General features: G+C 70.5%; 55 protein-coding genes. 32 read left to right on the top strand and 23 right to left on the bottom strand.

The genetic code is table 11. The features are described 5' to 3' along the window. Window positions 1-131 precede the first annotated feature (131 nt). Window positions 132-1,031, top strand: a complete 900-nt coding sequence (locus IQ210_RS28140) for a helix-turn-helix transcriptional regulator (protein ID WP_194081955.1) — start codon at window positions 132-134, stop codon at window positions 1,029-1,031. Here IQ210_RS28140 and IQ210_RS28135 read toward each other — a convergent pair. The 3 genes from IQ210_RS28135 to IQ210_RS28125 form a co-directional block, all read right to left on the bottom strand. After that, complete coding sequence (locus IQ210_RS28135) at window positions 1,025-1,477, bottom strand: hypothetical protein (protein ID WP_194081954.1); 453 nt, start codon at window positions 1,475-1,477, stop codon at window positions 1,025-1,027. The two genes, IQ210_RS28140 and IQ210_RS28135, sit on opposite strands and share 7 nt — an antisense overlap. A gap of 47 nt (window positions 1,478-1,524) precedes the next feature. Continuing rightward, entirely contained in the window at window positions 1,525-2,250 is a 726-nt protein-coding gene (locus IQ210_RS28130; RefSeq protein ID WP_194081953.1) for an SDR family NAD(P)-dependent oxidoreductase, read from the bottom strand. Between the two features lie 249 nt (window positions 2,251-2,499). Further along, on the bottom strand, window positions 2,500-2,907 hold the full coding sequence (locus tag IQ210_RS28125) for a (R)-mandelonitrile lyase (protein ID WP_194081952.1): 408 nt from the start codon (window positions 2,905-2,907) through the stop codon (window positions 2,500-2,502). A gap of 179 nt (window positions 2,908-3,086) precedes the next feature. Between IQ210_RS28125 and IQ210_RS28120 the strand changes: the two genes are divergently transcribed. From IQ210_RS28120 to IQ210_RS28110, 3 genes are all read left to right on the top strand, one after another. Beyond that, the gene (locus IQ210_RS28120) at window positions 3,087-3,971 is read left to right on the top strand and encodes a helix-turn-helix transcriptional regulator (protein WP_194081951.1); all 885 of its coding nucleotides are present in this window, start codon (window positions 3,087-3,089) and stop codon (window positions 3,969-3,971) included. 239 nt (window positions 3,972-4,210) lie between these two features. Next, window positions 4,211-4,771 carry a hypothetical protein gene (locus IQ210_RS28115; RefSeq protein WP_194081950.1) on the top strand — a complete coding sequence of 187 codons (561 nt, stop codon included), beginning with the start codon at window positions 4,211-4,213 and terminating at the stop codon, window positions 4,769-4,771. Between the two features lie 148 nt (window positions 4,772-4,919). Beyond that, a complete protein-coding gene (locus IQ210_RS28110) occupies window positions 4,920-6,809 on the top strand; it encodes an ABC transporter ATP-binding protein (protein WP_194081949.1) in 1,890 nt (629 codons plus the stop codon). A gap of 36 nt (window positions 6,810-6,845) precedes the next feature. On the opposite strand, the gene IQ210_RS28105 is transcribed toward IQ210_RS28110, so the two are convergent. Further along, window positions 6,846-7,829, bottom strand: a complete 984-nt coding sequence (locus tag IQ210_RS28105; protein ID WP_194081948.1) for a zinc-dependent alcohol dehydrogenase family protein — start codon at window positions 7,827-7,829, stop codon at window positions 6,846-6,848. A gap of 87 nt (window positions 7,830-7,916) precedes the next feature. Between IQ210_RS28105 and IQ210_RS28100 the strand changes: the two genes are divergently transcribed. The 4 genes from IQ210_RS28100 to IQ210_RS28085 all read left to right on the top strand — a co-directional run bounded on the left by IQ210_RS28100 (window position 7,917) and on the right by IQ210_RS28085 (window position 10,435). After that, window positions 7,917-8,288: a winged helix-turn-helix transcriptional regulator gene (locus IQ210_RS28100; protein ID WP_194081947.1), complete on the top strand. Its 372-nt coding sequence runs from the start codon at window positions 7,917-7,919 to the stop codon at window positions 8,286-8,288. Window positions 8,289-8,382: 94 nt separating this feature from the next. Further along, window positions 8,383-8,796, top strand: coding sequence for a cytidine/deoxycytidylate deaminase family protein (locus IQ210_RS28095; RefSeq protein ID WP_194081946.1), 414 nt, complete (start codon window positions 8,383-8,385; stop codon window positions 8,794-8,796). 167 nt (window positions 8,797-8,963) lie between these two features. Next, window positions 8,964-9,527, top strand: a complete 564-nt coding sequence (locus IQ210_RS28090) for a hypothetical protein (protein ID WP_194081945.1) — start codon at window positions 8,964-8,966, stop codon at window positions 9,525-9,527. Window positions 9,528-9,946: 419 nt separating this feature from the next. After that, window positions 9,947-10,435, top strand: a complete 489-nt coding sequence (locus tag IQ210_RS28085; protein ID WP_194081944.1) for a serine-threonine protein kinase — start codon at window positions 9,947-9,949, stop codon at window positions 10,433-10,435. 86 nt (window positions 10,436-10,521) lie between these two features. Here IQ210_RS28085 and IQ210_RS28080 read toward each other — a convergent pair whose 3' ends face one another. Then, entirely contained in the window at window positions 10,522-11,019 is a 498-nt protein-coding gene (locus IQ210_RS28080; RefSeq protein ID WP_194081943.1) for a quercetin 2,3-dioxygenase, read from the bottom strand. A 70-nt stretch (window positions 11,020-11,089) separates the two neighbouring features. On the opposite strand from IQ210_RS28080, the gene IQ210_RS28075 reads away from it, so the two are divergent. Further along, window positions 11,090-11,779 carry a TetR/AcrR family transcriptional regulator gene (locus tag IQ210_RS28075; protein ID WP_194081942.1) on the top strand — a complete coding sequence of 230 codons (690 nt, stop codon included), beginning with the start codon at window positions 11,090-11,092 and terminating at the stop codon, window positions 11,777-11,779. 3 nt (window positions 11,780-11,782) lie between these two features. Here the strand turns inward: IQ210_RS28075 and IQ210_RS28070 are convergent, their stop codons facing one another. Then, window positions 11,783-12,394, bottom strand: a complete 612-nt coding sequence (locus IQ210_RS28070) for an NUDIX hydrolase (RefSeq protein WP_194081941.1) — start codon at window positions 12,392-12,394, stop codon at window positions 11,783-11,785. 103 nt (window positions 12,395-12,497) lie between these two features. On the opposite strand from IQ210_RS28070, the gene IQ210_RS28065 reads away from it, so the two are divergent. Then, entirely contained in the window at window positions 12,498-13,586 is a 1,089-nt protein-coding gene (locus tag IQ210_RS28065) for a DUF4037 domain-containing protein (RefSeq protein WP_194081940.1), read from the top strand. Window positions 13,587-13,606: 20 nt separating this feature from the next. Here IQ210_RS28065 and IQ210_RS28060 read toward each other — a convergent pair whose 3' ends face one another. Further along, the gene (locus IQ210_RS28060; protein WP_194081939.1) at window positions 13,607-14,101 is read right to left on the bottom strand and encodes an AAA family ATPase; all 495 of its coding nucleotides are present in this window, start codon (window positions 14,099-14,101) and stop codon (window positions 13,607-13,609) included. Window positions 14,102-14,223: 122 nt separating this feature from the next. Here IQ210_RS28060 and IQ210_RS28055 point away from each other — a divergent pair, with 122 nt between their 5' ends. Then, window positions 14,224-14,847: a histidine phosphatase family protein gene (locus tag IQ210_RS28055; RefSeq protein ID WP_194081938.1), complete on the top strand. Its 624-nt coding sequence runs from the start codon at window positions 14,224-14,226 to the stop codon at window positions 14,845-14,847. A gap of 241 nt (window positions 14,848-15,088) precedes the next feature. Next, window positions 15,089-15,292, top strand: a complete 204-nt coding sequence (locus IQ210_RS28050) for a cold-shock protein (protein ID WP_059190954.1) — start codon at window positions 15,089-15,091, stop codon at window positions 15,290-15,292. A 124-nt stretch (window positions 15,293-15,416) separates the two neighbouring features. Here IQ210_RS28050 and IQ210_RS28045 read toward each other — a convergent pair whose 3' ends face one another. From IQ210_RS28045 to IQ210_RS28035, 3 genes are all read right to left on the bottom strand, one after another. Then, window positions 15,417-16,235: a hypothetical protein gene (locus IQ210_RS28045; protein WP_194081937.1), complete on the bottom strand. Its 819-nt coding sequence runs from the start codon at window positions 16,233-16,235 to the stop codon at window positions 15,417-15,419. A 148-nt stretch (window positions 16,236-16,383) separates the two neighbouring features. Beyond that, window positions 16,384-16,770: a YrdB family protein gene (locus IQ210_RS28040; protein ID WP_194081936.1), complete on the bottom strand. Its 387-nt coding sequence runs from the start codon at window positions 16,768-16,770 to the stop codon at window positions 16,384-16,386. A gap of 86 nt (window positions 16,771-16,856) precedes the next feature. Next, on the bottom strand, window positions 16,857-17,708 hold the full coding sequence (locus IQ210_RS28035) for a methyltransferase domain-containing protein (protein WP_194081935.1): 852 nt from the start codon (window positions 17,706-17,708) through the stop codon (window positions 16,857-16,859). Between the two features lie 295 nt (window positions 17,709-18,003). Here IQ210_RS28035 and IQ210_RS28030 point away from each other — a divergent pair, with 295 nt between their 5' ends. From IQ210_RS28030 to IQ210_RS27980, 11 genes are all read left to right on the top strand, one after another. Continuing rightward, the gene (locus IQ210_RS28030) at window positions 18,004-18,393 is read left to right on the top strand and encodes a VOC family protein (RefSeq protein WP_194081934.1); all 390 of its coding nucleotides are present in this window, start codon (window positions 18,004-18,006) and stop codon (window positions 18,391-18,393) included. Window positions 18,394-18,550: 157 nt separating this feature from the next. Continuing rightward, window positions 18,551-19,222 (top strand): DUF1707 SHOCT-like domain-containing protein, encoded by a 672-nt coding sequence (locus tag IQ210_RS28025; protein WP_194081933.1) that lies wholly within the window; start codon window positions 18,551-18,553, stop codon window positions 19,220-19,222. A 267-nt stretch (window positions 19,223-19,489) separates the two neighbouring features. Then, window positions 19,490-20,671, top strand: coding sequence for an ROK family transcriptional regulator (locus tag IQ210_RS28020; RefSeq protein WP_194081932.1), 1,182 nt, complete (start codon window positions 19,490-19,492; stop codon window positions 20,669-20,671). A gap of 352 nt (window positions 20,672-21,023) precedes the next feature. Next, a complete protein-coding gene (locus tag IQ210_RS28015) occupies window positions 21,024-22,547 on the top strand; it encodes a sugar ABC transporter ATP-binding protein (RefSeq protein ID WP_194081931.1) in 1,524 nt (507 codons plus the stop codon). Continuing rightward, window positions 22,544-23,572 carry an ABC transporter permease gene (locus IQ210_RS28010; protein WP_194081930.1) on the top strand — a complete coding sequence of 343 codons (1,029 nt, stop codon included), beginning with the start codon at window positions 22,544-22,546 and terminating at the stop codon, window positions 23,570-23,572. The genes IQ210_RS28015 and IQ210_RS28010 overlap by 4 nt, the downstream gene beginning before the upstream one ends. Window positions 23,573-23,787: 215 nt before the next feature. Then, window positions 23,788-24,834, top strand: coding sequence for a substrate-binding domain-containing protein (locus IQ210_RS28005; RefSeq protein WP_194081929.1), 1,047 nt, complete (start codon window positions 23,788-23,790; stop codon window positions 24,832-24,834). A gap of 70 nt (window positions 24,835-24,904) precedes the next feature. After that, window positions 24,905-26,119 carry a Gfo/Idh/MocA family protein gene (locus IQ210_RS28000; protein WP_194081928.1) on the top strand — a complete coding sequence of 405 codons (1,215 nt, stop codon included), beginning with the start codon at window positions 24,905-24,907 and terminating at the stop codon, window positions 26,117-26,119. 31 nt (window positions 26,120-26,150) lie between these two features. Further along, a complete protein-coding gene (locus IQ210_RS27995) occupies window positions 26,151-27,158 on the top strand; it encodes a sugar phosphate isomerase/epimerase family protein (protein WP_194081927.1) in 1,008 nt (335 codons plus the stop codon). A 430-nt stretch (window positions 27,159-27,588) separates the two neighbouring features. Then, entirely contained in the window at window positions 27,589-28,752 is a 1,164-nt protein-coding gene (locus IQ210_RS27990; RefSeq protein ID WP_194081926.1) for an inositol-3-phosphate synthase, read from the top strand. A gap of 214 nt (window positions 28,753-28,966) precedes the next feature. Next, window positions 28,967-30,130, top strand: a complete 1,164-nt coding sequence (locus IQ210_RS27985) for a sugar phosphate isomerase/epimerase family protein (protein ID WP_194081925.1) — start codon at window positions 28,967-28,969, stop codon at window positions 30,128-30,130. 38 nt (window positions 30,131-30,168) lie between these two features. After that, window positions 30,169-32,289: a PQQ-dependent sugar dehydrogenase gene (locus IQ210_RS27980; RefSeq protein ID WP_194081924.1), complete on the top strand. Its 2,121-nt coding sequence runs from the start codon at window positions 30,169-30,171 to the stop codon at window positions 32,287-32,289. Between the two features lie 98 nt (window positions 32,290-32,387). Here IQ210_RS27980 and IQ210_RS27975 read toward each other — a convergent pair whose 3' ends face one another. Then, entirely contained in the window at window positions 32,388-33,287 is a 900-nt protein-coding gene (locus tag IQ210_RS27975) for an NAD-dependent protein deacetylase (protein ID WP_194081923.1), read from the bottom strand. A 160-nt stretch (window positions 33,288-33,447) separates the two neighbouring features. Here IQ210_RS27975 and IQ210_RS27970 point away from each other — a divergent pair, with 160 nt between their 5' ends. Next, window positions 33,448-33,636, top strand: a complete 189-nt coding sequence (locus IQ210_RS27970) for a hypothetical protein (RefSeq protein ID WP_194081922.1) — start codon at window positions 33,448-33,450, stop codon at window positions 33,634-33,636. A 113-nt stretch (window positions 33,637-33,749) separates the two neighbouring features. Here IQ210_RS27970 and IQ210_RS27965 read toward each other — a convergent pair whose 3' ends face one another. After that, window positions 33,750-34,871, bottom strand: a complete 1,122-nt coding sequence (locus IQ210_RS27965) for an FAD-dependent oxidoreductase (protein ID WP_194081921.1) — start codon at window positions 34,869-34,871, stop codon at window positions 33,750-33,752. Between the two features lie 53 nt (window positions 34,872-34,924). Between IQ210_RS27965 and IQ210_RS27960 the strand changes: the two genes are divergently transcribed. Further along, on the top strand, window positions 34,925-35,611 hold the full coding sequence (locus tag IQ210_RS27960; protein ID WP_194081920.1) for a TetR/AcrR family transcriptional regulator: 687 nt from the start codon (window positions 34,925-34,927) through the stop codon (window positions 35,609-35,611). Window positions 35,612-35,656: 45 nt separating this feature from the next. Here IQ210_RS27960 and ligA read toward each other — a convergent pair whose 3' ends face one another. From ligA to IQ210_RS27940, 4 genes are all read right to left on the bottom strand, one after another. Next, window positions 35,657-37,744, bottom strand: coding sequence for an NAD-dependent DNA ligase LigA (gene ligA, locus IQ210_RS27955; RefSeq protein WP_194081919.1), 2,088 nt, complete (start codon window positions 37,742-37,744; stop codon window positions 35,657-35,659). 127 nt (window positions 37,745-37,871) lie between these two features. Next, window positions 37,872-38,747 carry a geranyl diphosphate 2-C-methyltransferase gene (locus IQ210_RS27950; RefSeq protein WP_194081918.1) on the bottom strand — a complete coding sequence of 292 codons (876 nt, stop codon included), beginning with the start codon at window positions 38,745-38,747 and terminating at the stop codon, window positions 37,872-37,874. Window positions 38,748-38,762: 15 nt separating this feature from the next. Beyond that, window positions 38,763-40,190 carry a family 2 encapsulin nanocompartment cargo protein terpene cyclase gene (locus tag IQ210_RS27945; protein WP_194081917.1) on the bottom strand — a complete coding sequence of 476 codons (1,428 nt, stop codon included), beginning with the start codon at window positions 40,188-40,190 and terminating at the stop codon, window positions 38,763-38,765. Window positions 40,191-40,244: 54 nt separating this feature from the next. Further along, window positions 40,245-41,660 carry a family 2B encapsulin nanocompartment shell protein gene (locus IQ210_RS27940; protein WP_194081916.1) on the bottom strand — a complete coding sequence of 472 codons (1,416 nt, stop codon included), beginning with the start codon at window positions 41,658-41,660 and terminating at the stop codon, window positions 40,245-40,247. Window positions 41,661-42,068: 408 nt separating this feature from the next. Between IQ210_RS27940 and IQ210_RS27935 the strand changes: the two genes are divergently transcribed. Beyond that, window positions 42,069-42,584 (top strand): putative immunity protein, encoded by a 516-nt coding sequence (locus IQ210_RS27935; protein WP_194081915.1) that lies wholly within the window; start codon window positions 42,069-42,071, stop codon window positions 42,582-42,584. Window positions 42,585-42,620: 36 nt separating this feature from the next. Here the strand turns inward: IQ210_RS27935 and IQ210_RS27930 are convergent, their stop codons facing one another. From IQ210_RS27930 to IQ210_RS27905, 6 genes are all read right to left on the bottom strand, one after another. Then, window positions 42,621-43,760 carry a LacI family DNA-binding transcriptional regulator gene (locus tag IQ210_RS27930; protein WP_194081914.1) on the bottom strand — a complete coding sequence of 380 codons (1,140 nt, stop codon included), beginning with the start codon at window positions 43,758-43,760 and terminating at the stop codon, window positions 42,621-42,623. Window positions 43,761-43,883: 123 nt separating this feature from the next. Beyond that, window positions 43,884-45,293, bottom strand: a complete 1,410-nt coding sequence (locus tag IQ210_RS27925) for a glucoamylase family protein (RefSeq protein ID WP_194081913.1) — start codon at window positions 45,291-45,293, stop codon at window positions 43,884-43,886. Window positions 45,294-45,390: 97 nt separating this feature from the next. After that, window positions 45,391-46,599 (bottom strand): glycoside hydrolase family 1 protein, encoded by a 1,209-nt coding sequence (locus IQ210_RS27920; protein ID WP_194081912.1) that lies wholly within the window; start codon window positions 46,597-46,599, stop codon window positions 45,391-45,393. A 55-nt stretch (window positions 46,600-46,654) separates the two neighbouring features. Beyond that, window positions 46,655-47,509 (bottom strand): carbohydrate ABC transporter permease, encoded by an 855-nt coding sequence (locus IQ210_RS27915; RefSeq protein ID WP_194081911.1) that lies wholly within the window; start codon window positions 47,507-47,509, stop codon window positions 46,655-46,657. Then, window positions 47,506-48,495, bottom strand: coding sequence for a carbohydrate ABC transporter permease (locus IQ210_RS27910; RefSeq protein WP_194081910.1), 990 nt, complete (start codon window positions 48,493-48,495; stop codon window positions 47,506-47,508). Before IQ210_RS27910 ends, IQ210_RS27915 begins: the two co-directional genes overlap by 4 nt. A 5-nt stretch (window positions 48,496-48,500) precedes the next feature. Continuing rightward, window positions 48,501-49,745 (bottom strand): sugar ABC transporter substrate-binding protein, encoded by a 1,245-nt coding sequence (locus IQ210_RS27905; protein WP_194081909.1) that lies wholly within the window; start codon window positions 49,743-49,745, stop codon window positions 48,501-48,503. Window positions 49,746-50,032: 287 nt separating this feature from the next. Between IQ210_RS27905 and IQ210_RS27900 the strand changes: the two genes are divergently transcribed. From IQ210_RS27900 to IQ210_RS27890, 3 genes are all read left to right on the top strand, one after another. After that, window positions 50,033-51,034, top strand: coding sequence for an RNA polymerase subunit sigma-70 (locus tag IQ210_RS27900; RefSeq protein ID WP_194081908.1), 1,002 nt, complete (start codon window positions 50,033-50,035; stop codon window positions 51,032-51,034). Further along, entirely contained in the window at window positions 51,031-51,486 is a 456-nt protein-coding gene (locus tag IQ210_RS27895; RefSeq protein WP_194081907.1) for a DUF6069 family protein, read from the top strand. Before IQ210_RS27900 ends, IQ210_RS27895 begins: the two co-directional genes overlap by 4 nt. Before the next feature lie 214 nt (window positions 51,487-51,700). Beyond that, window positions 51,701-52,429, top strand: a complete 729-nt coding sequence (locus tag IQ210_RS27890) for a dienelactone hydrolase family protein (protein WP_194081906.1) — start codon at window positions 51,701-51,703, stop codon at window positions 52,427-52,429. Window positions 52,430-52,456: 27 nt separating this feature from the next. Here the strand turns inward: IQ210_RS27890 and IQ210_RS27885 are convergent, their stop codons facing one another. Next, window positions 52,457-53,338 carry a LysR substrate-binding domain-containing protein gene (locus IQ210_RS27885; protein WP_194081905.1) on the bottom strand — a complete coding sequence of 294 codons (882 nt, stop codon included), beginning with the start codon at window positions 53,336-53,338 and terminating at the stop codon, window positions 52,457-52,459. Between the two features lie 70 nt (window positions 53,339-53,408). On the opposite strand from IQ210_RS27885, the gene IQ210_RS27880 reads away from it, so the two are divergent. The 3 genes from IQ210_RS27880 to IQ210_RS27870 are packed head-to-tail and all read left to right on the top strand — an operon-like array spanning window position 53,409 to window position 55,950. After that, the gene (locus IQ210_RS27880; RefSeq protein ID WP_194081904.1) at window positions 53,409-54,614 is read left to right on the top strand and encodes a thiolase family protein; all 1,206 of its coding nucleotides are present in this window, start codon (window positions 53,409-53,411) and stop codon (window positions 54,612-54,614) included. Beyond that, window positions 54,611-55,306 (top strand): 3-oxoacid CoA-transferase subunit A, encoded by a 696-nt coding sequence (locus IQ210_RS27875; RefSeq protein ID WP_194081903.1) that lies wholly within the window; start codon window positions 54,611-54,613, stop codon window positions 55,304-55,306. The genes IQ210_RS27880 and IQ210_RS27875 overlap by 4 nt, the downstream gene beginning before the upstream one ends. Next, the gene (locus IQ210_RS27870; protein ID WP_194081902.1) at window positions 55,303-55,950 is read left to right on the top strand and encodes a 3-oxoacid CoA-transferase subunit B; all 648 of its coding nucleotides are present in this window, start codon (window positions 55,303-55,305) and stop codon (window positions 55,948-55,950) included. Before IQ210_RS27875 ends, IQ210_RS27870 begins: the two co-directional genes overlap by 4 nt. Window position 55,951 lies beyond the last annotated feature (1 nt).

Here is a 55,951-nt window from a genome sequence, read left to right as displayed (position 1 = left end):
TTGGGGGGAGGTTCCTGCCCAGCGGCTCCCTCTCCCTTACCGCTTTCCGACATCAGCACGACGGCGATCGAGCTGACCCCTCCAAGCTAGGGCCGGTGAACAGGCTGGATCGGATACGCTGGCGACTAGTGATGGTCAAAAACCGACACGATGCCGAGCGCGGCATCCCGGAGGTCTCCTTCTCCGCGCCCGCCGGAACCCCGGCCGGCGTCGAAGTGCTGTCCCTGGCCGACCTGCGCCACCGGGTCCCCGCCGAGCGGCTCGCCGTACCCCAGCGACCGGACTTCCACCACCTGACCACCCTCAGCGCCGGGTCCCTGCGGCACACGGTCGACTTCACCGGCCACGCCCTCGACCCCGGCTCCTGGCTGTGGGTACGCCCCGGCCAGGTCCAGCAGTGGGGCGACCTCACCCACGCCGAGGGCACCCTGATCCTGTTCCGGCAGGACTTCCTCGACCCCGCGACCACCGCCGGGGCCCGCGTGGAGGACCCGCACGCCCCGGTCCTGCGCCGCCCCCTGCCCGAGGACGCGGCGGCCCTACGGCTGGCCGCCGACCACCTCACCACCGAGTTCCACGCCCTCGGACACCTGCCCCTGGAGATCCACACCGCGGCCCTACGGCATCTGCTCGCGGTCCTCGTCCTGCGGCTGGCCCACCTCACCGCGCCCGCCGGAAGCCCGGCACCCGCGCCCGACACCACCTACCTGCGCTTCCGCGACGCCGTGGAACAGGACTTCGCCCGCACCCGCCGGGTCGAGGACTACGCCGAGGCGCTGGGCTACTCGCCCCGCACCCTCTCCCGCGCCACGCTCGCCGCGGCCGGCCTCGGCGCCAAGGAGTTCATCGACCGCCGCGTCGTCCTGGAGGCCAAGCGCCTCCTGGCCCACAGCGACCACAGCGCGGCCCGCATCGCCGACCGCCTCGGCTTCTCCAGCGCGACCCACTTCAGCAAGTACTTCCATCACCGCACCGGCCAGACGCCGATCGCCTTCCGTGTCGTGGTCCGCGGCCACACCGCACATCACTGATCATCAGGGTCCGCCTGCCGGGCCAGGAACTCCTCGAACGCCGCCTTCTGTTGGGGGTCCATGAACCCTTGCCGGACAGTGCGGGCCTTCTCCTGGAGCCAATACGCCTCCTCGGGGTCGAGGAGCTCGGCGACCACCACCCCGTCGCGGGCGACCGCCGTACGTCCTCCGACACGACGACGAAAAAGCGTGAACGGGCCGAACTCCGCAGGATGGGCCGGCTCCGGCTCTTCCCGGTCACCACCCCCGGGGTACGCCTCGGGTGCCCATTGCTCCCAGAGCGCCAGCGTGGCGGCAGGCACCAGCACCGCCCGTTCCGCCTCTTCCCGCCCCTCCCACAGAAACGTCACAGTGACCGGCTCACCCACCACCTCGGCCAGCCCGAGCACCCGCTCCATCTCATCGCCGTCCGGGTACCCCACCACCACATCGATCTCGATCCCCATGCTGCGCGAGGCTACTGGCCGCTACTGACACGCGGGCCCGGAGCAGTTCACAGCGTGGTGCCCGTCTCCTTGGCGAGTGCATCCAGGAGGCGGTCCTGGAACGCCTCGTCGTGGACGGCAGTGTGCGGCTGCACGCGTTCGCGGTGGTACCAGTAGCCGCCCGTGGTCAGGGCCTCGGGGTCATCGGCGGTGGCGAGCCACTCCTGGGTTCGATGGCCGAGTTCCAGGTCGTCCGGTGCGCTGGGGCCGCCCATCCTGGTCGGTACCCAGCCCGGGTCGACGGCGTTGCTCACCACGTCCGGGCGCAGCCGGGCCACCGCGGCGGCGAGTGTCGTGACGAACAGTTTGCTGTCGGAGTACGACCCCGCCCTCCGGCCCGACCAGTCGACCCCGTCGAGCGAGGGCCGCCCGCCGAAGTGCGAGTTGCTGCTCAGGTACACCAGGCGGCGCGGGCCGGGCAGCAGCGCCGTCAGCAGGTACGGCGCGATGATGTTGACCGGCATGACCGCGGGCCCGCTCCACACACCCGCGTTGTGGATGACCGCGTCGAGCGGCTCCGCGTCGTTCAGCTCGGCCGCGATCCGCCGTACGGCGTCACGTTCGGTGAAGTCGCCCACGACGGCGTGCGCCCCGCGGTCGATCAGCGGCGCGAGGCCCGCGAGGCGCTTCTCGTTCCGGGCGTGCACCACCACCTCGTGCCCCGCGGACAACAGCGCATCCGCCGCGGCGCGTCCCAGGCCGTCGCCGGACCCGGTCACCAGGACCCGGCTCACGAGCCCACCACCCCCGCGTCCTGCCGGTCGACGTGTGCCTCGTGGGAAAGCCGTGTGACTGTTCCTCGCATGGAGGTGTCTCCTTCCGTTCCGGCCCAGCGGGCGTGCTCCGCGCCCGCTCAGGCTACGAAGACCTGCTTCGCCACCGCGACCGCGGTCATGGCCTTGGGCCAGCCGGTGTAGAAGGCGAGGTGGGTGACCGCCTCGATGAGTTCGAACAGGACGTCGTCAGTGAGTTCGACCGTCCGGTCAGCGGCTGCGGGGGCGGCTGTACTGCTCGTCGGTGACCGGTTCGTTCCAGACGACCTCCTCACCGCCGTCGCGCTTCACCTCCCACAGCGCGATGTGCTCCATGAAGCGGTCGGGGGCGGCGCCGTGCCAGTGCTCCTCGCCCGGCGGGCAGGAGACGGTCTCGCCGGGGTGGGCCTCGAGGACCGTGCCGTCGCGGGTGCCGACCAGGGCGATGCCGGAGACAATGTGCAGGGTCTGGCCCAGGGCGTGGATGTGCCAGTGCGTGCGGGCGCCGGGGGAGAAGCGGACCAGGTTCGCGTTCATCCGGGACGGCTCCCGGCCCGCGTAGAGCTGGTCGAACCAGACGTCGCCGGTGAACCAGTCCGCGGGTGCCTTGTTGGTGGCCTGCTGAGCGACGAGTTCCATGATGCCTTTCGGGGACGTACGGGATGGTCGGACAGCTCGGGCGGCAGCCGGTCTGCCGCTGCCCGCCCAGGTACTGCCAGATCCAGGAGACCTCTGCTCAGGGTGCTGAGGAAGGGCCTGCCGTGACAGGTACCGACAGGACCCCTCACCCGTCGGCGACCCGATTTAGCCTGGAAGGCGTGAGTACCGAGAGCGACATCCGAGAGTTCCTGGCCTCGCGCCGCGCCAAGATCACCCCTCAGCAAGCCGGCCTGCCCGCGTACGGCGGCAACCGGCGGGTGCCCGGGCTGCGCCGCGAGGAAGTCGCCCTGCTTGCCGGCGTCAGCATCGACTACTACGTCCGCCTGGAGCGCGGGCGCCTCGCCGGGGCCTCGGAAGAGGTCCTCAACTCCATCGCGAACGCCCTCCAGCTCGACGAAGCCGAACGCGCCCACCTCTACGACCTCGCCCGCGCCGCCGCCAAACGCCCTGCCCGGCGCAGGCCGGCCCGGGGCGCTCTGCCCGACAGCGTCCTGCGTGTCCTGGAGTCCATGACCGACTCCCCGGCCTTCATCCGCAACGGCCGTACGGACATCCTCGCCATCAATCAGCTCGGACGCGCCCTGTACTCACCGATGTATGCCGACAGCAGCGTGAAGACGGTCAACATCGCCCGCTTCCAGTTCCTGGATCCGCGCGCGCGTGACTTCTTTCCCGAGTGGGACCAGTCCGTGAACGCCACGGTCGCCCTGCTGCGTACGGAGGCGGGCCGCGCCCCGCACGACCGCGAGCTGACCGGCCTCGTCGGTGAACTCGTCACCCGCAGCGAGGAGTTCCGCACCGCCTGGGCCAAACACAACGTCCGCCTGCACCACACCGGCCGCAAGGCCGTCAGGCACCCCGCGGTCGGCGTCCTCAACCTCGACTTCGACGCCATGGAACTCCCGGCCCTGCCCGGCCTCACCCTCACCGCCCTGAGCGCCGCACCCGGCACCCCCGAAGACGACGCCCTACGCCTCCTGGCGACATGGTCCGCCACGCAAAACGCCGAGACCCCTGACCAGCCGTCCCACCACGTCGACTGAGCGGTGGGGGACACTGCGAGGGGATGGCACCTGCATGGGCATGAACCGGCGTCACCACAGGCGCAGGAAGCTCCGGACGTCGTCGTAGCTCTCCCGTCCCGGACACGGTCCGCACAGCGCGGCAGGGCACCCTGGGTGACCACGCGGGCAGGGGGAAACCAGGTCGGTGCTGATCTCTGGACACGCGCGGGTGCATGTGTGTTCGATGTGGGCGGTCGGCCTGAGGGAGGGCAGCTGGCATGGTGGATGAGCCGGTGTTGGTGCGTGTCGTCGTTGCCGAGGTCGGGGAGGGGCTGGCGGGGGTCCTTGTCGGGGTGGCCGCGGACGTGGTGATCCTCTGCACCCTGGATGACCTGGGGCTCAGCGGTACCACCGGGCGTATTCAGGTCATCGGCGTCACCTGTATGGCGGTGCTCTGGGCCGTCAACTTCCTCGTCACGCGACCGCGTCAGCTGCGGGCGTTCAAGTCCGCGGTCCCGGTTGCAGACGTGTCCGTCCTGGACCGGCCTGCGGAGCAGACGCGCCAACTGCTGCGCGGCCGCTTTCGCATGGCGGCGTTCATCGCCGTGACCACGCTGGCAGGCGCGTATCTGCTGCACTTCCCGCTCTTCGGACTGCAATTCCAGCTCATGCTGGCCTTCGGCCTGGTGCACACACGGCGGACCGCGATCTGGTGGGAGCGGCGGCACCGCGTCCATCTCTGGAAACCGGCGCTTTCGGCCGTAGGGCGCGAGAACTACCGCCGCTCCCCCTACTACGCGACGCCGGCAGTGGGCAGTTCTCTCGTCAACACCGCCTGACAGGGCCCCCTTCGGAAACTCGACGCTCTCAATACCGGCCGGTCACCCATGTACCAGCGTGTCCGGTTCTCGCCGGTCCGCGGTAAATGCCTGGACTGAGTCCCTCCCCTGACGGGACACTTCCGACTTCGAAACCACCGGGAGCGTGATGGGGACAACAGACACACAAGGACCGACGCCGGGCAGGAGCGCGGTCGTTCTGGCACTGCGCCGCTACGGCAGGGAGTTGATGCGACTACGACGACTGGCCCTGCCCGCGCTGCTGCTGCCGGCGCTCGGCAACATCGGCACCCGCTACGTCGCCCCTCTGCTGATCGCCAAGCTGGCAGGGCAGGCCTCCGACGACGGCGGTCTCACCCTCGCCTCGGCGTTGCCGTACGTCATCGGCTTCGGCGGGGCGCTGCTGCTCGCCGAGGTCGTGTGGCGGATCGGGCAGCACTGCCTGAACCGCGTGGACGCCCTCGGCATGGAGCACCTGTACGTCAGCGGCATGGACGAACTCCTCGCCAAGGACGCGGCGTTCTTCCACGACAACTTCGCCGGCTCCCTGACCAAGAGGGTGCTGAGCTTCGGCAAGCGCTTCGAGGACTTCGTCGACACGGTGACGTACCGGATCGTGGGCAGCCTCGTCCCGCTGGTGTTCGGTGCCGTGGTGCTGTGGAGCTACGAACCGATGCTCGTCGTCGGCCTGTTCGTGATGATCGGGCTGACCGTGGTGGCCGCGACGCCGCTGATCCGGCGTCGGCAGAGGCTCGTCAACGACCGTGAGGCGGCGATCGCGCGGGTCTCCGGCCATGTCGCCGACAGCCTGATGAACATGGAGACCATTCGGGCGTTCGCCGCCGAGCGGCGGGAGGCCGACGAACACCGCAGCCGGGTCGCCGACTCGCGGCGCCTGACGTTGCGGTCGTGGGACTACGGCAATCTGCGCGTCGACACCCTGATCGCCCCGATGTCCGTGCTGACCAACGTGCTGGGCCTGTTGGTCGCGATCGCCTTCGGCGGCCCGGGCCAGGGCGTGGAGGAGGTCGTCGTCGCCTTCACGTACTACTCCAACGCGACCCAGATCATGTTCGAGTTCAACCAGATCTACCGGCGCCTGGAAAGCTCGATGACCGAGGCCGCGCAGTTCACGGAACTGCTGCTGGACCCGCCCACGGTGCTCGACCCGGCGGAACCCGAGCCGCTCGCACCGTGGGACACCGGCATCCGCTTCGAGGCGGTGACCTTCGCCCACGCGGGCGCCAAGCCGATCTTCCGGGGACTCGACCTGGACGTGCCCGCGGGCGCCCGGATCGGTCTGGTCGGCAGGTCCGGCGGCGGCAAGACCACCCTCACCCGGCTCCTGCTGCGCATGTCCGACATCGACGACGGACGCATCGTGATCGGCGGCCAGGACATCAGCCGGCTCCGCCAGACCGACCTGCGCTCACTGATCGCGTACGTCCCGCAGGAACCCGCCATGTTCCACCGCAGCCTGCGCGACAACATCGCCTTCGCCCGGCCCGGCGCCACCGACGAGGAGATCCACGCGGCGGCCGCGGCCGCGCACGTCACGGAGTTCGCCGAGCAACTCCCCGACGGCTTCGGCACCTTGGTGGGGGAGCGGGGAGTGAAGCTCTCGGGCGGCCAGCGTCAGCGCGTCGCCCTCGCCAGGGCCATCCTGCGCGACGCCCCGATCCTGCTGCTCGACGAGGCGACCAGCGCACTGGACTCGGAGAGCGAGATCCTCGTCCAGGACGCGCTGTGGCGGTTGATGGACGGTCGTACGGCCCTGGTCGTCGCCCATCGTCTGAGCACCGTCGCCGGCATGGACCGTCTCGTCGTCCTCGATCGCGGAACCGTCGTCGAGCAGGGCTCCCACGAGGAACTGCTCGCGACGAACGGCGCCTACGCCAAGCTGTGGCAGCACCAGTCGGGCGGCTTCCTCGGCGAGAGCGAGGAATCGGACCCGGAACCGGCGATCCCGGAAGCGGGCCTCGACGGGCTCCCGGGACCGGCCGGCCCACCGCACGCCCGCACGAGCGCCCGCTCCTGAGGCCGACTCGTCCCGTTTCTGGCCTCCCCCGGGCCCCTAGACCGTGACGACGATCTTCTTCCCGCCGTGGAGACCCGTCTCGAGACGGCGGTGTGCGGCCACGACGTCGTCGAGGGTGAACACTTCGTCGACGGCGGGCCGCAGCGCACCGAGGCGCACGCCGGCGTTCAGGAAGGCCGCCATGCGTTTCACGACGACGGCGTCGAGGGTGTGCTCGAAGCTCCGGTAACTGAAGATCCTCAGCGGTGTGCCGGCCGGGAACGGGGTGGGCCGAGGGTCCAGGAAGCCCGCGGCGACCAGCGTTCCGCCGGGGCGGGCCGCCTTGAGGAGCTCCTGCTGGCCGGGGCCCATGACCACGTCGAGGACGATGTCGGCGCCGGCCCCGCCGGTGTGGCGGCGGACGGCGTCGACGACGTCCTCGTGGTCGGTGGCGATGACCGCGGCGGCACCGGCGGCGAGGAGTTCACCCTTGCGTGCGGTGTGCCGGGTGAGGGCGAGGGGAACGGCGCCGATCTGGTGCGCGATCTGCATCGCCGCCCGGCCGACGCCGCCGGACGCGGCGGTGATGAGGACGTGGTCGCCGGGTCGTATGCCCGCCTTCTCGACGAGCGCGCCGTAGGCGGTGGAGTACCCGACCCAGACGGCCGCCGCCTCCGTGACGCCGAGCCCGGCCGGACGGGGGAGGACCTGGCTCGCGGGAAGCGTGGTGTACTCGGCGTAACTGCCCCGCGCGCTCGCGTCCGGGACCGCCGCGAGGATGACGGGATCGCCGATCTTCAGCCCGGTGGTGTCGGGGCCCAACGCGTCGACGACGCCGGTTCCTTCGACGCCGAGACGGGCGTGGGGCAGGGGGACGGTGGCGGGCGAGGTGCCGGAACGCACCATCTGGTCGAGCGGGTTGACGGCGAACGCCTCGATCCTGACCCGCACCTCACCGGCGGCGGGCTCGACGACCGGCTCCTCGACGACGTGCATGACCTCCGGACCGCCGAACTCGTCGAACACGACGACTCGTTGCATGGTGAATCCTCCGCAGCTGGCGCTGATTTCGTTGCTCGCGGAAGACGTTACGAAGCCGTCGGTTACCTCCTGGTACCTTCGATCCCCATGCAGAACGTGGCCGGTCCCGCCTTCCTCGCCGACTGCCCCACGCGCCTCGCGGTCGAGATCCTCTCCGACAAATGGGCCGTGCTCGTGATCTACGGGCTCAGCCGTCAGCCCCGCCGGCACGGCGAACTCGTCGACCTCATCGGCGGCATCTCCCGCAAGGTCCTCACCCAGACACTGCGCCGACTCCAGCGATACGGCCTGGTCGAACGCCACGCCGAAGCACCGCGGCGCGTCGAGTACCGCCTCACCGACCTCGGCCAGACCCTCGTCGAGCCCATCGAGGTCCTGACGAACTGGGCGAGGGACCACGGCGAGGCCATCACCACCTTCCAGGAGACGGCCGAAGCCGCTGCCGAGGCAGAGGAGTGAACCCGTCTGACGGAACGGCGCACCGCTGATATTCGCTTGCGCACCGCCGTCACCTGCGCGAACGTCGCGTGACACCTGGACGAAGGCAGAGAAGATGACCACGCAGACCCACCCCGTCGACCACGAACTCATCGAGGCCGCAGCGCACATCGCGCGCACGCGCTGCCGGGGCGACAACCACACCATGGCAGCCGCGGCCCGCGCCGCGGACGGCCGGATCGTCACCGCGGTCAACGCCTACCACTTCACCGGCGGACCCTGCGCCGAACTGGTCGTCATCGGTACGGCGGCCGCCCAGGGCGCCTACGACCTGGACACGATCGTCGCCGTGGGCGACCGGGACCGCGGAGTCGTTCCCCCCTGCGGCCGCTGTCGCCAGGTCCTCTTCGACTACTTCCCCGCGCTCAAGGTCATCGTCGGCAAGGGCGACCACCTCCGAGCCGTCCCGGTCGCCGACCTGCTGCCGGAAACCTACGTCTGGTCCGACCACCAGCTCGACGCCGAGTAACCACGGCACCCGCCTGCACAGCCACGTCTACGCCCAACAGGACCTTCTCCTCCGGGATTTGGCTGCTCCGGGGCCCTCAGCTTTGCTGAACTGGCCGCGCTCCAGCCCCTGGCTCCGTAGGCTTGGTGGTGATATCAGTGAAGGCTTCCTGCTTGGGCTGGGGCACCGTGAACACTGCGACACTGCTGCTGCTCGGCGCCGCAGGCGGAGCGGTACGCGGGATCATGCACGCCTACACCTGCATGAACGAATGGCTGAGTGGACGTCAGCAGTACCGGCATACCGCCGATCCCGGCGCCGAGGGTCCGCCTTCGTTCGGGTCGTTCTACGACGTCGGGGGCGAAACCATCGCCGCCGTGGCCCATATCGTCCTGGGGGCTCTGGTGGCCGGACTGCTGGGAACGTCGGGGCAGGTCAGCGGAGGCTTCGCGGTGTTCGCCGCCGGAGCGTCGGCACCCCTGATCCTGGTGCAGCTCAAGAGCTCCCGTCTGGCTGAGGCGATTCTCGGGGAAGGCGCTGTCACCACAGCCGCCGACGCCCCGCAGTCGGCGGCCGCAGCCGAGAACGGTTTCGGGACGGTTGTGGACGGACGTCAGGAGACCGTTTCGACGCAGCGCCGCGGCGTCGGCTCGCCCGAACCGCCTTCGACGAGTCGGTCGTCCTCTTCGGATTCCTCTTCCTCTCAGCCAGGGCGATTACACAGGCCGGCCATCGATCAGGACGGTCTCTGATGAGTCGACCCGGCCTGCTGCGGCGCGCCGCCGCTGCCACTCTCGGCGCCACCGGCCGTCGCACGCAGGCTGCCGCCTATACGGCCCCCGTAGAGCTCGGACTTGTACGCCGGGCCGCAGCCGCTGCCCTGGGCGTGCGCTCCTACCGACTGGTCGACGCCCCCTCCTCGGCGACGCGGGTGTGGGAAGTTCGGCGTTCAGTCGACGCCACCGCACGCCGGTCCGCCCTCGCGGCGCCCTCACCCGAGGCCGCCACAGCCTTGGACCCTCGCCCTCCAGTCCACGACGTCCCCCGACCCGACCCGTCGGCCTGGCTCACCGTCGTCCTCGACCCCGCAGCGCCCGTGATGATCGGACCGAGCGGCACCCCTTCGTCGCCGCGCAAGCGCGGGCCTCGCCATACTCTCGCGCTGGCCGCGATGGCAGCCGTCCTGGCCATCGCCTTCACCGCGTTCGGTTACCAGCTCCGCCCCTTGATCCACCAGCAACCACCAGCACACTCCGTGGGAGGCGACGACCCGACTCCCTCTTCCTCACCCAGCTCCTCCGCCGTGGTGAAAGGCGATGTGCCCGAGGCCTTCCTCGGCAGCTGGAGCACCGTCATCTCCAACACCGAGGGAAACCACACCCGTTCACTTGTCGTGCAGCAAGGGCACATTGGTGACGACGTGTTGATCCTTGTCGCTGACGGCCCCAGCGGCAGCGGCAATTATCACTGCGTGTTCACTGCGCCCTTGACCGCCGTGTCAGACGGCGGTGACCGTCTGAAGCTCGGTCCGAGCACCCTGACTTCCGGTGTTCCGCCCTCTTCTTGCGTGGCGGGAAGCACCTCGACTCTCACCCTTGGAAGCGGCGACACCCTGCGCCGTGTCTCCGAGAACGGAGAAACTCTCACCTACGCCCGGTAGCCCGCCCTCCGAAGTTCTTGCTTCTGACCGAACCAGTTCGTGGCCGCACCTGTGGACCGCGAACTGCTCAGGCGGGCTCGATGAGGCTATGCGTCCGGGTGGCTGCCCGGCGGCGTGCCGAGGAGCTCGATGTGGTGGCGGGCCGCGGCGTGGCCGAGGGTCGCGGGGTCGAGTGGGGTCGGGTCGGGGAGCCGGCGTTCGCGGGCCGGGGCGCCGACTTCCGCGGCGAAGTCCTCGAAGCCGGACGGTGTGGTGATCTGAAGGCAGCGCAGGGGTTCCGCGGAGCCGACGACGAAGGTGTGGGGCAGCCCCATCGGCAGGAGGACGAAGTCCCCCGGGGTAGCGACGAGTTCCTGACCGTCGCACAGGAAGCGGGCGGTGCCCGACAGGACGTAGAACATCTCGTCCTCTTCCAGGTGGCGGTGCAGGGGTGGAGCGAAGCCGGCCGGGTTGAGGAACTCCGCCACGGTGAGGTGGCCGCGCGTCTGCGCTCCCGTGGCCTTGACGGTGACGAGGTTGCCGAGAAACCACAGGGCCTCGCCCTCGGTGTTCGCGAGGACGTAGGGGCGGTTGATGGAAGGCATGGCTGCCTCCAAGCTGGACAGCAGTTGGATAGACCAACGTCTAGTGAATATGACGCTAGTATGTCGGTTTATGGGCGTCAAGAGGAGTGCGGAAGGCGGCGGGCGGCGCCGGTACGACTCACCGCTGCGCGACCAGCGCGCCCGGCAGACCCGGCAGGCGATCGTCACGGCGGCGAGCAGGCTCTTCGTCGCCCGTGGTTACGCGGCCACCTCCTTCGCCGACATCGCCACGGACGCGGCGGTGGCGCGGCCGACCGTCTTCGCCGCCTTCGGCTCCAAGGCCGCGTTGCTGCGCGAGGTCGTGGACCAGGCACTGGCGGGCGACGACGAACCGGTGCCGGTGGCCGAGCGTCCCTGGTTCCGGCCGGTGTGGGAGGGGCGGACGCCGTATGCGGTCCTCGAGGCCTATGCCGAGGTCTGCCGTGTCATCGGCGGGCGTGCCGCAGAGGTCTTCGAGGTGGTCCGGCGGGCAGCCGACGAAGGTCCCGAGCCGGCCGACCTGTGGGAGACGATGCAGCGCAACCGGCGCGCCGGCGCCACGATGGTGATCGACCACATCGAGGCGCTCGCATCCGCGCCGCCCGGAATCGATCACGAGCGCGCCGTGGACGTCGTATGGATGTTCAACGATCCTTCCCATTACCGGGCGCTGGTACGAGGGTGTGGCTGGAGCGAGCACGAGTACACCGCCTGGATCGCCGATCAGATGCACCACGGCCTCGGTTTCGACGGCGACAGGCCCGCGCCCGGCACTGCGTGACGGTCAGAGCAGTGGTGCCCGGGCGCGTCGCAGCTTGTGGGTGAAGCGATGCATGTGGGGGTCAAGCTGCTCCACCGGCACCTCCAGCACCTGCTCGTCGGTCAGCCAGCGGATCGCCTCGAACTCGCCCTGGTCGTAAGAGGTGATGGTGTCGGCGGCGGCGCTGAGGACGTACCAGAGCGAGACGTCGGTGTGGGCGCCCTGGCCCCGGGTCCGGGTGACGGTGAGGAAGAGGGGGTGTTCGCCGGTGATCGGCGAGGCCTTGGCCGCGATGCCCAGCTCCTCGCGGCACTCTCGGACCACCGTGACCCATGGGTCCTCACCCGGCTCGACGTGCCCGCCGGCCGGCAGCCACAGGCCCGCCTTGCGATGCGCGACGAGCAACTGCTGCCCGCGTTCGTCATCGAGGACGACGAAGTAGCTCACCAGGTGCATCGCGGGAACGTCCGGCTTGCGCACGCGGTAGAGCGGGGCTCCGCCGGAGATCCACTGGGTGGCGGTCTTGAGGTGGGCGCGCTCCAGGTCGTCCCAGGGGTCGATGGCGCCTACCAACTCCAGGAGGCGGGCGCGTGACGGTTCGTCATGGTGGGTGAGTGGGCGGCCGGTTGAGGTCATTCGCGCATCCTGGCAGGCGGGACTGACGCTCACCGCCGCGGGCCCGCCGGGTCCACGGAAAAGCCTTCGACCCACCGGGCGCTGATCCGGCAGGCTCTGCCTCATGACCATGCCGTCCTTCGTTCCTGGGCTGGAGCTCTGCCGTCGTTTCTACTTCGAGGCCGTGCGGCCGTTGCTGGACACGGCCGTTCCCGGGGTGGCGCACTCCGCCGCCCGGCTCGGCAGCGGGTCGGAAGTGCTCGGATTCGACACCGACCGCTCCGCCGACCACGAGTGGGGACCCCGCCTGCAGGTCTTCCTGAGCCCGGAGGACGTCGACCGTCATGGCGTGAGGATCACGGCACTGCTGGGCGAACGCCTGCCGAAGACCTTCCTCGGATACCCGACCCACTTCGCGCCCACCGGTGAGGCAGGCATCCGGGTCATGCGGGCGACGGACGGACCGGTTCACCACCGGATCGAAGTCACCGACCCTGCCGTCTGGTTCACCCGGCAGCTCGGCTTCGACCCGCGCGAGGGTGTCGCCCTGGCCGACTGGCTGGCCACCCCCACGCAGCGCCTCGCCGAGGTCACGGCCGGTGCCGTCTTCCACGACGGACTCGGTCAACTCGCCCCGGCCCGCGCCCACCTCGACTGGTACCCCCACGACCTCTGGCTCCACCTCCTCGCCTGCCAGTGGCGGCGCGTCTCCCAGGAGGAAGCCTTCGTCGGGCGCTGCGGCGAGGTCGGCGACGAACTCGGCTCCGCCGTCGTCACCGCCCGTCTGGTGCGTGATCTGATGCGGCTCTGTCTGCTCATGGACCGCCGGTACCCGCCGTACAGCAAGTGGCTCGGCAGCGCCTTCGCGCGCACGCCCCAGGCGCCCGCGCTCACCCCGGTGCTCACCGCGGCCCTCGCCGCCACCGACTGGCGTACCCGTGAGCGCCACCTGGTACGTGCTTACGAGGCCGTCGCGGACGCACACAACCGGCTCGGCCTGACCGACGTCGTCGACCCCACCACTCGGCCGTACCACACCAGACCGTTCCAGGTGCTCCATGCCGAACGCTTCGCGACGGCGCTGACCGCTCGCATCACCGACGCGGGCATCCGTGCCCTGCCCGCGATCGGCGCCATCGACCAGTTCGCCGACAGCACCGACGTCCTCAGCCGTCCGGAACTGACCCGTGCCCTCACCTTCGCGGCGGAGTAGAACGCGGCTGCCGGATCGGGTCATCCACGGCGGCCCGGAGGGGGGTCGTCGAAGAGGCGGAGCTCATCATCGCCGGGCGCCTGGAAGAGCTTCACGTACTGCTCCAGCAGCTCGTGGCTGATCGGGACGGTCCCGAGCTCCTCCTTCCGGTTGCGGGCTTCGAGACGGCGGTGCAGCTCGTCGACCGGCACGGCGAGGTAGTGCAGCTCGACGCGGACGCCGAGTGCGCGCGCCGCCACCCGCTTCTCGTCCCGCTCAGCACGTCCCCAGAACCCGAACTCCAGGATCACCGTCTGTCCGAGCCTCAGCAGGTCCTGGGTGTGCTGCCAGAACCGCCTCTCAAGGCGGTCGCGCATGGGTTCGTCGAACAGGTCGGCACCGAGGTCGGCCAGCCATTCGTCCGGGCACAGACGTACCGACGGAATCTCTTCGGCCAGCCGCCTGGCCAGCGTCGTCTTCCCGGAACCGGGAAGCCCGCACAGCAGGATCAGCCGGGGCTCGGGACGCGTATCCATCAGGCCTCCCCGAAGCAGCACACCAAGGTCACTCCGGCATGCTCGCGCAAATGTGCCGTGCGTGTGAAACGGATTCCGTGCGGGCGGGAACCGAGGGCTTGCGGGGTGGCGTCCACCTCGGCATGCAAGATCGATACCTGTATCTCGCGCGGCATGGTGAGGCCACACCCGACGAGAACGAGCTGACGTCGGCGGGGCGACGGCAGGCCGAGCTGCTGGGCAAGCGCCTGCACGGCGTACCGCTGACCGCCGTACACCACGGTCCGTTGCCCCGTGCGGCGCAGACGGCACGGCTGGTGGGGGAGCAGGTGGGTGCGGTGCCGCTGCGGGAGTCCCGGGCGGCCGGCGACTATGTGCCGTACGTCCCCGAGCGGGATGAGCTTCCCTCGGAGTTCGCGAACGCGATCGTGGCGCGCTTCGCGTCGGTGACGGCCGAGGAACGGGCGAGCGGTGCGGAGCTCGCCCGCCAGGCGCTCAGGGACTTCACCGGGCCGGTCGATGAGGGGGACGCGCCTCGGCACGAGCTTGTCGTCACCCACGCGTTTCTCATCGCCTGGCTGGTGCGCGCCGCGATGGACGCCCCGGCCTGGCGCTGGACGGGACTGAACCACGGCAACGCCGCGCTCACCGTCATCCGTTACGCCCCGGACCGGCCCGCGAGTGTCCTGGTCCTCAACGACATGAGCCACCTCCCCGAGGACCTGCGCTGGACCGGGTTCCCGCGCCCGTTTCGCACGCCTTGCTGAGGCCGAAGCGGCAACTGCCGTATGAGCCAGCCGTGATGCCGCCGTAGCCCATTGGCGGGATTTCAAAGTTGTTGCTCTCTGGTGATGATCCGTTTCGCCGTGTAGCGTCACTCTCGGCTGTCGTGGTTCGCAGTACCTGCCCGCGCTTTGGCGTGGGCGTTTTGCTGTGCAGTGCTGGACCAGGACGATCACCTCCAGGGCCGCGCGGCGCGGTTCCTGACGTCTACGGAAAGGCATCAACATGGCCAGCGGAACCGTGAAGTGGTTCAACTCGGAGAAGGGGTTCGGCTTCATCGCCCAGGACGGCGGCGGTCCGGACGTCTTCGCGCACTACTCCAACATCAACGCCTCCGGCTTCCGTGAGCTGCAGGAGGGCCAGGCGGTCACGTTCGACATCACCCAGGGCCAGAAGGGCCCGCAGGCGGAGAACATCACCCCCGCCTGACCTCGGCCCGGTCGGGCAACGGGGACCGCGAGCGTAAATAGATGCGCCGCCGCGCAGTTTCGTATGCGCGGCGGCGCAGTCGTTCGGATCTTGTCGAATCAGTGCGCAGCGGGGGAGCGCTCGGTCAGGCGCGGCCGAACCAGCGGCGCTTGGCTCGCGGTTGCTGCGCCGAGCCGCTCGCCGGGGGCGTCGACGGGGCGTCGTACTCGCGCGAGATCACCTGGACCTGTCCCGACTCGGCGTCGTGGCGGACCGTGTCCAGGCCCTGGCGGTCCAGTTGGGCGATCGTGTCGGCGTGCGTGGTGGTGTGGAGGGCGAGCATGCCGACCTTCGGGTGCTCTGGGCCGAGGTGCACCTCTTCGCGCAGCAGCACCTGCATCAGCCGGTCGGCGGAGGCCGAGGGCAGTTCCTCGTCCACGGCGACATGCAGCAGCAGGTGTTCGTCGCCGCCGACCCGCCACCGGACCTGCGCCACCCACACCGAGCGGACGGCGGGAAACTCGCGGATCCGCCGGGCCAGTGCGTCACGCAGGGCGACCGCCACCGGGTCGGTGGACCAGCTGAGCTCCATCTCCGCACCGGGCCCGTGGGTCGCCCAGTCCCGCAGCACCTGCTCGGGAAAGACCGCCTGCCCGCTCCCGGAGCGCACCCCGAGCACCGCGACGCCGGTCTTCTCCAGGATGTCCCTCAGCCGCGCCGCGTCGCAGTGGACCATTCCGGCAGCCGTGGGCAGCAGTCGCGCGCCGAGCGCCGCGTCGGTGAAGCCGAGCAGGGTGGGCGGCTGGTCGTCGGCGGGCAGGAACACCACCGATCCGGTCTCGGTGACGGGGACGAACACCCCGCCCTCGAACAGCGCGGCGAGCACCGCCTCCGGCGCGGGCTCGTGCCCGTCCGAGCGACGGTCGAGCAGGTCGGCGAGACGTATGTTCGCATCCTCGATCACGTGTGCAGCGTAGTGTCCGACGCCGTCCGCAGACGCTCGATCCCGGTGTCGAGCACCCCCAACGGGCAGCGGCCGCCCTGGAGTTCGTAGCGATCGACCAGTCCCTGGATGGGGGCCACCGCTGTGGTGGTACGACGTGACGTCGGCGTCAGTGCCGGAACAGCCACGCGATCCGGTCGAAGGAAGCGGCGTGGTAGGCCACCAGCACGAGCGTGAGCACCAGGGCGGGGGCGTGGGCCCCCGCGGTGTATAGGGCTGCCGCGCCGCCGAAGAAGACGGCGAGTTCGAGCAGCAGGCGCAGGGGGCCGGCGGTCGCCACGACGGTGTTTCCGGAGCGGGACTCGTCGCCGGGGGTTGCGAAGACGCCCCAGGCGGCGGCGACCAGCAGTGGTACGGCCACCACCGTGACGTACCGCAGCCCCTGCGGGGAGACGTGCCAGGCCCAGTATCCGAAGCACACCAACGCGGTGACCTCCAGCACGAGCCGCAGCGCGAGCATCGCGGGGTGGTAGCCCAGTCCGGGACCGGAGGTCATCAGCGTCCTGCCTTTCGCCTCGTCCGACCGGACCGAGTCTTGTTGTGTCGTTCGCGGCCGTCAGCCTATCCGGGGAACGAGCATCGCTACCGCCGTTGATAGGCGGTGGCCAGCACCGAGACGGTGAGGCGGTCGGGCAGTAGGCCGACGTCGTCGAGATCCGCGTCGCTCACGTGCCACGCGCTCGGTGTCATCGCCACCAAGTCCCGGGCCGCCGTCCTGGTCAGGGGGAGGGGGTATTCCATCCGCTCGGTGTCGACGGCCTCGAAGCGGGGGGCCAGCGCCCGGTGCAGGCGCTGTTCCTTGCCGGGGTCGATCGTCACCATCCCCGGCAGCCGGCGGCGTAGTTCGGCCAGATGCCGTCCGGTGAGGCGCACCACGACCAGGCGGCCGGTCGGGCGCAGTACGCGGTGGAACTCGACCGGATTGCGCGGGGCGAACACGTTCAGGACGACGTCGGCCACTCCATCGGCCAACGGGAAGGGACGGAAGGCGTCCCAGGCCGCCGCGGCGGCTCGGTCATGGGCCCGGGCCGCCGAGCGCAGCGCGCGCACCGATGTGTCCAGCCCGAGTCCACGGGCGGTCGGCAGATGGTCGAGTACGCCGGCGAGGTAGTAGCCCGTGCCGCATCCGACGTCGAGGACCGTGCCCCGCTCCGGCGCGGCGCCGGCCGCCAGGCGAGCCACGGCCTGGCGGATGGGCTCGTAGGCGCCGGTGGCCAGGAAGCGGTCCCGGGCCTGGACCATGGCCGCGTCGTCGCCGCTGGTGGCACGCGTGCCGGTCAGCAGGCCCGCATAGCCGTGGCGGGCGATGTCGAAGGTGTGGCCCACCGGGCAGCGCAACGCGCCGTGGCTGGGGTGGAGTTGGCGCCCGCGGCAGGTCGGGCAGCGCAGCAGGTCGAGGGATCGTTCGAGGGCAGGGGGAAGCAACGCGGGCACGAGGCACTCCTGGCAGGGCTGAATGGGATGGGGCCGTGCCTGTACGCGCCCTCAACGGCGTCACTGCCAACGGGCAGCTTCGGGAACGTGGTTCACGCGGCAGGCACACCGAGCGGGGGCGATGCCGTCCGGCTTCGCCCTCAACGCCTTCCGATCACAGGAAGCAGCAGTGCGGAATGCTCATGAATGCCACACCGGGAGTCTACGGGCCGTCACGCGGCCGCCGAAAAGGGACCCACCTTCAGTGATCCCTTGGCCATACTCTGAGCCTCCGTCCGCACTACCGGGGAGCGTCATGACAAGTAGGTTCACCGAACTGGCCGTTGACTGCCACGACCCGGAGCGGCAGGCGGCCTTCTGGTGCGAGGTCCTGGACTTCAAGGTCATCGAACGGGGCGAGGGCAAGGTCGAGATCGGCTCCTGGGTGCCGACCGTCGAGGAGGTCCGGGCGCGCCAGATGCCGCCCACTGTGCTGTTCGTCCAGGTGCCGGAGGACAAGGCCGTGAAGAACCGGCTGCACCTCGACGTCAGTCCGATCGACCGCAGTACCGAGGACGAGGTGGCCCGACTGCTCGGCCTCGGCGCCACCAGGACGGACGTGGGCCAAGGCCCGGACCGGAGTTGGGTGGTCATGGCGGACCCGGAGGGCAACGAGTTCTGCGTCCTTCGCACTCTGGCGCCGTAGCCCCTCAGGCCGCCAGCACCCCCGTCAACAGGCGCCCGGGTCGCCGCCGTTGTCGTCGTACGCGGGCCTCGGCATGATGGATGCCGTATGCCGTGCATCGCCGCTGCCCGCGCTGCGCGGAGACGCGGAGACGTCGGACAGGAGCAGGGACGGAAGCATGTCGGGAGAGATGGCCCCCAACGGACAGCGCTCCGGCCCCGGTTCGTCGCCCGAGCTGCGAGCCTCTCATGCCGACCGGGACCGGGTGGTGGACGTACTGCGGATCGCCGCGGGGGACGGCCTGCTGACGGCCGACGAGTTGGACGAGCGGCTGGAAGTCGCCCTGTCGGCGCGGACGTTGAGCGAACTGGCGGGGCTCACCGCGGATCTGCCCGTCGCGTCGGCCCCGGCGGGCGGTGCCGCGGCCGGGGTCGTGGTACCCAAGGACGTCGTCCGGATCGAGCAGGTGTTCAGCGGGGCGGTCGAGCGGGCGGGACGGTGGGTGCTGCCGCGGCGGCTGGAGCTCGCTGTGAGCTGGTGCGACGTCACCCTCGACTTCACCGAGGCCGTGATCACACAGGGCACCCTGCACGTCGACGTCGCCATGACGGGGAAGACCCTGACGCTGGTCACGGGGCCGGGCGTCGAGATCGACACCGACGGGCTGACCCTGATCCACTGCAAGCTCAAACACCGCCCCATGCAGACGCCGCCGCACGGCACACCGGTCCGGCTGCGTGTGGAGCTGGTCGGGCAGAAGGCCCACGGCAGGGTGGTGGTGCGGCCTCCGCGTCGGGGGTTCTGGCGGTGGCTGCTGCGCAGGCCCACCTCCCGGCCGGCGGGGGACTGACTGCCCCGCGCTGCCTCTGCTACGACACCTGAGACCAGGGCCGTCGTCCCCTTCCGCAGGGGGCGGCGGCTTTCTGTGTCCCCTCGATGTGGCCCGTCGCCCCGACTTTGTCCTGAGTGTGGAAAAAGATGGCCCCTACTCGTGCGTAAGTACTTCCCAGTCTGGAAAATGGTTGTTACGTTCCTCTCCGACAGCCTGGTGGCGCGGTCAGTGGAGACGGCGCCGGGTTCCCGGCCGTGGGTGAGGAGAGGAGGGACCGTGCGACGGATGACTGCTCGGCCTGAGAACGCACATCAGGCGCGGCTGCTTCGTCTGCTGCGTGACAACGGGTCCAACTCCCGCGCCCAGCTGGGCGACCTGGTGGATCTGTCCCGTTCGAAGCTGGCCGTGGAGGTGGACCGGCTGCTGGAGACCGGACTGGTGGTCGCGGACGGGCTGGCCCCGTCCCGCGGCGGCCGGCGGTCGCACAACATCCGGCTCGCGCCGACACTGCGCTTCCTCGGTGTCGACATCGGCGCCACATCGATCGATGTCGCCGTGACCAACGCGGAACTGGAGGTCCTGGGGCATCTGAACCAGCCCATGGACGTCCGTGAAGGTCCGGTCGCGGTGTTCGAGCAAGTCCTGTCCATGGCAGCGAAGTTGAAGGCGGCGGGGCTCGCGGAGGGTTTCGACGGCGCCGGTATCGGTGTTCCGGGGCCGGTCCGGTTTCCCGAGGGTGTGCCGGTGGCGCCGCCGATCATGCCGGGCTGGGACGGTTTCCCGGTGCGGGAGGCGCTCAGCCAGGAACTCGGCTGTCCGGTGATGGTCGACAACGACGTGAACCTGATGGCGATGGGGGAGCAGCACGCGGGTGTCGCCCGTTCCGTGGGCGACTTCCTCTGCGTCAAGATCGGTACCGGTATCGGTTGCGGGATCGTCGTGGGCGGGGACGTCCACCGGGGTGTCACCGGCAGCGCGGGGGACATCGGACACATTCAGGCGGTGCCCGACGGGCGGCCCTGTGCCTGCGGCAACCGGGGCTGCCTGGAAGCCCACTTCAGCGGCGCCGCACTGGCCGAGGACGCGGAACAGGCCGCCCGCGAGGGCCGGTCGGCGTACCTCGCCACCCGGCTGGAGACAGCGGGAAGCCTGACCGCCGCAGATGTGTCGGCCGCCGCCGCGGCGGGGGACACGGTGGCTCTGGAACTCATCCGGGAGGGCGGCAAACGTCTGGGACAGGTCGTCGCCGGACTCGTCAGTTTCTTCAACCCCGGCCTGGTGGTCATCGGCGGAGGTGTGACCGGGCTCGGTCACACGTTGCTGGCCAGTGTCCGGACCCAGGTGTACCGGCAGTCCCTGCCGCTGGCCACGGGCAACCTGCCCATCGTACTGGGGGAGTTGGGGCCGGTGGCCGGAGCCATCGGTGCGGCCCGCCTCATCAGTGACCACGTCTTCTCGCCGGCCTGACCGGCGCACGTAGCACCACACGTGTGACATCACATCGATCAAGTGTCATCGCAAACCTGCCGGTGACACCGCACACCCCAGGGTGCCTCGGCAATCCCGAGACACCCTGACAACGGCCTCACGGCCACCACCGCACCGTCCACGGCACCGCTGTGACCATCGCGCGTCGCGCCGGTCGACCGTCCCGCCCTGCTCGCACGGCCATCAGGCCTGCCCTGTCCTGCTCGCACGGCCGCCAGGCCTGCCCCGCTCTGCTCGCACGCCCGTCAAGGCCTGCCCCGCCCTGCTCGGCTCCTCCACGCCCAGCCCAGCCCTGCCCACTCACGGCCCGCATCCGCCGAGGGGATTCCTCATGGCACCACAACCACCCCTGCTCACCATGTCCGGCATCACCAAGTCCTTCCCGGGCGTCCGCGCCCTGGACGGTGTGGACCTCGAAGTCGAGGCCGGTGAAGTCCACTGCCTCCTCGGCCAGAACGGCGCCGGCAAGTCCACCCTGATCAAAGTGCTCGCCGGAGCCCACCAGCCCGACGACGGTGAGATCACCTGGCGGGGCGAGCCCGTCACCCTGGGGTCACCGATCGCCGCCATGCGCCTCGGCATCGCCACCATCTACCAGGAACTCGACCTGATCGAGGGCCTGTCCGTGGCCGAGAACGTCTTCCTCGGCCACGAACCCACCTCCGCCGGATTCGTCGTGCGCGGCGCTGCCGCCCGCACCGCGACCGCGCAGCTGCTGGAACGCCTCGGCCACTCGGAGATCGAACCCGCCCGGCTCGTCGGCGAGTTGTCCGCGGCCCAGCAGCAGATCGTCTCCATGGCCCGCGCGCTCTCCCACGAGGTGCGGCTGATCGTGATGGACGAGCCGTCGGCGGCGCTCGACCCCGAAGAGGTCGACAACCTCTTCAGGATCGTGGCCGATCTGACCGCCGAAGGCGTCGCCGTCATCTACATCTCGCACCGCCTGGAGGAGATCCGGCGCATCGGCGACCGGGTCACCGTCCTCAAGGAGGGCCGGTCGGTCGCGGGCGGCCTGCCCGCCGAGTCGACCCCGACCCGAGAGGTCGTGGCCCTGATGACCGGGCGGAACGTGGAGTACGTCTTCCCCGAACGCCCCACGGCCAGGTTCGCCGCGGAACGGGAGCCGGTGCTGAAGGTCGAAGGGCTCACCCGGCGAGGGGAGTTCGCACCCGTCGACCTGGAACTGCGGCCCGGGGAGATCGTCGGTCTGGCCGGACTCGTCGGGTCCGGGCGCAGCGAGATCCTGGAGACCGTCTACGGGGCCCGCAAACCCGACGCCGGCCGGGTGCTCGTCGACGGCAGCCCCCTGCGCCCCGGGAGCGTACGCGCCGCCGTGCGCGCCGGCATCGGCCTCGCGCCCGAGGAACGCAAGGCACAGGCCCTGCTGATGCTGGAGTCCGTCAGCAGCAACGTGTCGGTCTCCACCCTGTCCCGGTTCGCCCGCGCGGGCTGGATCGACCGGCGCGGCGAACGCGCCGCGACCCACCAGGCGGTCCGCGAACTGTCCCTGCGGCCGGACAACCCCGACACCGCGATCAGGACCCTGTCCGGCGGCAACCAGCAGAAGGCGGTGCTCGCCCGCTGGCTGCTGCGGGGCTGCAAGGTCCTGCTGCTGGACGAGCCGACCAGGGGCGTCGACATCGGCGCCCGGGCCGAGCTCTACGCCGTGATCCGCCGGCTGGCCGACGAGGGCCTGGCCGTACTTCTCGTGTCCAGCGAGGTGCCCGAGGTCCTGGGCCTCGCCGACCGGGTGCTCGTGCTCCGCGAAGGCAGCGTCGTCCGCACGGCGGACGCCCGGGAGCTCGACGAGCACCGCGTACTCGATCTTGTGATGGAAGGGAGCCCGACGTCATGACGCAGCCGGCCACCGCGGCGCCGAAGGACGCGCCGACGTCCGCCGCCGAATCCGCGGAGGAGAAGGGGAGTTCACGCCTGACCGCACTGCGGTGGGACGTGCGCACGCTGTCCCTGCTCGGAGTCCTCGCCGTCCTCGTCGCGGTCGGCGGGATCACCGCGCCGGACGAGTTCCTGGCGACCAGCAACCTCCAACTCGTCCTCACCCAGGCGTCCGTGATCGGTGTCGTCACCGTCGGCATGACGTTCGTCATCACCAGCGGCGGCATCGACCTGTCGGTCGGCGCGATGGTCGCGCTCGCCTCGGTGTGGGCGACGACCGTGGCCACCCAGGACTTCGGCTTCGCCGGCATCCTGTTCACCGCCGTCATCGTCGGTGTGGGCTGCGGACTGGTGAACGGCCTGCTGATCGCCTACGGCAGGATGGTCCCGTTCATCGCGACGCTGGCCATGCTCGCCTCCGCCCGGGGCCTGGCCCTGCAGATCACGGACGGCAGCACCCAGGTCGTGACCGTCCAGTCGGTGCTCGACCTCGGCGGCCGGGACTCCTACGTCCTCGGCATCCCGCCGCTCGTCCTGATCTTCGCCGCGGTCACCGTCATCGGCTGGCTGCTGCTCAACCGCACCACCTTCGGCCGGCGCACCGTCGCGGTCGGCGGCAACGCGGAGGCGGCACGTCTGGCCGGCATCGACGTCCGCCGCCAACGGCTGTACCTGTACCTGCTGTCCGGACTGTGCTGCGGCATCGCCGCGTTCATGCTGATCGTGCTCGCAGGTTCGGGCCAGAACACCAATGGCAACCTCTACGAGCTGGACGCCATCGCGGCGGCGATCATCGGCGGCACGCTGCTCAGCGGTGGCCGCGGCACCATCGTCGGCTCCGTCCTCGGCGTGCTGATCTTCACCACGATCACCAACATCTTCGCCCTGAACAACCTCGAGACCGCTGTCCAGCAGATCGCGAAGGGCGCCATCATCGTGGCCGCCGTCCTGGTCCAGCGCCGCTCACCGCACGGAGACGCCTGACGCCGCCGTGCCGTACGCCGCGCGGAGAGAGGCCTGAAGCCGCCCGCGCCGTACGCCGCACGGAGCCGCCTGACGCCGCCCGTGCCGCTCGCCGCACGCCGGCGCCCGGACGCCGCCCGTGCCGTACACCGCCGGACGGCGGCACCTGACACCGCCGTCCGGCCCCCCGCCACCCCGTCCTGCCGCACACTGCCCAGTCGAAGGGTCGATCCACCATGGCAAGAACCCCCGCCACCAGCCGCAGAGCACTGCTGTTCGGCACCGCAGCCGTGTCCGCCGGAGCGCTGTTGACGGCCTGCACCAGCAACGAGACCAAGGACCAGGAACCGGCCGCGGACAACGCCCCCGTCGCCGACGACAAGCCTGGCAAGCAGGTCACCATCGGTTTCGCCGGCCCGCAGGCCGACCACGGCTGGCTGAACGCCATCAACGACAACGCCAAGTCGCGGGCGAAGAAGTACTCCGACGTCACCCTGGAGATCACCGAGGGCTCCAACGACACCGCCCAGCAGATCGGCCAGATCGAGACGCTGATCAACAAGAAGGTCGACGTCCTGGTGATCCTGCCGGCCGATGGCAAGGCCCTCACCCAGGTCGGTCTGAAGGCCATGCGTGCCGGGATACCCGTCATCAACCTCGACCGCATCTTCAACTCCCCGCAGGCGTACCGCTGCTGGATCGGCGGCGACAACTACGGCATGGGCCTCAACGCCGGGCACTACATCGGCGAGCAGCTCAAGGGCAAGAAGAACGCCAAGGTCGTCGAACTCGCCGGCCTCGACAACCTCGAACTGACCCAGCAGCGCACCAAGGGCTTCGACGACGCCCTGAAGAACTACCCGAACATCAAGAAGGTGGCCCGCCAGGCGGCCGACTTCACGGTCGAGTCCGGACAGGCCAAGATGGCCCAACTCCTCCAGGCCCAGTCGAACTTCGACGCGCTGTGGAACCACGACGACGACCAGGGCGTCGGCGCGCTGCGGGCCATCGACCAGGCCGGCCGCGACGACTTCCTGATGGTCGGCGGCGCGGGCGCCAAGTCCGCGATGGACGCCATCAAGGCCGGCAACAGCGTCCTCAAGGCGACCGTCCTGTACCCGCCCACGATGGCCGCCTCCGCGATCGACCTCGCCCGCGCCCTCGGCCAGAGCAAGGGCGTCAGCGGGCTCGCCGAGTTCGAGATCCCGTCCTCGCTGACGCTCTACTCGGCCGTGGTCACCAAGGACAACGTCGACCAGTACCTGCCGACCGGCTTCATCTGACCGGGCCGGGCCGCGAGCCCCGCGCGAGCACAGCGATGAGTCAGTGACACTCCGACGAGGAGGAATCCGTATGGAACAGAGGGACAACCGGACCGCACCGCCGACGCTCGGCGTGGGCATGGTCGGCTACGCGTTCATGGGCGCCGCCCATTCACAGGGATGGCGCACCGTTGGGCACGTGTTCGACCTGCCGCTGCGGCCGGTCCTGTCCGCGATCGCCGGCCGCGACGCGCACGCCGTGCGGGCGGCGGCCGACAAGCACGGCTGGGCCGCCGCGGAGACCGACTGGCGCGCCCTCATCGCCCGGGACGACGTGCAACTCGTCGACGTCTGCACACCGGGCGACAGCCACGCGGAGATCGCCATCGCGGCACTGGAGGCGGGCAAGCACGTCCTGTGCGAGAAGCCGCTGGCCAACTCGGTCGCCGAGGCGGAGGCCATGGTCGCCGCCGCCGAAGCGGCCCGCGCCCGTGGGCAGTTGGCCATGGTGGGCTTCAACTACCGGCGCGTGCCCGCCCTCACCTTCGCCCGCCGGCTCATCGCCGAGGGCAGGCTCGGCGCCCTGCGCCACCTGCGGGTCAGCTACCTCCAGGACTGGCTGGTCGACCCCGACTTCCCGCTCACCTGGCGGCTTCAGCGGGAGCATGCCGGGTCGGGGGCGCTCGGCGACCTGGGCGCGCACATCGTCGACCTCGCGCAGTATCTGACGGGTGAGGCGCTGGTCGGGGTCTCCGCCCAGGTGGAGACCTTCATCAAGGAACGGCCGCGGCTTGACGGCGCCTCCTCCGGCCTGACCGCTGCCGGCGGCTCTCGGCGCGGGCCGGTGACGGTGGACGACGCGGCCGTTTTCACCGGCCGGTTCTCCTCGGGGACGCTCGGCGTGTTCGAGGCCACCCGGATGGCGTCGGGCCGCAAGAACGCCCTGAGGCTGGAGGTGAACGGCGAACTCGGCTCGCTCGCCTTCGACTTGGAGCGGCTCAACGAACTGTCCTTCCACGACCACCAGGAGCCCGCCGCGACCGCGGGGTTCCGCAGGATCGTCGTCACCGAGCCCGACCACCCCTACCTGGAGGGCTGGTGGCCGCCGGGCCACGGCCTCGGCTACGAGCATTCCTTCGTCCACCAGGCCCGCGACCTCGTCGAGGCCATCGCGTCCGGCACCGATCCGATGCCGTCCTTCGCGGACGGGCTCCAGGTGCAGCGGGTGCTCGCCGCGGTGGAGGAGAGCGCCGAGAAGAACTCCGTCTACACCCTCGTCCAGGCCGTCGAGGCCGAAGTCCGATAGCAGCCCGCCAGGAACCCCGCACGGAGGCACCATGCCGCGCCAGTTCACGCTCTTCACCGGTCAGTGGGCGGACCTTCCCCTGGAGGAGGTCTGTCGGCTGGCTCGTGACTTCGGTTACGACGGTCTCGAACTCGCCTGCTGGGGCGATCATTTCGAGGTCGACAAGGCCCTCGCTGATCCCGGCTATGTGAAGTCGCGTCACCAACTCCTCGACAAGTACGGCTTGAAGTGCTGGGCGATCTCCAACCACCTGGTCGGGCAGGCGGTCTGCGACGCGATCATCGACGAACGCCATCAGGCGATCCTGCCCGGGGAGATCTGGGGTGACGGTGATGCGGAGGGGGTGCGGCAGCGGGCGGCGGCCCGGATCGCGGACACCGCGCGGGCGGCGGCCGCGTTCGGCGTCGACACGGTGATCGGCTTCACCGGCTCGGCGATCTGGCACTTGGTGGCGATGTTCCCGCCGGCGCCGGAGGCGATGATCGAGCGTGGCTACGAGGACTTCGCGGCCCGCTGGAACCCGATCCTGGACGTCTTCGACGCCGAGGGCGTGCGCTTCGCGCACGAGGTGCATCCCAGCGAGATCGCCTACGACTACTGGACCACCCAGCGCGCCCTGGAAGCCGTCGATCGCCGGCCGGCGTTCGGCCTGAACTTCGACCCCTCCCATTTCGTGTGGCAGGACCTGGACCCGGTCGGCTTCCTGTACGACTTCCGCGACCGGATCTACCACGTCGACTGCAAGGAGGCCCGCAAGCGCCTGGACGGCCGCAACGGACGCCTGGGCTCTCATCTGCCGTGGGGCGACCCGCGCCGCGGCTGGGACTTCGTCTCCGCCGGACACGGCGACGTGCCCTGGGAGGACGTCTTCAGGATGCTGCGCTCGATCGGCTACGAGGGGCCGGTCTCGGTGGAGTGGGAGGACGCCAGCATGGACCGCCTCCAGGGCGCTCCCGAGGCGCTGCGCAGTCTCAAGGCGTACGACTTCGAGCCCCCGACCACCTCCTTCGACGCCGCTTTCGCAGGTGGCGACAACTGACGGACGCTGAAGCGGGGTTGCCTCCCCCAACTCCGCTTTGTCCTCATCCTGGAAGAAGTTCGCTTTCTTCGTGCACAAGGGGTTCCCGCCACAGACGAACGGGGCTACGGTCCCTTTCGTGCACAGGAACCACACAGTGGTTCGACACTGACGGCGCCGACAGGTCGTACGGCCGAACCCCCGCCCCCCGAGACCGACTTACCGAGGACGTCCCGCACCGCGCAGGGCCAAGAGCCCCCAGGTATCCCGCACTTCACCCCCGCGGCCCTTCGCCGCTCACCCGCACGCCGTAACCGCGTCCACCCGGGAAGAGCCCTCCCGGACCGCGGCCAAAGCCGCCCATATGCCGGCGGTGGGCGGGAGGCCTCCGAGCCCCCACCCACCGTCCTCCACACCACCTCGGCACAGCGACATGGCAGGGAGGCAGTTCGTGAACAACGACGGGAACGCATCGCAGCCCCGGACCGGCGAGCGCACCGCGCGCACCGGCGTCTGGTTCGTCGGAGCCCGCGGATCGGTCGCCACCACCGCCGTCACCGGATGCGCGGCGGTCACCGCCCAACTGCACGCGCCGACCGGCATGGTCACCGAAACCCAGCCGTTCGACGGCACCGACCTGCCGGCCCTGTCCTCGCTCGTCTTCGGCGGCCACGACACCGCCCACTGCCCGCTGCCCAAGCGGGCCGAACAGCTCACCGAGGCAGGTGTCCTGCCGCACGGGCTCGCCCCCGCCGTACGCGCCGAACTCCGGGCCGCCGACGAGGAGATACGCATCGGCGGCCCTCTCCCGGACGACCCGCGCGGCGACGAGGAGCTCATCGCGGACTTCGCCGCCGACCTCACCGCGTTCCGCGAGCGCCACGCACTGGCCCGCGTGGTCGTGGTCAATGTCTCCTCCACGGAGCCCCTGCCCGCACCGGACGCCGTACGACTGCCGGCCAGCTCCCTCTACGCGGCCGCCGCCGTGCGAGCCGGCTGTCCCTACGTCAACTTCACGCCGTCCACCGGGCTGCGCACCCCGGCCCTGACCGAAGCCGCCGCGGCCGCCGGACTTCCCCACGCGGGCCGCGACGGCAAGACCGGCCAGACGCTGCTGCGGGCCGCGCTCGCCCCGATGTTCGTCCAACGCGCCCTGCACGTCAGGGCCTGGTCCGGCACCAACCTGCTGGGCGGCGGCGACGGGGCGGCGCTGGCCGACCCGGGCGCGGCCGCCGCGAAGAACGCCGGCAAGGAACGCGTCCTGGCCGACACCCTCGGGCACACCCCGCAGGGCGAGGTGCACATCGACGACGTACCCGTGCTCGGCGACTGGAAGACCGCCTGGGACCACGTCGCCTTCGAGGGCTTCCTCGGCTCGCGCATGATCCTGCAGACCATCTGGCAGGGCTGCGACTCGGCCCTGGCCGCACCGCTCGTGCTGGACCTGGCCCGCCTGGTCGCCCGCGCCCACGAGGCGGGCCTGTCCGGCCCGCTCCCGGAGCTGGGCTTCTACTTCAAGGACCCCGACGCGGGTCCGTCGGGCCTGACGGAGCAGTTCACCGCGCTGCTGTCGTTCGCCGACCGGCTGCGGAACGCATCCCCCTCGCCGTCGTAACACCTGATCTCTCATCTGTCAGCGGGCAGTCACGCCCGCCGCCCAACGAGCGACGCCATCGGTCGGCTCGTCATGAACCCCACCCCCCGCGCAGTGTCCGGCCGCGCAGCGGCCACCGCAGTGAAGTCCCGTTCTCCTGCGGTTCGTCGGCCTCCTTTCGGGGCGGCGTCCGTCAGGCACCCGCAGCATCGCGACAACGAAAGAGAGAACCACTGTGACCGCGTTCAACGACGAAGCCGTCACCGGCGACGCCCTGCGCCGCACGCTCGGCGTCAGCCGCCGCCGTTTCCTCAGCACCTGCACCGCCACCGCCGCCGTGGCGATCGCCGCCCCGGTCTTCGGCGCCTCACCAGCCCTCGCGCAGGACAGATCCGAAGCCGCCGCCGGTGACCGGGGACGTTCCGCTCTGGTGCCCCCGCACAAGCGCGGCATCATCCTCTACACCGTCCGGGACGCGATCGGCCGCGACCCGCTGGCCTCCGACCTGCCCTCCGGCTTCCGGGAGGTGTTCCGGCAGCTGTCCCGATTCGGCTACCGCCAGGTGGAGTTCGCCGGCTACGGCCAGCACGCCAACGCGCCCGGCGGCGCCGATCTGGGCACGGTGGCGGGCGCGAAGCTCATGCGCTCCTGGCTCGACGAGTACGGCCTGCGGGCGCAGGGCAGCCACGGCTACATCCCGCCGTCCTGGCCGCTGACCACGTCCGACCTCGACACCTTCAAGCGTTTCCTGGAGATCGCCAACATCCTCGGCATGGAGCACATGGGGACCGGCGCCGACCCCACCAACACCCGCTACCGCGCGGACTGGGACGTGGCCGCGGAGAAGTGGAACACCCTGGGCGCCATCGCCCGCGGCGAGGGCATCAAGCTCTACACCCACAACCACGACGCCGCCTACGACTTCCTGCTCGACGGCGGCCCGCTCGACGCCCAGGGCAAGCCGACCCGCAGCTCCGGCATCCGCAAGCTGGAGTACTTCCTGACGGTGACGGACCGCAAGAACGTGTACCTGGAGCTGGACGTGTTCTGGGCGCACGTGGCCCAGTACAAGTTCCACACGTACACCGCCCACGACGGCTCCCAGCGCGAGGACGTCTTCGACCCGGCCGCGCTCGTGGTCCGCAACACCAACCGCTTCCCGCTCTTCCACGCCAAGGACGGCGTCGTGAACCTCCAGAGCGGCCTGGGCTACGACATGGTGCCGTTCGGCACGGGCGACATCGACTACCGGAAGTTCTTCACCCGGGTGGGCGCGAAGAACTACCACAACCCGATGGTCGAGCAGGACAACGCACCGAGCACGACCGTGCCCAGCCAGTCCCTGGACTTCGCCAAGATCGGCTACGACAACCTCGCGGCCCTGCGCGCCTGCAACTGACGCCCTGTCACCCGCTGGTCAGATCAAAGGAGTTCTGAGTGCGTAACAGACGGATCGTCACCCTCCTCGGGGCGGCCGCGTTGGCCGGAGCCGTCGGGCTGCTGCCTCTTCCCGCGGCCCAGGCCCACCCGTCGGACCCCACACCGCCGACTTCGTCGGACTTCCAGAAGGTCACCCTCAACGACCGCCCGGGCGAGCCCATGGCCCTGGCCGTCCTGCCCGACCGGCGGGTGCTGCACACGGCACGCACCGGCGAGGTCCGCATCCACGACCCCAAGAGCGGCGTCAACTTCCTTGCCGCCGACATGAAGAAGAGCCCCGCCGGGCTCTACCAGCACGACGAGGAAGGCGTGCAGGGCATCGCCGTCGACCCGGGCTTCGCCAAGAACCACTGGGTCTACCTCTACTACTCGCCCCGCCTCGACACCCCCATGGACGACCCGGCCACCCCGGGCGTCAACGAGGGTGACGCGCCGCAGTTCGGAACCGCCGCGGACTTCGCCAAGTACAAGGGGTACACCCGGCTCTCGCGATTCAAGCTCGTTGGCAACAAGCTCGACTACAACACCGAGCAGAAGATCATCGACGTGCCGGCCGACCGCGGCATCTGCTGCCACGTCGGCGGCAAGATCGACTTCGACCACAAGGGCAACCTGTTCCTGTCGACCGGCGACGACTCCAACCCGTTCTCCTCGGACGGCTACGCCCCGCTCGACGACCGCGCCGACCGCAACCCCGCCTACGACGCGCGCCGCACCGCGGGCAACACCAACGACCTGCGCGGCAAGGTCCTGCGCATCAAGGTCAAGCGCCACGGCGGCTACGCGATACCCGACGGCAACCTCTTCGCCCCGGGCACCGCGAAGACCCGGCCCGAGATCTACGCCATGGGCCTGCGCAACCCCTTCCGCTTCGGCGTGGACGACAAGACCGGTGAGGTCTACGTCGCCGACTACTCACCCGACGCCCGCACCGCCAACCCCAACCGCGGCCCCGCAGGACAGGGCCGCTGGATGGTCATCGACCGTCCCGCCAACTACGGCTGGCCGTACTGCGTGACCACTGACCAGCCCTACCAGGACTACGACTTCGCCACCCAGGCCTCCAGCGGCGCCTTCAACTGCGCCAAGCCCGTCAACGACTCGCGCCACAACACCGGCCGCAGCGAGCTGCCCCCGGTCGAGAACGCGGAGATCGTCTACGGCTACGGCGCCTCCGCGCAGTTCCCCGAACTCGGCACCGGCGGCATCGGCCCGATGGGCGGCCCGGCGTACCGCTACGACAAGCACAACAAGGCCGCCAACCGCTGGCCCCAGTACTTCGACGGCAAGCCGCTCTTCTACGAGTGGACCCGCGACCAGATGAAAGCACTCACCCTCGGCAAGAACAACGAGGTCCAGAAGATCGAGGACGCGATCCCCGGGATCGTCACGGACGGCCCGATCGACGCGGAATTCGGCCCCGACGGCGCGCTGTACGTGCTGGAGTACGGCACCGGCTACTTCGCGGAGCTGCCGGAGGCCCAGCTCTCCCGCATCGACTTCGTCCGGGGCAACCGCACCCCGGAGCCCAAGGTCGCAGCCGACGTGGTCAACGGCACCAGCCCGCTGACGGTCCAGTTCTCCAGCGCCGGAACCAAGGACGCCGACGGTGACGCCCTGCGCTACGCCTGGGACTTCGACGCCGACGGCACCGTCGACTCCAGGGAGGCCAACCCCAAGCACACCTTCGACAAGAACGGGGTCTACGACGCCACGCTGAAGGTCACGGACAGCACCGGCCGCTCGGCCTCCGCCTCGGTTCCGGTCGTCGTCGGCAACAAGGCGCCGGTCGTCTCCCTCACCACCGACCCGGCCCCGCACGGCGGCACCCCGTTCCACTGGGGCGACACGGTCACCTGGCAGGTCACCGTCACCGACGACCAGCCGGTGAACTGCGCCAAGGTCAGCGTCTCCTTCATCCTCGGCCACGACACGCACGGCCACCCGCTGTCCACCAGCAACGGCTGCTCCGGCTCCTTCAAGACGTTCGTGGACGGCGGCCACTCCGGCTCGGACAACCTGAAGGCGGTCTTCAACGCCACCTACACGGACACGCCCCCGGAGGGCCTGCCGTCCCTCTCGGGCAGCGCCGAGGTCGCCCTGACCCCGGAGGACTGACCGACTGACGACAACACACCGGCGGGGCGTCCTCACCAGGGCGCCCCGCGCTCCGCGTCGCCACGGTCCCTGAGCACCCGTGGCCCAGTAGCGCCGCTCTACGCCGCCGGCTGCCCGTCGACGGCGATGTCCAGCTGTTCGGCGATCGCCGTGAGGGCGCTCCCGAGGGGGAGCGCGACGCGGGTGACGGCGAACTGATCGCCCCGGGTCGGATCCCGGTTGATGATGAACACCCGCTTGTCGGCCTGGGCCGCCTGACGGACGAACCTGAGCCCCGACATCACCGTCAACGAGGAGCCCAGGACCAGCAGCGAGGACGCCTCGCCCACCAGCTGCCGGCACCGCTCGATCCGGTGGACGGGCACCGGCTCGCCGAAGAACACCACGTCCGGCTTCAGCACGCCGCCGCAGTCCGCGCAGGGCACGACCCGGAAGTCACCGACCTGGTCATCGGTGAGATCGGCGTCACCGTCGGGATTGATCTCCGCGACGGTCGGCGCGAATCCGGCGTTGGCCGCCTCCAGCCGCACGGCGAGGTCGCGGCGCGGACCGGCCGCTCCGCACGACAGACACACGACCCGGTCCAGCCGCCCGTGCAGATCCACGACCCCCTCGCTGCCGGCGGCCTGGTGCAGACCGTCGACGTTCTGCGTGATCACACCCGAGAGCGCCCCGTGCCGCGCGAACGCGGCCACGGCCCGGTGACCGGCGTTGGGCAGCGCCCGGCCGAAGGTGCGCCAGCCGAGATGACTGCGCGCCCAGTACCGCTGCCGGGCGCGCGGGCTGGAGGTGAAGTCCTGGTACGTCATCGGGGTGTGCCGGCTGAGACTCCCGCCCTCACCCCGGTAGGCGGGGATGCCCGACTCCGTGGAGATGCCCGCCCCGCTCAGCACGAGGACACCACCGGCGCGCACCGCCTCGACCACCGGCCGCAGATCCACGGTGCCCGGGGGCAGGTCGGAGGGAGGGGTCCAGTGGAGGGTGGGACGCATCCGCATGCCCGCCAGCGTACGAAACCGTGGCCCGTTTCCGCGTGCCGCACCGGTACAGGTTGCTCGCCCCGGTCCTTCGTCACCGCCCGTCATGATCCAACGCGCGCGGACCGCACGCCTCTGCCTAGCGTCGGAGACAACGTTGTCTGTCGACAAAGGAGTTGCTGTGCGCACGTTCTTCGCCAAGTCCGCCGCCGTCACCGCCCTGGCCTGCGTCGCGGTCCTGCCCCTGGCGGGCGCCGCCCAGGCCGCCCCCCCGGCCATGTCCCGGCCACCGCCAAGGCGCTCCCGGCACCCGACGGTCCCGGCGACCACGGCCACCACCATCACCACGACGGCCTGGGCCTCAGCCTGATCCTCGGACTCGGCGTGGTCCTCTGACCGCACCGGAAGCAGCCCTACGTCGGCCCCTGACCCGCCTATTGCGGACCAGGGGCCGACATTCGCCAGATCACGCTCCACGACAGGTCAGGATGCCTGGACCTCGTCGAAGAGGGCGAGGGCCTGGGCGGGGTCGGGGCTCACGAGGCGTTCCAGGCCGGCCGCCGTCATCTTCGCCCACCGGCCCGCTCGCGCCCACATCTGTTCCTCGAAGACGCGGACGACCTTGTCCAGGTCTCCCGAGCCGGTGGCGATGGCCTCGGCGAGTTCGGCGCCCTCCAGCATCGCGAGGTTCGCGCCCGCCCCCAACGGCGGCATCAGGTGGGCGGCGTCGCCCAGGAGCGTCACCCCGGGGACGTGACTCCAGGTGTGCGACACGGGCAGGACGTACAGCGGGCGAGGGGCGAAAACGGTGCCACGGCGCAGGAGTTCGAGGACGGGAGCGGCCCAGCCGTCGAACAGGGCCAGCAGGCTCGCCCGCACGCCTTCGACGTCGGACAGGTCCAGGCTCGTGTGCCAGTCCTGCTGCACCCGGAACTGGGCGTACACCTTGACGTGGCCACCGCTGTTGCGCTGGGCGACCAGACCTCGGTTCACCCCGTACACCGCCATGGAACCGTCACCGATCAGCCGGGCGAGGTCGGGATGGCGGGCGTCGATGTCGTCGAGAGAGGTCTCCACAGCGGTGACCCCCGTGTAGTGCGGTGTCACCGGAGAGAGCGTGGGATGGACCCGGGACCAGGCGCCGTCCGCACCGATCACGAGGTCGTACGCCTCTTGTCGCCCGTCCTCGAAGTGGACCAATACGCCGCCGTCAGTGGCCCCTGGCACCACCTCTGCCACGCCCCGCCCCCACTGGACGTCGAGCGGGCCGAGCAGCAGGTCGCGGAGTTGCCCCCGGTCGATCTCGGGATTGGCCTCGTCGTCCGGGCGGGGGTGCCAGTCGCGCAGGACGGTCCCGTCCGTGTCCAGGATGCGCATGGCCTGCCCCTCGGGGCGGGAGAGGGTCCGGAACTCCGCCAGCAGCCCCGCCTTGTCCAGCGCGAGTTGGCCCAACCCCGCGTGCAGGTCGAGCGTGCCGCCCGGAGGGCGGGCATCGGGGGCGGGATCGCGTTCGAAGACGGTGACGGGGTGGCCGTCGCGGTGCAGGACACGGGCGAAGGTGAGACCGGCGGGACCGGCTCCGACCACGGCGATACGATGCCTCATGTCGATACACTGTATTGCTCCGATACGGCGTATCGCAACAGTACGATGTGGCCATGACTGTGTGGGACCGGCCGGAGCCGCCGACTCGCCCCGTGCCGCTCGACCGGGAGCGGATCGTCGCCGCCGCCATCGCGCTGGCCGACGAGGGCGGGTTGGAGGACGTGTCGCTGCGCAAGGTCGCCGCCCGGCTGAAGGCCGGACCGATGCGGCTGTACGGCTACATCGCCACCAAGGAGGAGCTGTTCGACCTGATGGTGGACGAGGTCCAGGCCGAGATCCTCCCCGAGACGCAGCCCGGTGACTGGCGGGAGACCCTGCGCGTCCTCGCCCACCGCACCCGGCAGGCCGTGCTCCGGCACGAATGGCTGGCCGACCTGCTCGGCGGCCGTCCGACCCTGGGCCCGAACGGCCTCGCCGTGACCGAGGCCCGACTGGCCGCCCTGGACGGCCTCGCCGACGTCGACACCGTCATGCGCGCCGCGGAGACGGTCAGCGCCTACACCACCGGGGCGATCAGACGCGAGGTCGCGAACCTGCGGGCCGAGCGCGCCACGGGCCTGTCCAAGAGCGACTGGCAGCGCGCCAACGGCCCGCACGTGACGAGGATGCTGGCCACGGGACGCTTCCCCGCGCTTGAAAAGGCCGTGCACGACGCGACGCACGTGGACGCCGAGGAATCCTTCGAGGTCGGCCTGGACTGGGTCCTCGACGCCGTGGCCGCCAAACTCGCCCGGCCCTGAGCGACTTCGCCGACACCCCGTGGTCGCGGGCCTGGGGCGTGCGGGTCAGGGCAGGAAGTCGGCGACGAGCGTGGCGAACTCGTCCGGTGCCGCCAGCCGGATGCCGAGGTCCTCGGCCTTGGCACGCTTGGAGCCGGCGCCCTCTCCGGCGACGACCAGGGTCGTCTTCTTGGAGACGCTGGAGGAGGAGCGGCCGCCGGCGCGTTCGATGAGCTCGTTCATCTGGTTGCGGGAGAGCTTCTCGAGAGCGCCGGTCATCGAGCCGGTGACGACAACGGTCATCCCCGCCAGCGGAAGGTCCGCAGCCGCGGATTCCTCGGGCGCTTCGGCAGGATCGGCGTCGGCCGCAGGCGGTGGAGTCGCGCCGGGTTCGGTCATGTTGACCCCGACCGCGACGAGCTTGTCGATGAGCGGGGCCAGTTCGGCGAGTTCGGCGACGATGGACGGGGCCTTCTCCGTGCCGATGCCCTCCACCTGCTGCATCGCCTCGGCGTCGGCGGCCCGGATGTGGTCCATGGTGGCGAAGTGGCGGGCGATCCGCCGGGACATCGACCGGCCGGTGCCCCGCACTCCGAGCGCGCACAACACCCGTGACAGCGGCTGGCCCTTGGCCGTGGTCAGTGCGGCCAGCAGGTTGTCGGTGCTGGTCTCGCCCATCCGCTCCAGGGCCAGGAGCTGCTCGCGGGTGAGGGTGAACAGGTCGGCGAGATCGGCGACCAGACCGGCGTCGACGAGCTGGACGACCCGGGTGTGGCCCAGGCCCTCGATGTCGAGCTGGTCGCGGCCCGCGGCGTAGGAGAGGGAGGCGACCAGGTGGCAGTTGCGGCCGTTGGTGCAGCGCCAGCGCTGCTCGCTGGTGTCGATCTCCGACCCGCAGCGCGGGCACACCTCGGGGAAGACGATGGGTTGTTCTTCTCCGGTGCGCAGGTGGGCGACGGGGGCCTCGACGCGGGGGATGACATCGCCGGCCCGGTAGACCATGACGTGGTCGCCCAGGCGCAGGTCGCGCCGGGTGATGTCGGCCGGGTTGTGCAGGGTGGCGTAGGTGATGGTGGAGCCGTCGATCTCGACCGGTTCCAGGACCGCGCGCGGGGCGATGATGCCGGTGCGGCCCACGTTCCACTCCACCTCCAGCAGCCGCGTGATCTTCTCCACGGCCGGCAGCTTGTAGGCGATCGCCCACCGCGGTGCACGCGACCCGGAACCTGCCGTCTGCTGGTCGGCGGCCAGGTCGGCCTTGATGACGACGCCGTCGATCCCGAACGGCAGCTCGGCGCGCAGCGCGGCGATCTCCTTGACCCGGGCCAGGACCTCCTCGACGCCGTCGGCGGTGGTACCGGGCACGGCGGTCGACGCGGTGGTGTTCACCCCCAACGCGGCGGCCTGCGCCATCAGATCGCTGTGCGCGCTCTCGCCGAGCCGGTCGGCTAGCGCCGTGTCGGTGCCGGGCAGCGGCAGGAGGCCGTAGCCGAAGAACGTCATCGGCACGGTGTAGGCGCGGTCCTTGGCCCGCAGGGTGCCGGCCGCGGCGTTGCGCGGATTGGCGAACGGCTGCCCGCCGTGCTGCGTGCGGACCTCGTTGGCGTGCTCGAACTGGGCCGTCGTCATCAGGACTTCGCCGCGGACCTCCACGGTGACCGGCTCGGACAGGGTGTCGGGCAGGCCCTCGATGGTGCCGATCGCATGGCTGACGTCCTCCCCGGCCGTGCCGTCCCCGCGCGTGATCAGCTGTCTCAGACGGCCCCGGGTGTAGCGGGCGGCGATCGCCAGCCCGTCCAGCTTCGGCTCGCTGCTGAAACGCGTGACGTCATGGCCGATACGGCGCGCCAGCGAGGCGGCCCAGGCGGTGAACTCCTCGGCGGAGAAGACGTTGTCGAGACTGAGCATCGGCACCGTGTGCGGGACGTCCCCCTCCACCGCGCCGCCGGCGACCTTGCCGGTGGGGGAGTCGGGGAGCACCTGGTCGGGGTGGGCGTCCTCCCACTGCGCGATGCCGCGCACCAGCCGGTCGTAGGTGTCGTCGTCCATAGGCGAGGTGCCGCCCTCGTAGTAGGCGGCCGCGGCCTTCACCGCGTCCTCGACCGCCTGCGCGTAGGCGGCGGCATCCACGATCTGTGCAGCTGGTGTCGTCATGCGGATCATCTTGCCCGCCACCACTGACAACGCCCCGGCGCAGGCCGCGAGTGGCACCAGCGGGCCGATGATCAGGAGTAAGGCGTGGCGGCCCGCACCGAGCCGCCACGCCGGTCGTTCCCAGCCGTCAGACGCGGTCGGCCGCGATCAGCACGTACTGGAAGGAGCCGTCCCGGTACGACTCGATGAACGCCTCCTCGATTCCGGTGACCAGCGACGACGTCGCCCGCAGCTCCCAGTACGGCAGCGTGTCCGGGGTCAGGTCGACCACGGTCTGCGGCACGAGCCGGTTGTCGGCCATGGCCCGCAGATACTCACGACGCGAGTGGATGTTGCACTCGAAGTGGGCGTTGATCTGGGAGACCCACTTCGACGGCTGGCCGTACCGGGGGTTCCAGCAGCCGGTGATGGTCACGTACCGGCCGCCCACCTTCAGGAAGCGGGAGTGCTCGGCGAACAGGTCGTGCAGGTCGACGTACATGGTCGACTCGTTGTTCCACGACGCGGCGACGCTGCCCTTCTCGAAGGGCGTGTCGAGCATGTTGCACACCCGGGAGCGCACATGGTCCTGGATACGGAGGTCCCGTGCCCGCCCGTTGCCGAACTCGGCCTGGGTGGCGGACAGGGTGACGCCCTCGACCTTGCAGCCGAAGCGCTGGTGGGCCATGACCATGGAGCCGCCGCGCCCGCAGCCGGCGTCGACGAGGGTGTCGTCGGCGGTGATGGGGCCGAGGTGGTCCAGGAGGAACTCGGCCTGGGCCGACTCCAGTCGGTGCAGCTCGGCGATGAGCTTCTTCTCGTACTCGCTGTGTTCCGGGTCGCCGAGGGCTTCGTGGTTGACGGCGCCGATGCCGTAGTGGTGGTGGTAGAGGCCGTCCACGTCACCGAGGCGCAGGTTCACCGGCCTCGCCTCGTTGTTCCAGTACCGGGCGATGTCCCCCTGGTAGGGGGTCGCGGGGGCCGGGATCGTCGCAGAGACGGTGGGGGTGATTTCTGTGGTCACTGAGGTGTCCGTTCCTTACCAGAAAGCGGGCAGGCTGTAGCGGAAGGTGTTGGTGCGATGCCAGTCGTGGTTGCCGTCGACCCAGGTGGCCACGCCCTTGAGGAAGCGCACCACGGGGGGCAGGGGACAGGCCGCGGCGAGGTCGGCCGCGGCCGCCTCGAAGGCGTGCATGAGCTCGTTGTGGACCTCGACCGCCTTGAGATAGGCGTCGCGCTCCGAGAGCTTCTCCCGTTCGGCGATCACGACGGGCAGGTTCAGGTGCCGGCCGGGGCTGGCGAGTTCCTTGGTGTACGAGTAGAGGTCGTTGACGATGGTGGTCGCGTTGCCGGCCAGGGCGATGACGCGCTGCATCTCCGGCCGGGCGTGCAGGTCGGCTGGTAGCTCGTAGCCTCCGATGGTGTCGGTGATGGTGGGGCAGGGGCGGAAGTTGTTGAACTGGCGCATGGCCAGGTACTCCCACACCTCCGGGACGTGATCGGTCTCGGCCCAGGCGGCCTCGGCCAGGTATCCCATGTGCAGCCGGGCCATGTCGTGGCGGTAGCGGTCGACCTGGGAGGGCGAGGCCATGGCGGTGAAGTAGTCCATGGCGCTGCGATAGGCGCGCCGCGGCGGGTCCGAACCGAGCGACTCCAGCCAGGCCGGCGCGTACTCCGGGGTGGTGTGGAGCGGGTCGAGCGCGGTGTGGGCCAGGAGGAGGCGGCCGCCGAGGCCGACGGGTGAGCCGCCGTGGTCCTCGCAGTAGCAGTCGTCGACGGCGTTCTCCGCGACCATCAGCCGGGTGGCGATCATGAGGTGATCGACGGTGGGGGCGTCGGGATGACAGCCGACCATGTACCGGCCGACCGAGAACCCGTCGAACTGCCCCTCCCACTCCTCGGGATAGAGCTGGACCTCGTCCTCGGCCCAGCGCTTGATCCGCTGGCTCACCTCCTCGACGCGCACCGGATCGGGCTCCGGGATCGGGTGGTGGTACAGGCCGGGTACGGCCTGGCCTTCGGCAGGCGGCGCGGCTGCCGGAAGCGCCGGGACGGATTCGGGCGGCGGCCGATGCGCGGTGCGGGCGAGGGACAGCGAGGCCGTGCCCAGGCCGGTGGGTCCGCCCAGGACCCGCTCGACATCCGGCGCGGCTGGGGCCTCGGTCTCCGCGGCAGCGACCGGTGGTGGGGGAGGAGTCGCTTCCATCGAACTGCCCGCCAACGACAGTGAGTTGGTGCCCAGCCCGGTCGGCCCGCCCAGAACCCGCTGAAAAGCGGGGTCGGGTGGTGTGGCGGTGACCGGCGGGGGCGTGGGAGCGGTCGTCGGATGCAGTACGGCCTCAAGACCGAAGGCCGCCGCGGTGATCGGAAGGTCGGGGACGGCCGGCGTGGGAACGTCCGGCGCGGTGCCGGGCGGCCGCGACCGCTGTCCGGGGATGGATGGTCCAGGGGGCCCGGATTCGGGCATCCACTACTCCTTGCTGTGGTGTCGGGGACGGGTCCGTACGGCGCACAGGGGACGTCAGTCGCGGACGCGGGCGATCTGCACGTTCTCCATGACGCCGAGCGCGTCGGGCACGAGCACCGCGGCGGAGTAGTACGTGCTGACGAGATAGGACATGACCGCCTGCTCGTTGATGCCCATGAAGCGCGCCGAGAGCCCCGGTTCGACCTCGTCCGGCAGCCCTGTCTGCCACAGGCCGATGACCCCTTGGTTCTTCTCGCCCGTGCGCATGGCGATGATGGAGCTGGTCTGCTCCTTGCTGATCGGGATCTTGTTGCACGGGAGGATCGGAACCCCGCGCCAGGCCGGGACGGACTGTCCGCCGACGTCGACGTGATCCGGGTAGAGCCCGTAGGCGTTGAATCCGCGGCCGATCGCGGCGATCGTCCTGGGGTGGGCGAGGAAGAACTTGGTGCCGCGGCGGCGACAGAGCAGATCGTCCATGTCGTCCGGGGTCGGCGGACCGGAGTGGGTCTGGATGCGCTGCTTGAAGTCGGCGTTGTGGAGCAGTCCGAACTCACGGTTGTTGATGAGCTCGTGCTCCTGGCGCTCGCGCAACGCCTCGATGGTCAGCCGGAGTTGCTCCTCGGTCTGGTTCATCGGCCCGTTGTAGAGGTCGGCCACCCGGGTGTGGATCCTCAAGATGGTCTGGGCGACGGAGAGTTCGTACTCCCGGGGCTTCAACTCGTAGTCGACGAAGGCGTTCGGCACGTCGACCTCGCCGACATGACCGGCCGACATGGCGATCTCGGCCTCGCCGTGCTTGTTCTGCCGTCGCCGTGTGCTGGAGCCGAACTCCGCGATGTGGGCCTGAAGACCGGGTGCGGAGTCCCGTACGGCGGCGAAGTCGGCGCGGGAGAGGGTGAGGAGGGTGCCGGAGGTCTCGGCGGTGGCCGTGTAGTCGTGGCGGGCCTCCCCGTCGAGGAGGGCGTTCTCGCCGAAGTGGGCGCCGTCGGCGAGGACCGCGATGGCGATCTCCCCGCCGTACTTGCCCTCACCGGACTGGCTGATCCGCCCGTGGGCGATCAGATGGATGCGGTCGGCCGGGCTGCCGCGCTCGACGATGACCTCGCCGGCGGCGAAGTCGCGCTGTGCGCAGCGATTGGCGAGCGCGGTGAGGACGTCCAGGTCCTCGAAGCCCCGCAGCAGGGCCAGTTCGCCGAGTTCGCGGGGGATCACACGGACCGCGGCCCCCTCCTGCACGAACTCGATGCGACCGTCGCCGACGGTATGGCGCAACCGCCGGTTGACCCGGTAGGCGCCGCCCTTGGTCTCGACCCAGGGGAGCATCCGCAGCAGCCAGCGGGAGGTGATCTCCTGCATTTGCGGGGCGGACTTCGTGGTGGTGGTGAGGTTGCGTGCGGCGGCGGTGCTCAGGGACTGCTGCGGCGCGGCTGGTGCGGCCTCGGTCTCCGGGCTGCTGTCCACGGTCATCGGGGTGGGCTGCTCCTTGCATGGCCGGGCGGCCGGCGCACAGCTGTACGCCGGTCGGGAGTCGGGGAGGATTCGGCAACAGGGCGGGACGGCGTCGGTGATCCATCCACCCGCAGGACCGTAACGGCCGGTTGAGCCGCCTCGCCCGGAGAACCCAACTGCTTCCTTCGAAGCGGTGACAATCATTGGAATCCGGTTTATCGACCCAAGAGCGACATTGCGCCACTCTTGCCGGGCTGCGATGGGCCTCGCAGGCCGCTCACCAGGCTGAACGGCTCCCGGCGACGATCGGGTCATACATGATCAAGCCGTGTCGCCCACTGCCCTGAACCCTGTCCCGGTTTCACCACCAACGCCGGGACGGGCATGGTCGCTGGTGACGAAAACCGGCAGGAAGGAAGACCGACCGTGATCCTCCCGAAGGTCAGGGACCCCCGCTTCGTGACGATCCGCCGCGGCGGGACCCTCACCGACGCCGATCACCAGCTCCTCGCCCTCTGGGCGGCCGCCTGCGCGGAACACGTCCTCGGCCTCTTCGAGACGGCCCGCCCCGACGACCCGCGTCCGCGCCAGGCCATCGAGCACGCCCGGGCCTGGACGCGCGGCGAGGTCAAGATGATGGAGGCCCGGGCGGCGGGCGGCCATGCCATGGGCGCCGCTCGCGACCTGCGGGGAGCAGCGCGCCACGCGGCCTACGCCGCCGGCCAGGCCGCGGTCGTCGCACACGTCGCCGCGCACGAACTCGGCGCGGCCGCCTACGCGATCAAAGCCGTACGGGCCGCCGCACCGAAACCCGAGAGCGAGGCGGCGGGCCGACGCGAGTGCCAGTGGCAGCGGGACCAGCTCCCGGAGGCGATTCGGGAACTGGTCCTTGACGACCAGCGGTTGCGGAACGACATCTGCTGGTCCGTCTTCGACTGCTGACCGCACGCCGGAAAGCTGATCGCCGCCGCGGAGGCTTCACCGAACGCCCGGTTCGACGCCCTCTCCGTCACGGCACCCGCAGCTGCCCCTGCGCGCGACGCTGACGGGCAGCACCAACGAGACGGGGTCGGCGTCACGCGCCCCGCTCAGGCGCTTCACCAGCAGCTCCACCGCCTCCTCGCCCATCCGCAGCATCGGCTGCCGGACCGTGGTCAGCGCCGGGCGCACCAGGCGGCTGAGCGGAATGCCGTCGAAGCCCGTCACCACCACGTCGTCGGGGACCCGCAGCCCTCGCTCCGCCAGCGCGTGGAGGGCGCCGACGGCCATCTGGTCGTTGGCGAAGACGAGAGCCTCCGGCCATGCGCCGTGCCGGGCGAACAGGGCGTCCAGGGCGTGTGCCCCCTCGGCCTGCGTCATCATCCGCACGCGCAGATCGGGTTCGTCCGCCACCTCCAGTCCGCCGGCCCGGCAGGCGGCGAGATAGCCGCGGAACCGGGCCTCGACGTCCGGTGACTCCTCCGCGGAGCCGATGTAGGCGAGGCGACGCAGGCCGTGGTCCTCGATGAGGTGCCGGGTCAGCTCCGACTGCCCGTCGAAGTTGGCGACTTCGATGTGGTCCAGGTGGTCGGTGCCCTCTCGGGGGCCGGCCAGCATCACCACCGGCTGGCGGCGGGAGATGATCTCCAGTTCCTCCGTCGGTACGGTGCGGGCGAGCACCGCGAACCCGTCGACACGTCCGGCGACCTTGGCCACCAGACTCTCCGGGCCGCCCTTGAGGGAGGCGGCGATGAGCAGGGCGTAGCCGTGGCGGCGCGCGGCGCGTTCCATGCCGCGGATGATCTGGTCGGAGTACAGCATGGCCGCGTCCTCGTCGTCCGCCTCGCCTGCCTCCGCGTCCGGGTCTGAGTAGTCCGGGAAGCACAGGCCGAGGATGCCGGTGGACCGGCTGGCGAGCCCCCGGGCGTTGCCGCTCGGCACGTAACCGAGTTCGCGGGCCGCCGTCAGCACGCGCTCGCGCGTCTCCGCGCGGACGGAATCCGGGTTCCGGTACACCCGGGACACCGTGGCGATGGAGACCCCGGACCGTTCGGCGACGTCGTACACCGTGGGGGTAGTGCTCACGTAAAGGGTCTCCCGGTATGGCGAGGATGCAGACGCATGCGCTTGTAAGCGCATTCATTCTAGGTTCCGTGTCCGTGGCCGGGCAAGGGACGGCGGCGAGGATGCGGAGCGTGTGGCGCGTCTCGCGGGCCCGCCCGCCCTCGTCGGGCCGGGCGGACTCCGCAAGCGGGGCAGAGGTCAGATGCTGAAGCGCTCCTTGCCCAGCAGCGGTCGTACGCGGGAGCGGAACCCGCCGGTGCGGAAGGGCTGTTGGAGCAGTCCGGGGCGCAACTGCTGGGCCAGGGCGGCGGCGACCATGCCCTGGTCCAGGGCGAGGACGAAGTCGCTGACCCGGCCCGTCACGACATCGACGGAGTCACGGAAGCCGTAACGGTCGTCGTAGGCGCCGAAGTCCCGGTCGAGCGCACGGAGGTTGGCGAGAGCCTCGTCGGCGGCCTGGGGCAGGGCGAGGAAGGAGGCGTGCGGGGTGACCACGCCGAGGGAGTGGTAGCCGTCCTCCTGCATGCCGATGGCGTCCACGCCGTACTCGCGGTATCCGCCCGCGGGGATGTTGGCGGGGGAGAAGCCCCAGTAGCCGTACCTCTCCTCGTCCAGGCCGTGCTCGATCTGACTGCGGACGTAGCGCTGGTGCGTGGTGCCCCAGGAGTGCGGCGACCACTCGGTCTCGGGCACGAACAGGGGCACCATCAGGGCCTCGAACATCGAGCCGCCCCAGGTGGGGACGAGCTTGCGGCCGCGGTAGGTGTAGTGGCCCTCCCAGACGCGGACGCCGTCGATCGTGACGTAGGCGCCCTCGGGCTCCTGCTCCTGCCCCATGCCGGGTAGCAGGGTGCGGAAGAGGTGCCAGTAGTGCTCGGAGGGCAGCGAGCCGTCGGCTATGCCGAGGTAACTGGCCATGCGCGGTTCGGTGTTGAGGGCTCCGTAGTGGTGGCCGGTGGGCTCGCCCTTGCCGGGCTTGTCGGGCCAGTAGCCGCCGCGCAGCTGGCCGGGGCCGGCGACGGGGTCGGCGGGGTCGTAGGGGGTGTAGAAGTACGACCAGTCGGCCGCTTCGAGGAGGCGGGCGATGCGCGGGCGCAGCGAGGGGTCGGCGTCGGCGGCGATTCTCAGGCCGGTGACCAGCCAGGCGTTGTCGACGGTGGACAGGAACGGGCGGACCGTGCTGCCGTTCTCCGGCCATGTCGTGAGGACCGAACCGTCGTGGGCGTCGTACCAGTTGAACCAGAAGCCGTGCGCGCGCTCCAGGCGTTCCACGGCCGCCACCGTGCGCGCGAGGCGGTCGTGCATGAGGGAGCGGGAGATGACGCCGAGGCCGGCTGCGGCCACGGTGGACCACAGTCCGCAGCCGATGTTGGTCGGCGAGGTCTGGGCCGAGGGCACGGGTGTGTCGGGGCCGCTGACGTCGATCTTGTCGGCGGTGAGGCCGAACTCCGTGGTCATGGCCGTGATCGAGCGGTACGTCGCCTCGAACCAGGTGCGCAGCGGGGCGCGGTCCGAGGCGGTGGAGGTACGGGCGAGGGCCGAGGGGCCGGTGGCGCAGACGGCCGCCGCGGTGGCGGTGGCGGCCGTGAGGAACCGACGACGGTTCATGCGGGGTTCAACTCCTCGATGGGGTGGGCGTGGTGGGCGGGAGCCGGCGGGTGTCAGGGGCCCGCCGGCTCCCGGGCTCAGGGTGGGAGGGGTGCGATCAGGCGGCGGCGCGCGGCAGTTGGCGGCTGCGGCCGAGGTCGCCGAGCCATGCGGCGGACGGCCTCGGGGTGCGCTCGAAGGTGACCGGGTCGACCGCGATGAGGCCGAAGGTGGGTTTGAAGGAGCCCCACTCGTAGTTGTCCAGGGCGCTCCAGGCCAGGTAGCCCTGGACGTTGACGCCGTCCTCGATGGCCGCGGCGACCGCGGCGAGGGCGCCGGTGTAGTAGTCGACGCGGCGGCTGTCGTCGCCGGTGGCGATGCCGTTCTCGGTGACGATGAGAGGCATGTCGGCGCCGGCGATCTCCGCGGTGTGGCGCAGGGCGTGGCCGACGGCGGCCGGGTAGTACTCCCACTGCGTCAGCGTGCGCTCGGCGTCCTCGGGCGCCGGGACGGGGCCGTCGAGCCCGATCCTGGTGCGGGTGTAGGACTGGACGCCGATGAAGTCGTCGCCGCGGGCGGCCTCGATGAAGACGTCCTCGCGCGGGCGCCGGTAGGCGGCGCAGACCTCCTCGGCGCCCGGCAGTGCCTGGTAGACCTGGTTGGCGATCGTCCAGCCGACCTGGATGTCCGCGTCGACGGCGCGGACCGCCTTGACCGCGGCGTGGTGCGCGGCGATCACCGCGTGGGTGGTGTCGTCGTCCGGGTACGGCAGCCCGGCCGGCGGGAAGCCCTGTTCGCCGCGCTTGGCGAGGCCGGCCATCACGGCGATCATGTTGGGCTCGTTGATGGTGCACACATGGCGGACCCCGTCGGCGATGATCGGCGCGCAGTGCTCGACGTACCGGGCGAACAGCTCGACCGCGCCGTCGGCGGTCCAGCCGCCGAGGTCCTCGAACCACCGCGGCACGGTGAAGTGGTGCAGGGTCACCATCGGGCGCAGCCCGCGGGCCAGGGCGCCCTCCACCATGCGGCGGTAGTGCGCGATCTCTGCTCGGGAGAAGGCGCCCGGCGCCGGTTCGACACGGGCCCATTCGACGCTGAAGCGGTAGTCGGTGAAGCCGAGTCGGGCGAGCACGTCCATGTCCTGCTCCCAGCGGTGGTAGCTGTCGCAGGCGTCCAGGCTCGGCTCCTCGATGCCGGCCGCCGGGTCGTGCTCCTTGCGCCACCAGTCGCTGTTGACGTTGTTCCCCTCGATCTGGTGGGCGGCGGTGGAGGCACCCCACAGGAAGCCGTCGGGGAAGGGGAGGGTGGGGGAGGTGTGCGTCATCGTCCGTTTCTGTCTGTGTGAGGGGCGCGGTCGGTCGGTACGCCTACGGGGGTGGCTACTTGAGGCCCGCGGTGGCGATGCCCTGGGTGAAGTGGCGTTGCAGGACGGCGAAGACGACCAGGACGGGCAGCACGACCAGCAGCGAGCCGGCCATGAGCATCCCGTTGCCGCCGGCGACCGTGCGGTTGGGATCGTTGGCGAACGTCGCCAGCGCCACCGGAAGGGTGTACTTGCCGGGGTCGTTGGTGGCGACCAGCGGCCAGACGAAGTTGTTCCACGAGCCGAGGAACGTGAAGATCGTCAGCGTGGCCAGCGCGGGCCTGACCAGGGGCAGCACGATGCGCCAGAAGATGTACCACTCGCCCGCGCCGTCGATCCGGGCCGCCTCCAGCACCTCGTCGGGCACCGACTGCATGAACTGCCGCATCAGGAAGACCCCGAAGGCGCTCGCGGCGAACGGCAGGACGAGCCCGGCGTAGGAGTCGATGAGGTTCAGCCTGCTCATCAGGACGTACAGCGGAAGGATCAGCAGGTTCGCGGGCACCATGAGGGCCGCGAGCACGACGCCGAACACCTTGGAGCGGCCCGCGAAGTCCAGCTTCGCCAGCGCGTAGCCGAGCATCGAGCAGAACAGCAGATTGCAGACGGTCACCAGGACGGCCACGATCAGCGAGTTCAGGAAGTAGCGCGGCATGTCCAACTGGTCGAGCAGGGCATGGAAGTTGTCCAGGGTCCACTGCGTCGGCAGCCACACCGGAGGGCTGGCCGTCAGGTCCTGCCGGGTCTTGAAGGCGGACAGCGCCATCCACAGGAACGGCGTCGCCATCACCAACAGGCCCAGCGAGGCCAGGAGATACATCAGCGGGCGACGGACGCGGTTCACCTGGCGCGGGTGGCTGGGGGCGCTCATCGGGTGTTGTCCTTCAGCAGTCGGAGCTGGAGTGCCGTGATGCCCATGATCACCACGAACAGGACGTACGCCATGGCGCTCGCATAGCCCATGTGGAAGAAGTTGAAGCCCTCCCGGTACATGTCCAGGGAGACCGTCAAGGTGGCGTTGTCCGGGCCTCCTTGCGTCATCACGAAGGGTTCCTCGAAGACGTTGAGGTAGCCGATGGTGGTGATGACGGTGGCGTAGAGCAGCGTCGGCCGCAGCAACGGCACGGTGATGCGGCGCAGTTCCTGCCAGCCGCCGGCACCGTCGAGCCGCGCGGCCTCCCGCACCTCGGTGGGGATCGCCTGGAGCCCGGCGATGAACAGCACCATGACGGTGCCCAGGTTGCGCCAGACGGCCAGCAGGATCAGCGAGGGCATGGCCCAGGTCCCGGAGCCGAGGAAGTCCGGTGCCTTCGTGCCGAGTTCGGCGGCCACGCCGGCGACCAGGCCGTCGGTCGGGTCGAGTACGAAGCGCCAGACGACGGCGACCGCGACGATGGAGGTGACGACCGGGGCGTAGAAGCCGACGCGGAAGAAGGTGCGGGCCCGGTCGATGCCGTTGTTCAGCAGCAGCGCCACCAGCAGGCCGAGCACGATGGTCAGCGGCACCCCGATCACCACGAAGTAGGCGGTGTTGAACAGGGCGGTGAGGAAGGTGTCGTCGGAGAACAGCTTGGTGTAGTTGTCCAGGCCGACGAACTGCGCTTCCAGCGGCTGCCGGACGTCGCGGACCCCGAAGTCGGTGAAGCTCATCCAGAGCGTCGCCACGATCGGGAACAGCATGAAGACGCCGAACAGTGCCAGGAAGGGCGTGGAGAACAGCCAGCCGTGCAGATTGCGCCGGCCCAGCGAACGCCTGCCGTGCCGCCGTGATCCGCCGCCCGGCGACGGGGCCCGGGTGGCGCGGCGGCTCTTCGACACGGCGGTGTCGTCCGCGGCCGGTCCGATGGAGAGCGACATAGCGGCTAACCCACCAGGTTCTCGATCTCGGACTGCGCCTTGTCCAGGGCGGCCTTCGCGGAGGACTTGCCCTGGCTCACCGCCCCGATCGCGTCGTCGACCTTGGAGGTGATCTCGGTGCCCTTGGGCTGGGCGGGCAGCGCCTGGGCGGTCTCCATCTGCTTGCGGAACACGTTCATGGTGGCGTCAGTGGCGAGCTCACCCGTCTTCCACGCCGCGGTGTTGGCGGGCAGGTCCCTGGTCCGCCCGTACCAGTCGGCCTGGCCCTTGGCGTCGGTGAGGTAGGCGATGAACTCCTTCGCGGCGGCCTTGTGCGTGCTGTCCGCGGAGATCGCGAGACTGGATCCGCCGGAGAAGGAGCCGGACGTCTTGTCCGCCGGCACGTTGGCCACGGCCCACTTGCCCTTGAGGTCGGGGTAGTTGTCGTTGAGCAGGCCGACGACCCAGGGGCCGCTGAAGAACATCGGCACGGTGCCGGTGTTGAAGTCCTTCGTGACGTCGTAGCCCGGCCGGAACGTCTTGTCGCTGAGCCCCTTGTCGAAGTAACTGCCGTAGTTCTCCAGGGCCTTGACCGCCTCGGCGCTGTCGACGACGGGCTTGCCGTCGCTGTCGAGGATCGCGCCGCCGGCCGAGTACAGGAAGGGGGAGAAGCTCTGTACGGCGTCCAGTCCGCTGGGCTGGATGGACAGCCCCCACTTGGTTCCGGCCTTGTCCTGGTAGGCCTCGGCCGCCTTCTGCAGCTCCGCCATGGTGGCCGGGGCGCCGGTCAGGCCGGCCTTGTCGGCCAGGTCCGTGCGGTAGAAGAGGACGCGGGTGTCGACGTACCAGGGAACGCCGTACGTCGTGCCGTCGTAGTCGCCCTGGGCCCAGGCGGCCGGGAAGAAGTCGTTCTTGTCGAAGGCCTTGGTGTCGACCGGTTCCAGGGAGCCCATGTCGGCGAACTCGCCCAGGTAGCTCGAACCCATCTGCATCACGTCCGGGAGCTTGCCCGCGGCGGCCGCGGCGACCAGCTTCTGGTGGGCGACGTCCCAGCCGATCGGGGTCACCTTCACGGTGATGTTGGGGTGGGCCTTCTCGTAGGTGTCGGCGACCTCGGCGAGCTTCTCCCCCTCGGTCCCCATGGCCCAGACGGTCAGGGTCTGTTTCGCGCCGGCGCCGACGTCCGAACCTCCCGAGCCTCCGCATGCGGTCAGAGTGAGGGCGGATGCCGCTACGAGGGCGAAGAGAGGGGTTCTGGCGGCGCGGTGCATGGGGTGCTCCTCCTCGAGCCTGGCCGATGTATGCGCTGTCTGTAAGCGCATACATAACTCTGTGGGAAGCGCTGGAGGAGTGGCAAGTGGGTCGCCGGTCACGCTCTCGTAACGGCTCGGACATGAGAAGCGGGGCTGAAGCGGGGCTGATTCCATGGGGAGAACCCGGCCTGCGAAGGAGCTCCCGCAAGAGTGGATCAGGGGCGTCGGCCGACCGCGGTGATGAGTAGTCGCGCCCGCGCCCGTCATACCTACGACGGGACTCGACGAGGCGGAAGGACGACGTGATGAGTGCGGACACGCGGCTGGAGGAGCCGGGCGGGAGCGGGCCGGGTGAGGTCGACGAGCCGGCGTTCTCCAGCCTGGCGGAGCGGCATCGACGGGAGCTGCATGTGCACTGCTACCGGATGCTCGGATCGTTCGACGACGCAGAGGACGCCGTACAGGAGACGTTCCTGCGCGCCTGGCGACGGCGGGAGACCTTCGAGGGACGGTCGACGCTCCGCGCCTGGCTGTACCGGATCGCCACCAACACCTGCCTGGACCTGCTCGCCAAACGCCGCCCGGAACCCGCGACCGGCGGCGAGGTGCTGTGGCTTCAGCCCTACCCGGACCGGCTGCTCGACGAGCTGCCCGCGGCGGACGCGGACGAGCCGGAGACCGTCGCCGTCGCGCGGGAGACGATCGAGCTCGCGTACCTCGTCGCGGTCCAGCACCTCGCACCGCGTCCACGGGCCGTGCTGATGCTGCGGGACGTGCTCGGCTGGTCGGCGAAGGACGTCGCGGAGGCCCTCGGGGACTCCGTCAACTCCGTGAACAGCGCGCTGCAACGCGCCCGCGCGGGCCTGCGCGAGCACCTGCCCGCCGAGCGGCAGGACTGGACGGGCGGACAGGAGGACGCCGTCACCCGGGAGCTGGTACGCCGCTACACCGAGGCCAGCGTCGTCACGGACATCCCCGCGCTCGCCGTACTGCTGCGGGACGACGTCCGCTGCTCGATGCCGCCCACGCCCGGCCTGCACGTCGGCCGCGACGCGGTGGTGAACGACTGGCTGACCAGCGGCTTCGAAGGCATGAAGGGCCTGCGGACCGTCCCCACGGCCGTGAACCGGCAGCCCGCCGTCGCCTTCTACCTCTGGAACGAGAAGGAGAGCGCCTACCTGCCGCTGACGATCGACGTCCTGCGCGTCATCGGCGGGGCGATCGCCGAGATCATCACCTTCCACGACGACCAGTTCCCGCGGCTCGGGCTGCCGGAGCGGTTGCCGGCCGAGGGAGCAACGTCATGAACGGCATGAACGACGCCGGCGTCGTCACAGCCCCGACCTCCGCCCGGACCGGCAGTGCCCACCCGTTCCGCAGGCCGGCCGCGACCGGCTTCCTGACCACGCTCGCGGCGATGGCGGCGACCACCCTCGCCGCGGCGCTGGCCCAGGCCGGCGGCGTCGACTTCGAGCTCCCCGAAGGCGGCGAGGCGATCCCGCTGCCCGGCTTCGCCGTGGTGACCGGCATCTTCTCGGCCGCGGGCGTCGCGATAGCCCTCGCGCTGCTTCGTTGGAGCACTCGCCCCGCCCACCGATTCGTGTGGACGGCGGCGTCGCTGACGGTGATCTCGCTGATCCCGCCCCTGATCTCCGGGGCGGACACCGCCACCACCGTCACCCTCCTCGGGCTGCACCTCCTCGCCGCGGCGGTGATGATCCCTGCCCTGGCCCGCGGCCTGAGTTCCCGAAGCGATTGACCGCATAGAGATGCGGAGTTGGCTGGGCTATGTTGCTGGCATGACTACCGGGACGGCATCGCGCCACACACGGATTGGTGACCCGGTGCTCCTCTGAGCGCCGAACGGGCCGGTGTGGGCCCGCTGTTCGATCGGGAAGCCCGTGCCGCCGCGCGGGCTCCACCTCTGTCGTGTTGATCACAGGCTCAACACCTCAACCACGACAGGAGAGTTCATGACCGTCAAGACGCTGCGGATTCCCACCCCTGACGGCCAGGCCGATGCCTTCGCCGCCCTCCCCGACGACGGCGCGCGGCACCCCGGGGTACTGATGTACCCGGACGGCTTCGGCATCCGGCCCGTGCTGCGGGACATGGCCCGCCAACTGGCCGCACACGGCTACTACGTGCTGGTGCCCAACCTCTTCCACCGGCACGGCCCGGCACCGGTGATCGACCTTCCCGAACACATCGGAGAAGACGTCCGGCCCGCGATCTTCGCCCAGTTGATGCCCTTGATCGAGGCGCACACCCCGGAACGCGTCCTGAGCGACGCGGACGCCTATCTGACGTTTCTCATCGCTCAGCCCGAGGTCAGCGCCGGACCGGTCGCCGTGACCGGCTACAGCATCGGCGGCCTCCTGGCCACGCGCACCGCCGCGGCCCACCCCGACCGGGTGGCCGCCCTCGCCGCGTTCCACGCCCCTGTGGGAGCCGACGGACCGGACAGCCTGGCCGAGCTCACCGCCGAGGTCCACTTCGGCCACGCCGAGAGCGACTTGACGCCCGAGGCCCTCGGCGAGCTCGACAAGGCCCTGGACGCGGCAGGTGTCGTACACACCTCCGAGATCTACCCCGGCACCGTCCACGGCTTCACCATGTCCGACACCGACGCCTTCGACGCCACCGCACTGCGGCTCCACTGGGACCGCCTGCTGCCGCTGCTCGGCCGCACCCTCGGCTGAGGTCCGCGCCCGGTGTCGTACGACGCTTCAGAACGCCGACCGGATGATCCCCACCGTCCGCGCCAGATGCGGTTCAGCGCGGTCGGCGCGGTGGGCGACGGCCAGTTCCACGCGGGCGCCGGCCCCGGCCAGCGGCAGATAGGCCACGCCGTCGAGCGTCAGCGCGGTCACGGGCTCGGGTACGACGGCGACACCGAGGCCGCCGGCCACCAGGGTGACGAGCGTCGAGGTCTCGCCGACCTCGTGACGGATATGCGGCTCGACGCCGGCGTCCCGCAGCAGGCCCAGCACCACGTCGTACATCACCGACCGGCGGTCGGCCGAGTGCACGATCAGGTCGGCACCGGCGAGGTCCGCGACACGCAGCCGCCTGCGCCCGGCGAGCCGGTGCCCGACCGGTACGGCGACCACGAGCCGGTCCCGGCGCAGGGTGTGCACCGTCAGGGACAGGTCGGCGGCCGGCGGGCGCAGCAGCGCGACGTCGATCGCGCCGGTGCGCAGTGCCTCGACCTGGTCGGGGGCGAGCATCTCGCCGCGGAAGGAGAAGTCGACGCCGGGGAGTTCCTCGGTGAGCCGCCGGGAGAGCGCGGGCAGCAGGCTGTACGTCGCCGATCCCACGCACCCGATCGCCAGGTGGCCCACCGAACCGGCGGCGACCCGGCGTGCGTGCTGGGCGGCCTCGTCGACCTCGGCGAGGATCGCACGCGCCCGCTCCAGATAGGCCCGGCCCGCCTCGGTGAGGTCGACACGGCGGGTCGTGCGGTGGAGGAGTTCGACGCCCAGCTCGGCCTCCAGCTGGCGGATCTGCTGCGACAGCGGCGGCTGGGCCATGTGGAGCCGCTCGGCGGCACGGCCGAAGTGACGCTCCTCGGCCACCGCGACGAAGTACCTGAGGTGCCGCAGATCCATATGTCGTCCATATCAATCGGCGCGGATATACGTACTTCAGGATATCTGGCACGCGGACTAGCGTCGTCCCATGAGCGCATTCCTCTACGCCGCCACCCGGACGCCGTTCGGCCGCTTCAACGGCGCCCTGGCCGGCGTCCGCCCCGACGACCTCGCCGCCGCCGCGATCACCTCGACGCTCGCCAAGGTGCCGCATCTCGACCCCGCCGCGATCGACGACGTGGTGTGGGGCAACGCCAACGGCGCCGGCGAGGAGAACCGCAACGTCGGCCGCATGGCGGCGCTGCTCGCCGGGCTCCCGGTCAGCGTGCCCGGCACCACGGTCAACCGGCTCTGCGGCTCCAGCCTCGACGCGGCGATGACGGCCAGCCGCACGATCGAGTCCGGCGACGCCGAGGTGGTCCTGACCGGCGGCGTGGAGTCGATGACGCGGGCGCCCTGGGTGCTGCCCAAGTCGGCGAAGCCGTTCCCGGTCGGCGATGTCACCGCGGTCTCCACCACGCTCGGCTGGCGCCTGGTCAACCCGCGCATGCCGAAGGAGTGGACGGTCAGCCTCGGCGAGGCCAACGAGCAGCTCCAGGAGCGCTTCGGCATCTCCCGTGAACGGCAGGACGAGTTCGCCGCCCGCTCCCACCAACTCGCCCACTCCGCCTGGGAATCCGGGTTCTACGACGACCTGGTCGCGCCGGTCGAGGGCGTGGACCTGACCCGCGACGAGGGCATCCGCGCCGACTCCACACCGCGGACGCTGGCCGGGCTCAAGCCGGTCTTCCGCACCCCGGAGCAGGGCGGCACCATCACCGCGGGCAACGCCAGCCCCCTCAACGACGGTGCCTCCGCGGTCCTGTTGGGCAGTGAGCGGGCGGCGGCCACGATCGGGACCGACCCGATCGCCCGGATCGCCGGCCGCGGCGTCATGGCCCTGGAACCACAGGCCTTCGGCTACGCCCCGGTCGAGGCCGCCAACCGTGCGCTGGCCCGGGCCGGGATCGGCTGGGACCAGGTGGGCGCGGTCGAGCTCAACGAGGCCTTCGCCGTGCAGTCCCTCGCCTGCCTCGACGCGTGGAAGATCGACCCCGCGATCGTCAACCAGAAGGGCGGCGCCATCGCCATCGGCCACCCCCTCGGCGCCTCGGGCGGCCGCATCCTCGCCACGCTGGCGAAGGTGCTGCGGGAGACGAAGCAGCGCTACGGCGTCGCCGCGATCTGCATCGGAGTCGGCCAGGGCCTGGCCGTCGTACTGGAGAACTGCGACGTCACGGAGGCGGGCCGATGAGCCGGGCGGAGATCCTCGAGAGCACGGACGCCGCGGTCGCCGGGATCGAGGACGGCTCCACCGTCCTCGTCGGCGGCTTCGGCCTGGCCGGGATGCCGTTCGACCTGATCGACGCGCTCATCCGGCAGGGCGCGAAAGACCTGACGATCGTGTCCAACAACGCCGGCAACGGCGACGTCGGACTGGCCGCACTGCTGGCCGCCGGCCGGGTGCGCAAGGTGCTGTGCTCGTTCCCGCGCCAGTCCGACTCCTGGGTCTTCGACGACCTCTACCGCGCCGGGAAGATCGAGCTGGAGGTGGTGCCGCAGGGCAACCTCGCCGAGCGGATGCGCGCCGCCGGGGCCGGGATCGGCGCCTTCTACTGCCCGACCGCGGTCGGCACACCGCTGGCCGAGGGCAAGGAGGTGCGGGAGATCGACGGCCGCACGTACCTGCTGGAGTACCCGATCAAGGGCGACTACGCGCTGATCGGCGCCCATGTCGCGGACACGCTGGGCAACCTCGTCTACCGCAGGACCGCCCGCAACTTCGGACCGGTCATGGCCACCGCCGCGACGACGACCATCGTCCAGGTCGACCAGGTCGTCGAGGCCGGGAAGCTCGACCCGGAGGCCGTCGTCACCCCGTCCATCTACGTCGACCGCATCGTCCAGGTGACGGCCCGTCACTACACCGTCCAGGGGGCACGATGACCACCACGCACGCCGACCACCGGCTCTCGATGGACGAGCTGGCCGCCGTCATCGCCCGCGACATCCCGGCCGGTTCCTTCGTCAACCTCGGCATCGGACAGCCCACCAAGATCGCCGACCATCTGCCGGCCGGCTCCGGGGTGGTGCTGCACACCGAGAACGGCATGCTCAACATGGGCCCGAAAGCCGAGGGCGACGCGATCGACCCCGACCTGACCAACGCCGGCAAGGTCCCGGTGACCGAACTGCCGGGAGCGGCGTATTTCCACCACGCCGACTCCTTCGCCATGATGCGCGGCGGACACCTCGACGTCTGCGTCCTCGGCGCCTACCAGGTCGCCTTCAACGGTGACCTGGCGAACTGGACCACCGGGAAACCCGATGACATCCCCGCCGTCGGCGGCGCCATGGACCTCGCCATCGGCGCCAAGGACGTGTACGTGATGATGACCCTGTTCACCCGCACCGGCGAGCCCAAACTCGTGCCGCGGTGCACCTATCCGCTCACCGGCCTCGGCTGCGTCAGCCGCGTCTACACCGACCACGGCGTCTTCGACGTCGGCCCCGAGGGCGTACGCATCCGGGAGACGTACGGCATCGACGCCGACGAACTCGCGCACCGTTGCGGCATCACGCTGCCCTAGC

The sequence above is a fragment of the Streptomyces justiciae genome (assembly GCF_015163075.1).
In the GTDB taxonomy this organism is placed as follows: Bacteria; Actinomycetota; Actinomycetes; order Streptomycetales; family Streptomycetaceae; genus Streptomyces; species Streptomyces justiciae.
Note: the sequence above shows the minus strand (reverse complement) of the source record. Positions and strands in the feature narration are given on the sequence as shown.

Coding starts and splice junctions, on each gene's coding strand:
- IQ210_RS28105 (WP_194081948.1), bottom strand. CDS start 7,829: ATGCAACGAGTCGTCGTGTTCGACGAGTTCGGCGGTCCGGAGGTCATG.
- IQ210_RS28025 (WP_194081933.1), top strand. CDS start 18,551: ATGTCGGGAGAGATGGCCCCCAACGGACAGCGCTCCGGCCCCGGTTCG.
- IQ210_RS28100 (WP_194081947.1), top strand. CDS start 7,917: ATGCAGAACGTGGCCGGTCCCGCCTTCCTCGCCGACTGCCCCACGCGC.
- IQ210_RS27915 (WP_194081911.1), bottom strand. CDS start 47,509: ATGAGCGCCCCCAGCCACCCGCGCCAGGTGAACCGCGTCCGTCGCCCG.
- IQ210_RS28005 (WP_194081929.1), top strand. CDS start 23,788: ATGGCAAGAACCCCCGCCACCAGCCGCAGAGCACTGCTGTTCGGCACC.
- IQ210_RS28125 (WP_194081952.1), bottom strand. CDS start 2,907: ATGGAACTCGTCGCTCAGCAGGCCACCAACAAGGCACCCGCGGACTGG.
- IQ210_RS28040 (WP_194081936.1), bottom strand. CDS start 16,770: ATGACCTCCGGTCCCGGACTGGGCTACCACCCCGCGATGCTCGCGCTG.
- IQ210_RS27905 (WP_194081909.1), bottom strand. CDS start 49,745: ATGCACCGCGCCGCCAGAACCCCTCTCTTCGCCCTCGTAGCGGCATCC.
- IQ210_RS27940 (WP_194081916.1), bottom strand. CDS start 41,660: ATGACCGTGGACAGCAGCCCGGAGACCGAGGCCGCACCAGCCGCGCCG.
- IQ210_RS28080 (WP_194081943.1), bottom strand. CDS start 11,019: ATGCCTTCCATCAACCGCCCCTACGTCCTCGCGAACACCGAGGGCGAG.
- IQ210_RS28065 (WP_194081940.1), top strand. CDS start 12,498: ATGACCATGCCGTCCTTCGTTCCTGGGCTGGAGCTCTGCCGTCGTTTC.
- IQ210_RS27895 (WP_194081907.1), top strand. CDS start 51,031: ATGAACGGCATGAACGACGCCGGCGTCGTCACAGCCCCGACCTCCGCC.
- IQ210_RS27900 (WP_194081908.1), top strand. CDS start 50,033: ATGAGTGCGGACACGCGGCTGGAGGAGCCGGGCGGGAGCGGGCCGGGT.
- IQ210_RS28135 (WP_194081954.1), bottom strand. CDS start 1,477: ATGGGGATCGAGATCGATGTGGTGGTGGGGTACCCGGACGGCGATGAG.
- IQ210_RS28055 (WP_194081938.1), top strand. CDS start 14,224: ATGCAAGATCGATACCTGTATCTCGCGCGGCATGGTGAGGCCACACCC.
- IQ210_RS27910 (WP_194081910.1), bottom strand. CDS start 48,495: ATGTCGCTCTCCATCGGACCGGCCGCGGACGACACCGCCGTGTCGAAG.
- IQ210_RS28010 (WP_194081930.1), top strand. CDS start 22,544: ATGACGCAGCCGGCCACCGCGGCGCCGAAGGACGCGCCGACGTCCGCC.
- IQ210_RS28060 (WP_194081939.1), bottom strand. CDS start 14,101: ATGGATACGCGTCCCGAGCCCCGGCTGATCCTGCTGTGCGGGCTTCCC.
- IQ210_RS27930 (WP_194081914.1), bottom strand. CDS start 43,760: ATGCGCTTACAAGCGCATGCGTCTGCATCCTCGCCATACCGGGAGACC.
- IQ210_RS27890 (WP_194081906.1), top strand. CDS start 51,701: ATGACCGTCAAGACGCTGCGGATTCCCACCCCTGACGGCCAGGCCGAT.
- IQ210_RS27995 (WP_194081927.1), top strand. CDS start 26,151: ATGCCGCGCCAGTTCACGCTCTTCACCGGTCAGTGGGCGGACCTTCCC.
- IQ210_RS28015 (WP_194081931.1), top strand. CDS start 21,024: ATGGCACCACAACCACCCCTGCTCACCATGTCCGGCATCACCAAGTCC.
- IQ210_RS27920 (WP_194081912.1), bottom strand. CDS start 46,599: ATGACGCACACCTCCCCCACCCTCCCCTTCCCCGACGGCTTCCTGTGG.
- IQ210_RS27965 (WP_194081921.1), bottom strand. CDS start 34,871: ATGAGGCATCGTATCGCCGTGGTCGGAGCCGGTCCCGCCGGTCTCACC.
- IQ210_RS28085 (WP_194081944.1), top strand. CDS start 9,947: ATGGCAGCCGTCCTGGCCATCGCCTTCACCGCGTTCGGTTACCAGCTC.
- ligA (WP_194081919.1), bottom strand. CDS start 37,744: ATGACGACACCAGCTGCACAGATCGTGGATGCCGCCGCCTACGCGCAG.
- IQ210_RS28020 (WP_194081932.1), top strand. CDS start 19,490: ATGACTGCTCGGCCTGAGAACGCACATCAGGCGCGGCTGCTTCGTCTG.
- IQ210_RS27885 (WP_194081905.1), bottom strand. CDS start 53,338: ATGGATCTGCGGCACCTCAGGTACTTCGTCGCGGTGGCCGAGGAGCGT.
- IQ210_RS27870 (WP_194081902.1), top strand. CDS start 55,303: ATGACCACCACGCACGCCGACCACCGGCTCTCGATGGACGAGCTGGCC.
- IQ210_RS28115 (WP_194081950.1), top strand. CDS start 4,211: ATGGTGGATGAGCCGGTGTTGGTGCGTGTCGTCGTTGCCGAGGTCGGG.
- IQ210_RS28050 (WP_059190954.1), top strand. CDS start 15,089: ATGGCCAGCGGAACCGTGAAGTGGTTCAACTCGGAGAAGGGGTTCGGC.
- IQ210_RS28095 (WP_194081946.1), top strand. CDS start 8,383: ATGACCACGCAGACCCACCCCGTCGACCACGAACTCATCGAGGCCGCA.
- IQ210_RS28110 (WP_194081949.1), top strand. CDS start 4,920: ATGGGGACAACAGACACACAAGGACCGACGCCGGGCAGGAGCGCGGTC.
- IQ210_RS27880 (WP_194081904.1), top strand. CDS start 53,409: ATGAGCGCATTCCTCTACGCCGCCACCCGGACGCCGTTCGGCCGCTTC.
- IQ210_RS28140 (WP_194081955.1), top strand. CDS start 132: ATGGTCAAAAACCGACACGATGCCGAGCGCGGCATCCCGGAGGTCTCC.
- IQ210_RS28030 (WP_194081934.1), top strand. CDS start 18,004: ATGACAAGTAGGTTCACCGAACTGGCCGTTGACTGCCACGACCCGGAG.
- IQ210_RS27925 (WP_194081913.1), bottom strand. CDS start 45,293: ATGAACCGTCGTCGGTTCCTCACGGCCGCCACCGCCACCGCGGCGGCC.
- IQ210_RS27975 (WP_194081923.1), bottom strand. CDS start 33,287: ATGCGGATGCGTCCCACCCTCCACTGGACCCCTCCCTCCGACCTGCCC.
- IQ210_RS28000 (WP_194081928.1), top strand. CDS start 24,905: ATGGAACAGAGGGACAACCGGACCGCACCGCCGACGCTCGGCGTGGGC.
- IQ210_RS27875 (WP_194081903.1), top strand. CDS start 54,611: ATGAGCCGGGCGGAGATCCTCGAGAGCACGGACGCCGCGGTCGCCGGG.
- IQ210_RS28075 (WP_194081942.1), top strand. CDS start 11,090: ATGGGCGTCAAGAGGAGTGCGGAAGGCGGCGGGCGGCGCCGGTACGAC.
- IQ210_RS27945 (WP_194081917.1), bottom strand. CDS start 40,190: ATGCCCGAATCCGGGCCCCCTGGACCATCCATCCCCGGACAGCGGTCG.
- IQ210_RS27960 (WP_194081920.1), top strand. CDS start 34,925: ATGACTGTGTGGGACCGGCCGGAGCCGCCGACTCGCCCCGTGCCGCTC.
- IQ210_RS28070 (WP_194081941.1), bottom strand. CDS start 12,394: ATGACCTCAACCGGCCGCCCACTCACCCACCATGACGAACCGTCACGC.